Annotated in this window: 39 protein-coding genes and 1 tRNA gene; 2 read left to right on the plus strand and 38 right to left on the minus strand. The window is 36.4% G+C overall.

The features are described from left to right. Window positions 1–146: 146 nt before the first annotated feature. The 17 genes from Q0594_RS05885 to Q0594_RS05965 all read right to left on the minus strand — a co-directional run bounded on the left by Q0594_RS05885 (window position 147) and on the right by Q0594_RS05965 (window position 17068). Window positions 147–1781 carry a CHAP domain-containing protein gene (locus Q0594_RS05885; protein WP_298730464.1) on the minus strand — a complete coding sequence of 545 codons (1635 nt, stop codon included), beginning with the start codon at window positions 1779–1781 and terminating at the stop codon, window positions 147–149. A gap of 14 nt (window positions 1782–1795) precedes the next feature. Then, on the minus strand, window positions 1796–2716 hold the full coding sequence (locus tag Q0594_RS05890; RefSeq protein WP_298730466.1) for a YitT family protein: 921 nt from the start codon (window positions 2714–2716) through the stop codon (window positions 1796–1798). Continuing rightward, window positions 2688–3581 (minus strand): YitT family protein, encoded by an 894-nt coding sequence (locus Q0594_RS05895; RefSeq protein WP_298730468.1) that lies wholly within the window; start codon window positions 3579–3581, stop codon window positions 2688–2690. The genes Q0594_RS05890 and Q0594_RS05895 overlap by 29 nt, the downstream gene beginning before the upstream one ends. Beyond that, complete coding sequence (locus Q0594_RS05900; RefSeq protein ID WP_298730470.1) at window positions 3578–4456, minus strand: VOC family protein; 879 nt, start codon at window positions 4454–4456, stop codon at window positions 3578–3580. The genes Q0594_RS05895 and Q0594_RS05900 overlap by 4 nt, the downstream gene beginning before the upstream one ends. A 61-nt stretch (window positions 4457–4517) precedes the next feature. Next, a complete protein-coding gene (locus Q0594_RS05905; RefSeq protein WP_298730473.1) occupies window positions 4518–5447 on the minus strand; it encodes a manganese-dependent inorganic pyrophosphatase in 930 nt (309 codons plus the stop codon). 138 nt (window positions 5448–5585) lie between these two features. Next, window positions 5586–6347 (minus strand): pyruvate formate-lyase-activating protein, encoded by a 762-nt coding sequence (pflA, locus tag Q0594_RS05910; RefSeq protein ID WP_298730474.1) that lies wholly within the window; start codon window positions 6345–6347, stop codon window positions 5586–5588. A 263-nt stretch (window positions 6348–6610) separates the two neighbouring features. Then, a complete protein-coding gene (gene pflB, locus Q0594_RS05915) occupies window positions 6611–8839 on the minus strand; it encodes a formate C-acetyltransferase (RefSeq protein ID WP_298730476.1) in 2229 nt (742 codons plus the stop codon). A 327-nt stretch (window positions 8840–9166) separates the two neighbouring features. Continuing rightward, window positions 9167–9240: transfer RNA gene (locus tag Q0594_RS05920), tRNA-Arg, on the minus strand. 54 nt (window positions 9241–9294) lie between these two features. After that, window positions 9295–9525: a hypothetical protein gene (locus Q0594_RS05925; RefSeq protein WP_298645714.1), complete on the minus strand. Its 231-nt coding sequence runs from the start codon at window positions 9523–9525 to the stop codon at window positions 9295–9297. Window positions 9526–9528: 3 nt separating this feature from the next. Beyond that, complete coding sequence (locus Q0594_RS05930) at window positions 9529–10299, minus strand: RNA methyltransferase (protein ID WP_298730477.1); 771 nt, start codon at window positions 10297–10299, stop codon at window positions 9529–9531. Beyond that, window positions 10286–10669 carry a hypothetical protein gene (locus tag Q0594_RS05935; protein WP_298730479.1) on the minus strand — a complete coding sequence of 128 codons (384 nt, stop codon included), beginning with the start codon at window positions 10667–10669 and terminating at the stop codon, window positions 10286–10288. Before Q0594_RS05935 ends, Q0594_RS05930 begins: the two co-directional genes overlap by 14 nt. Next, complete coding sequence (locus tag Q0594_RS05940) at window positions 10635–11822, minus strand: DEAD/DEAH box helicase (RefSeq protein ID WP_298730481.1); 1188 nt, start codon at window positions 11820–11822, stop codon at window positions 10635–10637. The genes Q0594_RS05935 and Q0594_RS05940 overlap by 35 nt, the downstream gene beginning before the upstream one ends. Window positions 11823–11957: 135 nt before the next feature. Continuing rightward, the gene (locus Q0594_RS05945; RefSeq protein WP_298730483.1) at window positions 11958–12617 is read right to left on the minus strand and encodes an amino acid ABC transporter permease; all 660 of its coding nucleotides are present in this window, start codon (window positions 12615–12617) and stop codon (window positions 11958–11960) included. A gap of 1 nt (window position 12618) precedes the next feature. Continuing rightward, window positions 12619–13494: a transporter substrate-binding domain-containing protein gene (locus Q0594_RS05950; protein ID WP_298730485.1), complete on the minus strand. Its 876-nt coding sequence runs from the start codon at window positions 13492–13494 to the stop codon at window positions 12619–12621. Between the two features lie 146 nt (window positions 13495–13640). Further along, on the minus strand, window positions 13641–15419 hold the full coding sequence (gene uvrC / locus Q0594_RS05955) for an excinuclease ABC subunit UvrC (protein WP_298730487.1): 1779 nt from the start codon (window positions 15417–15419) through the stop codon (window positions 13641–13643). 43 nt (window positions 15420–15462) lie between these two features. Next, window positions 15463–16641, minus strand: a complete 1179-nt coding sequence (locus tag Q0594_RS05960) for an iron-containing alcohol dehydrogenase (RefSeq protein WP_298730489.1) — start codon at window positions 16639–16641, stop codon at window positions 15463–15465. 103 nt (window positions 16642–16744) lie between these two features. After that, window positions 16745–17068 (minus strand): hypothetical protein, encoded by a 324-nt coding sequence (locus Q0594_RS05965; protein WP_298730491.1) that lies wholly within the window; start codon window positions 17066–17068, stop codon window positions 16745–16747. 150 nt (window positions 17069–17218) lie between these two features. On the opposite strand from Q0594_RS05965, the gene Q0594_RS05970 reads away from it, so the two are divergent. Then, window positions 17219–18253: a glycosyltransferase family 4 protein gene (locus tag Q0594_RS05970; protein WP_298730493.1), complete on the plus strand. Its 1035-nt coding sequence runs from the start codon at window positions 17219–17221 to the stop codon at window positions 18251–18253. 10 nt (window positions 18254–18263) lie between these two features. Further along, on the plus strand, window positions 18264–18890 hold the full coding sequence (locus Q0594_RS05975; protein WP_298730495.1) for a TVP38/TMEM64 family protein: 627 nt from the start codon (window positions 18264–18266) through the stop codon (window positions 18888–18890). 42 nt (window positions 18891–18932) lie between these two features. Here the strand turns inward: Q0594_RS05975 and Q0594_RS05980 are convergent, their stop codons facing one another. From Q0594_RS05980 to Q0594_RS06080, 21 genes are all read right to left on the minus strand, one after another. Beyond that, window positions 18933–20435, minus strand: coding sequence for a serine hydrolase (locus Q0594_RS05980; RefSeq protein ID WP_298730497.1), 1503 nt, complete (start codon window positions 20433–20435; stop codon window positions 18933–18935). Between the two features lie 90 nt (window positions 20436–20525). Further along, on the minus strand, window positions 20526–21125 hold the full coding sequence (locus Q0594_RS05985; RefSeq protein WP_298730498.1) for a hypothetical protein: 600 nt from the start codon (window positions 21123–21125) through the stop codon (window positions 20526–20528). A 110-nt stretch (window positions 21126–21235) separates the two neighbouring features. Next, window positions 21236–22222 (minus strand): GMP reductase, encoded by a 987-nt coding sequence (guaC, locus tag Q0594_RS05990; protein WP_298730500.1) that lies wholly within the window; start codon window positions 22220–22222, stop codon window positions 21236–21238. Between the two features lie 148 nt (window positions 22223–22370). Next, window positions 22371–23087 (minus strand): Bax inhibitor-1/YccA family protein, encoded by a 717-nt coding sequence (locus Q0594_RS05995; protein WP_298730502.1) that lies wholly within the window; start codon window positions 23085–23087, stop codon window positions 22371–22373. Window positions 23088–23120: 33 nt separating this feature from the next. Further along, entirely contained in the window at window positions 23121–24125 is a 1005-nt protein-coding gene (ftsY, locus tag Q0594_RS06000; protein WP_298730504.1) for a signal recognition particle-docking protein FtsY, read from the minus strand. 14 nt (window positions 24126–24139) lie between these two features. Then, complete coding sequence (locus Q0594_RS06005) at window positions 24140–24961, minus strand: Cof-type HAD-IIB family hydrolase (RefSeq protein ID WP_298730506.1); 822 nt, start codon at window positions 24959–24961, stop codon at window positions 24140–24142. A 142-nt stretch (window positions 24962–25103) separates the two neighbouring features. Further along, window positions 25104–28664 (minus strand): chromosome segregation protein SMC, encoded by a 3561-nt coding sequence (gene smc / locus Q0594_RS06010; RefSeq protein ID WP_298730508.1) that lies wholly within the window; start codon window positions 28662–28664, stop codon window positions 25104–25106. A 17-nt stretch (window positions 28665–28681) separates the two neighbouring features. Continuing rightward, on the minus strand, window positions 28682–29392 hold the full coding sequence (gene rnc / locus Q0594_RS06015) for a ribonuclease III (protein WP_298730510.1): 711 nt from the start codon (window positions 29390–29392) through the stop codon (window positions 28682–28684). Window positions 29393–29507: 115 nt separating this feature from the next. Continuing rightward, a complete protein-coding gene (gene hflX / locus Q0594_RS06020; RefSeq protein ID WP_298730512.1) occupies window positions 29508–30710 on the minus strand; it encodes a GTPase HflX in 1203 nt (400 codons plus the stop codon). Between the two features lies 1 nt (window position 30711). After that, window positions 30712–31653, minus strand: a complete 942-nt coding sequence (gene miaA, locus Q0594_RS06025) for a tRNA (adenosine(37)-N6)-dimethylallyltransferase MiaA (protein ID WP_298730514.1) — start codon at window positions 31651–31653, stop codon at window positions 30712–30714. Then, entirely contained in the window at window positions 31643–32371 is a 729-nt protein-coding gene (locus Q0594_RS06030; RefSeq protein WP_298730516.1) for a glycerophosphodiester phosphodiesterase, read from the minus strand. The genes miaA and Q0594_RS06030 overlap by 11 nt, the downstream gene beginning before the upstream one ends. Next, window positions 32368–34089: a DNA repair protein RecN gene (gene recN / locus Q0594_RS06035; protein ID WP_298730518.1), complete on the minus strand. Its 1722-nt coding sequence runs from the start codon at window positions 34087–34089 to the stop codon at window positions 32368–32370. The genes Q0594_RS06030 and recN overlap by 4 nt, the downstream gene beginning before the upstream one ends. Window positions 34090–34092: 3 nt before the next feature. Beyond that, window positions 34093–34908 (minus strand): TlyA family RNA methyltransferase, encoded by an 816-nt coding sequence (locus Q0594_RS06040; protein WP_298730520.1) that lies wholly within the window; start codon window positions 34906–34908, stop codon window positions 34093–34095. A 9-nt stretch (window positions 34909–34917) separates the two neighbouring features. Next, a complete protein-coding gene (locus Q0594_RS06045) occupies window positions 34918–35796 on the minus strand; it encodes a polyprenyl synthetase family protein (protein WP_298730521.1) in 879 nt (292 codons plus the stop codon). A gap of 4 nt (window positions 35797–35800) precedes the next feature. Next, window positions 35801–36013, minus strand: coding sequence for an exodeoxyribonuclease VII small subunit (xseB, locus tag Q0594_RS06050; RefSeq protein ID WP_298730523.1), 213 nt, complete (start codon window positions 36011–36013; stop codon window positions 35801–35803). Further along, window positions 36013–37347, minus strand: a complete 1335-nt coding sequence (gene xseA, locus Q0594_RS06055) for an exodeoxyribonuclease VII large subunit (RefSeq protein WP_298730524.1) — start codon at window positions 37345–37347, stop codon at window positions 36013–36015. The genes xseB and xseA overlap by 1 nt, the downstream gene beginning before the upstream one ends. Window positions 37348–37350: 3 nt before the next feature. Beyond that, window positions 37351–38199 carry a bifunctional methylenetetrahydrofolate dehydrogenase/methenyltetrahydrofolate cyclohydrolase FolD gene (folD, locus tag Q0594_RS06060; RefSeq protein WP_298730525.1) on the minus strand — a complete coding sequence of 283 codons (849 nt, stop codon included), beginning with the start codon at window positions 38197–38199 and terminating at the stop codon, window positions 37351–37353. A 688-nt stretch (window positions 38200–38887) separates the two neighbouring features. Next, the gene (gene nusB / locus Q0594_RS06065) at window positions 38888–39349 is read right to left on the minus strand and encodes a transcription antitermination factor NusB (RefSeq protein ID WP_298730526.1); all 462 of its coding nucleotides are present in this window, start codon (window positions 39347–39349) and stop codon (window positions 38888–38890) included. Then, window positions 39349–39738: an Asp23/Gls24 family envelope stress response protein gene (locus Q0594_RS06070; protein WP_298645789.1), complete on the minus strand. Its 390-nt coding sequence runs from the start codon at window positions 39736–39738 to the stop codon at window positions 39349–39351. Before Q0594_RS06070 ends, nusB begins: the two co-directional genes overlap by 1 nt. Window positions 39739–39838: 100 nt before the next feature. Beyond that, window positions 39839–40900 (minus strand): aminopeptidase P family protein, encoded by a 1062-nt coding sequence (locus tag Q0594_RS06075; RefSeq protein ID WP_298730527.1) that lies wholly within the window; start codon window positions 40898–40900, stop codon window positions 39839–39841. A gap of 86 nt (window positions 40901–40986) precedes the next feature. Beyond that, window positions 40987–41580: carboxyl transferase domain-containing protein (locus Q0594_RS06080; RefSeq protein WP_298730528.1), on the minus strand; the 594-nt coding region annotated here is incomplete at its 5' end.

Below are 41580 nucleotides of genomic sequence, written 5' to 3' on the forward strand. Positions count from 1 at the left end.
AAATCTCTTTTATGATTTAGTCTATTCTACCATAATCATACACATACTTAAAGAATTCTTAACCCTTAAAATTGTTTTCTATCATTTTCAATTCCCTATTATAAAGGAAAAAAGCCAGTCTCTAAGGACCAGCTTTTTGTTATAATTTATTTATATTGTGGGCGACCATATCCAATGATATATCGTGCTGATAATTTATGAGATTTACGAACGACTTTTGATTCATCCAGATTACGATCACTCGTATTCCCTTCAATCGTGATCACTTTGTCACCTTCGACCTTTTCAACAATAGCAATATGGTCAGCAAGGCCGTCTAAATTCCAGTCAAACGTAATGATATCTCCTGGTTGAGGGGTTGAATTTCCAACCCAAATCCCCTTATTTTTCATTAATCGAATATGGTATGGAACATAAGCTTCTTTATCAATTAAGTCAATTAGTCCGCTATGTTGGTACAACGATGATACGAAGATATCGCACCAGTCATCATATGCGCTTACGCGGTAACCACTATAACTAGTTTTTCCAGAATTATAAATATTTACCATTGTATTGTGGCGGCTATCAAACTGTTCAACCCCAATATATCCACGGGCTAAATCTAAAAGAATTTCTTTTTGATTTCCTTTAGAAGATGGATTTGGTAGCCAAGCTCCATCAGGACCTACGTAATAGCGATAGTTATCTACCCATTGATTTGTAGCCATTTTACCATCTGATAATAAATAGTAGTCGCCCACCCATTTATTACGTGTTGGAATTCCATTTTTGTAATGATACCATATACCATCAGACTCTTGAATCCAGCCATCCTTCCCTTTAATCGCAGCACGAACCCAAGCACCGTCTTCACCTACATAGTATTTATCATTATCAACCCACTGATTTGTAACCATGACACCAGTAGAACCTAAATAATAGTTTCCACGCCACTCATTTTTAACAAGCTGTTCTTTACCTTCATAATAGTACCAAGTACCATCTTCTTTAAGCCAACCATTTTTGAGTTTTCTATCTTTTACCCAATGACCATCTGCACCCACATAATAACGGTAATCTTCCACCCATTTATTCGTTGCCATAGTACCGTCTTCTTGAAGATAATAGTTACCTTTCCAGACATTCTTAACTGGTTGTCCATTTTCGTAGTAATACCAAATACCGTCAATCTTTTCCCATGCAGATTTCACACGATTTGGAACCCATGCGCCATTTTTATCTACGTAGTACTTATGATTATCTACCCAGTTTTCTGTAGCCATTTTTCCATCAGCACCAAGATAATAACTGCCTTCCCAGTTATTACGCAGTAACTCTTCACCTTCTAGGTAAAAATACCAATATCCTTCTTCTTTAACCCAGCCAGATTTCTTAACTTTTCCTGGGACCCATTTACCTGAAGCGTCTACATAGTATTTGTAGTTATCTACCCATTTAGTAGTAGCCATTTTTCCATCAACTTCTAAGTAATAGTCACCTTTCCAGCTTGAAGTGAGCATTGTGTGGTCAGCATTATAAAAATACCAAGTACCGTCTGAAGTTTGTACCCATCCAGTATATTTTGGAGCTTCTGTAGTCGCAGTTTCCGTCGTTACTTCCTGAGTTTGTGTAGTTGCTACTTCAGTTGTACTTTCTACCTTTTCAGTAGTCTGCGTAGTCTCCACTTGTGTAGTTGACGGCGCTACTTCAGTAGTCGGTTCAACTTCTTGTGCTAAAACTGCATTTCCGTTTAATAATAAAATCCCTGCTAATAATCCCAAAGAACTTCTAAATTTCATTTTTTCTCTCCTCCTTATTGATGTAATTTATTTCCATTATCATCAAGATAGAATGTAAATCCTTCTCCAATAACTTGATTCACGTCTGTAATGATTACAAACGCTTCTGGATCATACTCATGAATAATTCGTTGAACTGGCATTAATTGTTGACGATTCACCACAACATAAAGAACTTGTCTTTTATCTTTTGAGTAAAATCCATGCCCATCAAGAACCGTGATTCCTCTATCTAATTGCTCTTGGATTGTTTGACCAATTAATTCGTACTGGTTTGAAATAATCATTATAGCTTTTCGTGGGTTAAATCCTTCGAGAATAAAATTAATAACCTTACTTGCAATAAATAGCATCATTAACGTTAAAACAGCCTTCTCAAACCCAATTACAAATGCTAAAGGAGTAACGACAATGGTATCGATTATCAATAATGAAGATGAAACCGGCCAACCAAGATATTTATTCATCATCATTGCAATAATATCTGTTCCAGCGGTCGTCCCTTTTCCTAAAATAACAAGTCCCAAAGCAATACCAACAAATACACCAGCAGCAACTGAAGCTACTACTAGGTTCTCGGGAACGAATACTGGCCATTCCTGAGTGTATTTTAGAAACATTGGTAATTCAAATACAGCAAGAACTGTATAAATCATTGTTTTCTTCTCTAAGTATCGATAACCGATTATTAATAAAAAAACATTTAAAACTAGACTTGATAATGCAGGATCAATATTTAGCGTATAGAACATAAGAAGTGTGACTCCAGTAAGGCCGCCTTCACCAAAATGATTAGCTATCACTACAGCGTTAATGGTGTATGAAAATAAAAAACAGCCTAATGTTACGAGCATAAACGATTTTAAAATGTCTTTTTTAGAAATAGCTTGCAGTTTAATTACCTCCCTACTCTGGTTCTCTATGGAATCTTCCATAAAAGTTTTCTGTACTAATTTGATTGATAATCGCACGAGGATCCGCTTCTTTAATAACAGCTACGGCATCCATAACTTCATATGATGAAATTACTGTATGTAATAAATACATTTTTTCTCGACTAAATCCTCCAATAGCGTCCACACAGGATATTCCATGCCTTATATTTTTTAAATAGGATTGCATGACATCTTCCCCATATCGAGTCGTAATCTGCAGTGTAACCCTATGATATCTCTGATGAAATGTACTAATCACTTTCGTAGAAATATATTGGAAAATAATCGAATAACCTGCATTTTTCCATCCAAATAACGCCCCAAATATTACAAGTAATAATGTATTAAATAAGAATACTTGTTGCCAAATAGTTTTACCGCTCTTATTCGAAACATATAATGCAATAAAATCCATTCCCCCTGTTGAAGCATTCCCTTTCAGTGCAAGAGAAACATATAGTCCATTTAAAACTCCACCAAAAATCACATTCAGCATGGTATCATCTACAAATAAAGGATCAAAATTTAAAACACGGATAAAGAAACTTCCAACAAAAACTTGAAGAACCGAATAAAAAGTAAAACGAGCACTAATCCCTCTATAACATAAAATTGCAACAGGAATATTGAGTAAGATTAATAAAATCGAAATAGATAACTCTACTCCAAATAACTCAGATATTTGATTAATTAAAATCGCAACCCCCAAAAAACCGCTAGAAAGTAAATTTGAAGGTTGGATAAATACTTTCAATGTGAATGCTTGTAAAAATCCCGAAATGATAACGGCAAGCAATGAAATAAAGTGACGAAAAAGTTTATTTTTACGGTATTTACGATATGAATATTTCTCAAATAACTTCATGAATGGTCACCTACTTTAAAACAATATTCAATTCCATCCTTCGTAGGAACCTTTAAATAGGCATCGTAATAATGAAAAGGAACTTGATTCATTTCTAAATGGAGAACAAGATTTTCTAGTTCCTTCATATTGGGAACTCGCCATTCAACCATTGAAAGCCCATAAATATTTTTACTTTTCTTATTCGTTTCATTCCAGGAATTTATTGCTATTGAATATCCATCACGGTTCACCTTAAAATTTTTCCGCTTAGTTACATAATCATATGTTGTATTAAACGAGAAGTTGTTTATTAAAAAATCAGTTGTTACTTCTACATCAATCACATTATAATGAAGTTGAGTGATTCTCGCACTTACGGGAAATTCTTCTGAAGCCCCATCAATTCCGTCAATAAAGTCGTGCAACGAACGTTTCATTTCATTCCCTTCCAAATATTGATCTATATCTTTAGAAGGATTATCTTCAACAACCATAAATTTCAATCGATTTCCCTCTGGATCCATAATATAAAAATTAGTTGTATAACCATCGAATCCTGAACCCATAATCGTTTGTTCTTCCATAATAAAACGATTAATCAATTCACCAATTTGAGAAGATTTTGACAAACGAAACCCTATTGAATAAGTTGTTAAAAATGAATCAGAATCACCATTTCCTTGAACTAGTTTAAAAAGTGGGATACTTCCTCTTCCATGACCAATCAAAACTTCATTATCAAATTCTTGCAAAACCGAAAGACCTAATATTTGTGTATAAAATTTTTTCATTACGGTTAAATTTCGAACTGTAATCGAAATTAAAGAAATCGTCCACTCTTTTTTTGACTGTGGAACAACAAAATCTTTCATAAATTGTATCAAATTACGCATGATTTATTTCCTTTACAAAAAAATGGGGAGGAATAATTTTGTTCCTCACCCACTCAAAATTTTATCCTTCAAAAGCAACTGTTAATGGTGGTACTACTTGTTTTTTACGAGAAACAACTCCTGGTAATGCAAGTAATCCATCTGTATAGCTTGAATTGAACGCTTGGGCAACTTTGTCTTTATAATCTCCTACAACTAAAACTGTTGAGACGCTTGTTAAGATATTTGTAATTACAAAAACAAAAGTATCATATCCATTTTCTGAATTTGCAGCTCTCATGCTTTCTTCTAACGCTTCTCTACGAGCTAATAATTCTTCAGGATCAACAACATTTACTTGAGCAATACGTAAATTTGCTCCACCCATTGGGAATGATTTCGCATCTAAATCAATTAACTCCGCTTCAGATTTATCCCCTAAATTGGTTCCGGCTTTTAACATTTCTAGACCATAGACATTAACATCAATCTCAGTAATATTTGCTAAATCAGTTGCAGCTTCAATATCTTGTTGAGTACATGTTGGAGATTTGAATAATAAAGTATCAGAAACAATTGCTGATACCATTAATCCAGCAATATCTTTAGGAACTTCAACACCATATTCTTTATACATTTTGTATAAAATTGTATTCGTACATCCAACAGGTTCTGCACGATAGAATAAAGGATTTGCTGTTTGGAAATTTGCAATACGGTGATGATCCACTACGAATTCAACTTCTACTTTTTCTATGCCAGTTGCACTTTGTTGTACTTCGTTATGATCCACTAAAGCAACACGATTTGTCTCTTGTGAAACATCCCCAATAACTCGAGGAGCTTCTTTCTTGAAATAATTTAATGCATATTGTGTTTCTTCATTAGGAGTCCCTAAGGCAACTGCTTCTGCGTCCTCACCTAATTGACGTAATAAGAAAGCATATGAAATTGCTGATGTAATTGCATCAGTATCTGGATTTTGATGTCCGAAAACTAATAATTTACTCATTTTATGGCCTCTCTCTATTTAAATTTACATTGACAATTTTAACATAATTACCAATTAAAACCAACAAAAAATGCACTTATACATAAAAATTGAACATAAAAGAACTGCTATAGGGTTTACACTATAACAGTTCTTTCATTAGGCATTCAAAAATCCTTTATAATCATCAGTTCTTAAAATACGTCGAGCGTTATCCACACGTTCTTGAGTCGGTGGCTCAATATGATCCAATTTATATGGAATTCCTAAGTTCTTCCATTTATATACGCCCAGTTTATGATAAGGTAAAATCTCAAACTTCAATACATTTTTCAGTTTACTTACAAATTCACTTAATCGGATGAGATATTCATCATAGTCTGAACGTTCTGGGACTAACACGTGGCGAATCCATACGGGTTGCCCTTTGTCTGATAAATACTCTGCTAGTTGAAGAATATTTTTATTCGTCCATCCTGTTAATTTCTTATGTTGTTCATCATCAATATGCTTAATATCTAATAAAATAAGATCTGTATATTCTAATAACTCTTCGAATTTTGAAAAGAATGGTTCGTCATACGTAAAGGGCATTCCACAACTATCTAATGTTGTGTGCACTCCAGCTTTCTTACAACGTTTAAAGAAATCGATTAAGAAATCCATTTGCAATAAAGGCTCTCCTCCGCTGACAGTTACGCCACCTTTACGTCCCCAGAATGCACGATATTGCAATGCTTGATCGAGTAATTCTTGAGAAGTAATCGGATGACCGCCCCCAATATTCCAAGTATCTGGGTTATGACAAAACTCACAGCGCATACGACAACCTTGCATGAAGGTTACAAAACGGATACCTGGTCCGTCTACAGAACCAAAACTCTCTGTAGAATGAATATATCCAGTTACTGGTTCACTCATCATTATTCCTCCTATCTTTTCTCTTCTAGTATATCACAATTCGTGTCCTTTAGGGCTGCTGTTTCGATTAAAAAACGGATGGACGATTTTGCCCATCCGTTTTCGTAATTTCAGCAATATTGCGAGTCAACCTCACACAATGTGTAATCTGGTTCGGTCTCCTTGAAATACCTGTACTTCGCAAAATTTCTTCGGATGCTTAGCATCCTCATTAATTTTCCTCCAGTGGTCTATTTCAGAACAGTCGACCTTACACAATGTGATTACATGCTTTCGTGCATTGTACGGTTGATTACGTCTAATTGTTGTTCACGAGTTAATTTAATGAAGTTAACTGCGTATCCAGATACACGAATTGTTAATTGTGGGTATTCTTCTGGGTGTTCCATAGCATCTAATAATGTATCACGGTTGAATACGTTGATGTTTAAGTGGTGACCACCTTTTGAAGCGTAACCATCTAACATAGAAACTAAGTTTTCTTCTTGTACATCTAATTCACGTCCTAAAGCTTTAGGAATGATTGAGAATGTATTTGAGATACCATCTAATGCATATTTGTAAGGTACTTTAGCAACTGATGATAATGAAGCTAATGCTCCATGTGTGTCACGACCATGCATTGGGTTAGCACCTGGTGCAAATGGTTCGCCAGCACGACGTCCATCAGGAGTGTTACCTGTCTTCTTACCATAAACTACGTTAGAAGTAATTGTAAGGATAGAAGTTGTATGTTTAGCATTACGGTAAGTTTTATGTTTTTTAACTTTAGTCATGAATTCTTTCAATAACCAAATTGCGATTTCGTCAGCGCGATCATCGTTGTTACCATATTTAGGGAAGTCGCCTTCTACTTCATAGTCTACAACAACGCCATCTTCATCACGAATTGTCTTAACTTTCGCATATTTAATAGCTGATAATGAGTCAACTGCTACTGAGAATCCAGCGATACCAGTTGCCATTGTACGTAGAATTTCAGTGTCATGTAATGCCATTTCAAGTCTTTCGTAACTGTATTTATCATGCATATAGTGGATGATGTTTAATGTGTTTAAGTATAAACCACAAATCCATTCCATCATATCGTTGTATTTAGCCATTACTTCATCGTAATCTAAGTATTCTGAAGTAATTGGTTGATACTTAGGACCAACTTGTGCTTTAGATTTTTCATCGATACCACCGTTTATCGCATATAATAATGTTTTCGCTAAGTTAGCACGAGCTCCGAAGAATTGCATTTGTTTACCAATACGCATCGCAGATACACAGCAAGCAATTCCGTAGTCGTCGCCCCACTCTGGACGCATTACATCATCGTTTTCATATTGGATTGCAGATGTATTAATAGAAGTTTTAGCTGCAAACAATTTGAAGTTTTCTGGTAAACGAGTTGACCATAGAACTGTTAAGTTTGGTTCTGGAGCTGGTCCTAAGTTTACTAATGTGTGTAAGAAACGGAAACTGTTTTTAGTTACTAATGGACGTCCGTCTTCACCAACACCGGCAATAGATTCAGTTACCCAAGTTGGGTCTCCTGAGAATAATGCGTTGTATTCAGGTGTACGAGCGAATTTAACTAAACGTAATTTCATTACAAAGTGGTCAACCAGCTCTTGTGCTTCTTGTTCTGTTAATGTTCCGTTTTCTAAGTCACGTTGTACATAGATATCTAAGAATGTTGAAGTACGTCCTAGAGACATAGCCGCACCATTTTGTTCTTTAATAGCTGCTAAGTAACCTAAGTATAACCATTGGAAAGCTTCACGAGCATTTGATGCAGGTTTAGAAATATCGAATCCGTAGATGTTTCCTAATTCTTTTAATTCTAATAATGCACGGTATTGTTCTGAAACTTCTTCACGTAAACGAATGACATCGTCACTCATAGTGCCATCGCCAATGTTAGCGAAGTCTTTTTGTTTTTCAGCGATTAAACGATCAACCCCGTATAAAGCTACACGACGGTAGTCACCGATGATACGTCCACGTCCGTAAGCATCTGGTAAACCTGTGATAACACCTGATTTACGAGCTGCACGCATTTCTGGAGTGTAAGCATCGAATACACCTTGATTGTGAGTTTTACGCCAGTCACGGAAGATACGAGAAATTTCTTCGTCAATCTTGAAACCGTATGCTTCAGCAGATTGTTCACTCATACGAATACCACCAAATGGTTGTAAGCTACGTTTGAATGGTTTTTCGGTTTGGAAACCAACAACTGTTTCTAAATCTTTGTTTAAGTAACCAGGTCCATGTGAAGTGATTGTTGATACAACTTTAGTGTCCATATCTAAGACACCACCAGCTTCACGTTCTTGTTTGTTCAAGTCCATAACTTGTGCCCATAAAGCCTTAGTAGCTTCAGTAGGTCCAGCTAAGAAACTGTCGTCTCCTTCATAAAGTGTGTAGTTTTCTTGGATAAAGTCACGGACATTAACTTCTTCTTTCCATACTTTACCTTTGAAACCGTTCCATTGTTCCATAAATTTTTCCTCCTTAGATAATTGGTTGTGAAACTTATAACAGCTATCTACACAAATATTATAACACAATTAAATCTAAGTGCAATACATAAGTGTAAAAAAATACAAAGAATTTGTTAAATATTGTTATAACCGCTATTTAAAGCCTTCTTAAGTTGTGAAAGATGTATTATAACAGTTGATTTTGCTGTACTATTTTATTGAAACAGAATGAAACATTTCACAATATGGGCATAATTATTCACAATCTATCCTTTTTTTATCTTCATTTTACTAATAAAAAAAGAGCATTATCAAACTAAATTTGATAATGCTCTTTCAATTTAGCGTTTCAGGAGGGATTCGAACCCCCGACCGTTCGCTTAGAAGGCGAATGCTCTATCCTGCTGAGCTACTGAAACAGTACTAAATTATTATACCTAAAGACGAACATTCTGTCAATCGATTTTACAGCCTCATTCCGACTCTTCGGTTTCTTTTTCTTTACCCTCTAGTTTATGCTTTTTTGAAAACAACATGAAGGTATAGATAACCAACATTACCACCGCCATGATTAGCACTCTTGCTGCTAAGGTAAAATTATATAAAGCTGCAATGGCACTTAATGCAAAGAAAATAATAGTCATATTTTTAACTGTTTCAAGAATGGGGCGTTTTCTTCCCATTGGATTTGGTCTGTTATCCATTCGTTACTCCTTCTTTTCTTTCGTTTTATACATTAATAAAGCTGAAGCAATTGCTACGTTCAATGATTCCGCTTTTCCAAACATCGGAATTGAAACAACTACATCCGCTATGTCAATAATATTACTAGAGACTCCCTGGCCTTCATTACCAACGACGATAGCTACATCTGTAGCTCCTTGTAAGATAGTATAATCTTTCGAATCTCGGTGCAGTGCCGTTACGGCTACTTGTGCACCTTTATCTTTAAGCTTTAGTAAGTATTCTTGTAAGTTCGTTTGGAAAACGGGAATATGAAAATGACTTCCTTGCATCGAACGAAGAACTTTTTCGTTATATAAATCAACAGTCCCCGTCCCTAAAACAACAGCATCAAATCCTGCAGCATCAGCCGTTCTAACAATCGTTCCTAGATTACCAGGGTCTTGAACTGCATCTAAAATGATCATACGACCACAATGAGGGAGAGTCTCTTGCTTAACAATTTCAACAACTGCTATAATCCCTTGAGCCGTCTCAGTCATTGATAACTTATGGAAGACGTCTTGCGATACAACTAGAACCTGTACGTCAGTTTGACTTAAAAGATATTGAAACTCTTCAAGACGATTACTAGTAACTACTATCAAAGAAATAGGGGCTTTTTCTTTAATCGCTTCTTCAACTAGGTGTTCCCCTTCAAGAAGATACATCCCTGCTTTCTTACGACCTTTTGAAGTCTGAAGTTTAACAAGCTCCTTAATTTTTTCATTCTTAGGTGAACTAATGATATCCATACAACTCCCCTTTTAATCCTTCTATTGTATTCATGAATTTCTTTACTTCTGTCTTTTGATTTTGATGAAATCTACATTTCATCGGTACAACGAAAATCTCCTCTTTATCTAAATATTGCAATGTTAGTTTTGGATTTCCTAAGAGCCTCTTCTCTAAAGAAACATTTTGAATGCGACTTGAAGGAATAACGATTGGTCTATTTGCTCTCCAAACACCTTCTTTAGAAGTTTCAAACAGAACGAAGCCATCTCTAGCCCAAAAGAGTACAAAGTTTTGCTCTTCTTTATTTAAAGCTATTAAGCTGTCGGCATCCGTCATTTCAAATCCGAAGAACCTAATTTGACTTTTTAAATCCTCGATGATTTCCACTCTTATTTTCCTTCTTTCGTTTCTGAATTGTTTTTTTAGAACTTACTTCTTTCTTTTTCAATTGCGTAACTGGTTTTAACTGTCCTGCATATAATTCAAACTGGACCAGTTTATGTTTTCCAGCAACTTTCTTCAAGTCTCTTAGTTCACGGTCGTTCACTAGGCTCAGAACCAAACCTTCTTTCCCCATACGTCCTGTACGTCCAGAACGATGCGTATATTGCTCCGTAGAATCTGCAATATCATAATGAATGACGATTGGTAAATCTTGAATATCAAGACCACGTTGCGCAACATCCGTACTTAATAAGAATGGGATTTGGCCCTTCTTAAATAGGTCAATCGCTTTCTTGCGTTCTGTTTGATGGGCATCGCTTGAAAGAAGTGCAACTGGCACTTGATGATACGCTAACTTTTCACCAAGTAATGCAGCATTTGCAATCGAATTAACGAAAACTAATGCCTGATTTGCATTTTCTGAGAAAGCGAGTTTTCTTAATACCTCATCACGCTTTCTTGTCGGACACTCTATATATCCATGAGTGACATTTGAATGCACAGAGTTCCCCTCTGAAACTTCAATAAATATCGGTTGTATATTAATCCATTTATGAACTTCTTCTAAATTCATGTTCTTTGTTGCAGAGAAACATAGTACTTGTCTTTCAGAAGGAAGTTTCTTTACAAGTTCTCTCGTATTACTCAATTGGTCCGAATCGAGTAAATAATCGGCCTCATCTAATACAAGTAGTTCTACTTGATGTAGCTTTAATTTACGGAGTTTTGAAAGTTCTAATAGTCGACCAGGTGTTCCGACAACAATTTCTGGTTTTTCTTTTAACTTCTCTACTTGGCGTTTAACGTTTGCTCCCCCTGCTAAAACTTGCACACGAATTTCCGGTATTTTCCATTCTCTAATCACTGTTCCAATTTGCTGCGCTAGTTCTTGAGAAGGTGCCACAATAAGAGATTGGAGCGTTTTGTCCGCTTTTACTCTTCCCAAAATAGGAACTACATACGCTAAAGTTTTCCCAGTCCCTGTAGGCGAGATGGCTACAACGTCAGCTCCTTCTTTAATCAGTTCTTGTGTCTTTTCTTGTATCGGCGTTAATGTGCGGAAGCCATGTTGCTCCCAAATAGTCTTTGTATTCATAAGTGTCCTTTCCGATAACCATTGTTCTTTTAAGTCCTATTTATTTTAACGAAGAAACGCCTATACTTCAAATAGTTTCAACATTTCTATATAAAAAGAGAACTGCTGTTACACAGTTCTCTATACTATTTTCTATTAAAGTGCCATTTTCTTTTCTAAATATCGTTGCCCTTGTTCAAAAAGTAAACAGATAATCCAGTAAATAATTGCTACTAGAATATAAACAGTCATGTAGTTTTGTTCCCGACCACCAACAATTTTCGCATTTTGGAAGATATCAGGAAGTGAAATCATCGCAACAAGAGACGAACCTTTAATCATATCCAGTAACACATTACTTAATGGCGGTATTGCAATTCTTAACGCTTGAGGAACGATTACTTTTTGTAAAGTTTGACGATAACTCATTCCAAAAGACATCGCTGCTTCCCATTGGCCATTATCCACTGCATCCATTGCCGAACGCAATACTTCAGAAATATACGCACTGCTCGCAATACTAAAGCAAAGAAGCGCACATACTAATGCTGGTAACGTTATTTTTAGGAATGGTAAACCAAAATATAGTAAGAATAAAAATACTAGTGTTGGAGTTCCACGCATAAAGGATACATGGAACATTGCAATCAATCGTAGAAAACGGAATCTGGAGCGTCTCATTAATACGAGAATAAAACCTAAAATCGTTCCGAATACGAAACTTGTTAATGCGACTCCTAATGTATATCCTAATCCACTAAGGATAAACCAAAAATTGTTAATCGCAATACTAATATCGAATATTTTATTTAGCATATTAGTCTACATCTGAAATATCGATTTTTTCTGTTTTGAACTCTTTAGGTTCTGTTACGTCTTGACCAGCGAAGAATTGTTCAGAGATTTTCTTTAATGTTCCATCTTTCTTCATTGCATCCATCGCTTCATTGAACTTATCACGTAATACAGTGTTATTTAATGAAATTGAGAAGCTTGAGCTATAAGGATTTGCGTAAACACCTTCATTAATCTTAATGTCGTATTTATCTTTGGCAAAAGCAACCGCGATGGATTGTAAGTAGTAATCGTTGATAATTACATCTGTACGTCCGTTTACTAAATCAGACATATATACATCATTAGTTACGTTATCATAAACGACTAATTCAGCGCCAAGTTTTTTAGCAATCTTCATATAGTTTGTACTTGCTGCCCCTGCTGCTTTTTTACCTTTTACATCCGCCCATGAATGGATTCCTGAATTGTCACTTCCGCGAACAACCATTGATGTAAATGAGTATTTATGAGGTGTAGTGTGTAAATAGTCATTGAAATTTTTTGCGCCTTCTTCAATTGAATAGTTAGCGATATCTGTCATACCACTATCTAAAGCAGTTAACATTCCGTCTACACCCATTTCCGTAAATTCAACTTTAAGGTTTAAACGCTTCGCAACTTCCTTCATGATTTCCACATCGTAACCAGTTAGTTCATTATTATCATTATGGAATGATTGTGGATATAAAGTACCTGCCGTTGATACTTTAATGACACCAGATTCAACTATTTTATCCCAGTTTGCTTGTGCATCTGAAACTGATACAGTTGTTTCTTGTGTTTTTGTTGTGTTTGCTCCGCATGCTGCTAATAATATAGCTACAGCAACGAAACCAGCTTCCATCCATTTTTTCATTGGTTTAACCACCTTTTATTTATTTTTCAACAATCAAAAAGATAGCACATCTACCCCCAAAAAACAAAGATTAAGTCTTGGAAACAAGACAAAAAATGAAACAGATAAAATACCTGTTTCACTTTATTGTTTTTACACTTAATATTTTATTCATTCTGAAACATTGTCATAATATTACTTGCAACTTTTTCAGAGATACCAATCTTCCGTAACTCCTCAACGCTAGCATTTTTTATAGCGGTAGTAGTCTTAAAATGACTTAAAAGTTTCTTTCTAGTTTTCGGTCCTACTCCATCTATTAACTCCAATTTTGAAGAGAAAGTATTCTTGCTTCTAACTTGTCTGTGGAAAGTAATAGCAAAGCGGTGAACCTCTTCTTGGACTCTTTGAATCAATTGAAAAGCTTGTCCTTTTCGATCCAATTCGATAGGAATAAATTTTTCTCCATAAATTAAAGAAGCTGTTTTATGTTTATCATTTTTTACCATCCCACAAACCGGAATGGTTAAACCTAGTTCATCTTCTAGAACTTCCATAGCAGCCTTCATTTGGATTTTTCCACCATCCATTAATATTAAGTCAGGAAGGTCAGCTTTTTCTCTTAGTAATCTAGAATAACGTCTTCTAATCACTTCTTGCGTCGTCGCAAACTCATGACTTCCAAGGACTGTTTTCACCTTAAATTTTCGATAATGTTTTCGATCAGGTTTTCCATCTCGAAAAACAACCATGGCAGAAACAGGATTTGTTCCTTGTATATTTGAATGGTCAAAAGATTCAATTACTGAGAGCTTTTCGAGTCCAAGAGCTTGGGCTAACTCTTCCAGTGCACCTAATGTTTTTAATTGACTCTGCTCTTCTCTTCTAAACTTTTCTAATAAAGAGATTTCACTATTTTGAGTTGCTAAATCTATCATTCTTTTTTTAGATCCTCTTTTTGGAGAGACAGCTTTTACACCAAGTGTCTCAGATAATAAATCAACATCTAAAGCATCCGGAACTAATATTTCTTTAGGAAGAATATGATTCTGATCCTGATAAAACTGGATAATAAAAGAAAGAACTTCATCTTCTATTTGATCATAAATAGGAAACATCGCTGCTTCTCTTTTGATGATTGTTGATTGTCTTAATAAAAATACTTGAATTGAAATCCATCCTCGATCAACAAAGTACGCAAATACATCTCGATTCGTGAAATCAGAACTCATAATATTTTGTTTTTCTACAGTAGCTTCAATGTACTGAATTTGATCACGATAATCCTTGGCTTTTTCAAATTCTAATCGTTCAGAGGCTTCTAACATTTTTTGATTCAAATCATCTTTAATGGTTTTAACATCCCCATTTAAAAAACGTTGAATTTTTTTAATTTGTGTTTTATACTCTTCCTCAGAAATTTCATGGTCACAACAACCTATGCACTGTCCTAAATGATAATAAAAACAAGCTCTGGTTTCGTTCTTTCCACATTTTCTTAAAGGATAAATTTTTTGAATCAGTTGCTGTGTAGATGTAGCAGCCGTTACATTAGGATAAGGACCAAAATAGATCCCTCCATCTTTTTCAACTTTATGAGAAATTACTAATTGCGGATCTTTTTCAGAAGTAATTTTCAAGTAAGGGTACATCGTCCCCTGTTTCAACTTAATATTATAGTATGGTTGATATTTCTTAATCAGGTTAATTTCCAGTAAGAGAGACTCTTTATTGGTTTTTGTAACAATATACTCAAAATGGTGGATTTCACTAACTAGTTTTTCAGTTTTCGTGTCATGCGCACCTCTGAAATAGGAACGAACACGATTTTTTAAATTCTTGGCCTTCCCAATATAGATAATCTCATCGTTACTATTTCTCATAATATAGCAACCCGGTAAATCAGGAAGATTCTTAAGTTTGCTTTCAATCAATTCACTAGCCATTTAATCTTCCTTTCATTCAAGACTAATAAAAAGTACATACTATTTATAAAGCCGTTTTATATACCTCATAAGCAACTTCTGGAGTCACATCTCCATGTTCGGATAAAGCAACCTTCTTATGACGTTTTAGTCCTTCTACTAATGCTGGGATTACTTCTTCGCCTAAACCTACATCACTAAATCGTGTAGGAGCACCTAGAGATAAGAAAAATTTTTCTGTATTTATAATAGCTTGTTCCACAACCTCATTCTCTTCTCCATCTAATCCCCAGACGCGTTTTCCATATTGAACTAACTTTTCCCATTTTTGTTTTTTTCTAACTTTCATCATCGCTGGCAATACAATTGATAATGTTCTCCCATGGTCTATTCCATGATTTAAAGTGATTTCATGACCTAATGCGTGAGAAGACCAATCCGTCGGAACGCCTAAATTAATTGTCCCATTTAACGCATTAGTGGCACACCACATAAAAGTAGCTCTATCGTTATAATCAATATGATGAATATCAATAATACGAGGAGCAATCTCAATCAACGTTTGAAGGATGCTTTCTGCATAACGATCCTGAAGAATCCCTCCTACTGGATAAGTTAAATAATTCTCCATTACATGGATGAATGAGTCTAAGAGTCCGTTTACTAATTGACGTTCAGGTAATGTATAGGTTAGTTCGGGCTCTAATACTGAAAATACTGGAAACGTCTTTGGCCCTCTAAAACTTACTTTTGCATTTTTTTCAACAAAACTAATCACTGCTCCAGAATTCATTTCAGAACCAGTTGCTGGTAAGGTTAAAATCGTTCCAAATGGTACAACCTCTTGAACGGCTAGTCCTTTTCCAATTCCCCACCCAAATAAATCTATCGGGTCTCCTTCAAACAGGCTGGCTGCAGAGACAAATTTAGTCCCATCAATTACAGAACCTCCACCGATTGCAAGTAAGTAGGTAAAACCTCCTTCTCTTACTTTATGGACAGCCTTCATTAACGTTTCAAATGTAGGATTTGCCTCTATTCCCGAAAACTCATCCCAATCTCGCCCTCCAAGAGCCGAAACTGCTCTGTCAAAAGCTCCATTTTTTTTGACTGATCCTCCACCATATAAGATGAGGACTTTTGCATCTTTAGGTATTTCGTTATCAATTTCCTCTATACGGTTTTTCCCAAATAAAATCTTTGTTGGATTTTGAAAAGTAAAATTTTGAATACTATTTTCCATTTCTCTTCACCTCATGCTTTATCAAATGATGTTTGTTAAAAATAATTGACTCTTAGACTTCTAACAAAATAAACTGGACAGTGCCCAGCTTACTTTTCTATTATCAATGAATTTTTGATAAGATATATTTATTTAATCTTTCCGCTGAAATCTCCTTTTCCAATTTTGAAACTTCAATAGGACTTAGAGGGATCTCGCAAGTCTTATTTCCTTTATCATCATAGGAAACAACAACTTGCCCAACCTCTTCTCGATACTCGCGAACCACTTTCGAAAACAATAATGCTAGTTCCTTTTCAACTTCTACCGCGCAATGCTCTCTTAAAAGCTGAAATTGTTCCGCAATAACAGAAGGAATATAATAACAATCTACTAGTGTCATTTCTTCTTCTTTAGATTTTTTATTAGATCTTTTACTTTTTTTCATAAACACCCTCGATTCTTTCTTCTTTTTAAGTATACAAAAATTCAAACAATAAGGCAAAAACATTAATTTTTCAAAATTTTATTGATGCTGTTTTCCAAATGCTTTGATTCATGGTAAAATGGGGTGTAAATATACTTTTAAGGAGTCAATATGCTTACAATAAATATGCTAACTCGTGCAGACAGCGTAAAAGGACAAGGAGTGATGTCTGCAACAGAGGAACAAATTAATTTAGTGACTGAAGGTCTTAAAGGATACAAAGTAGTTGTAAACCAGTTAAAGATTGCTGATATTAATCATATTCATACAATTAATCCAGACTTTCTATTTAAGTCATTCTTAAACAATAAGAAGCAACCAACGATAGCATCCGTACATTTCTTACCTGAAACACTCGAAAAGAGTATTTCTCTTCCAAAGCCAATAAAAGAATTGTTCTATAAATATGTCTTATCTTTTTACAAACAAGCGGATTATTTAGTGACTGTGAATCCACGTTTTATTGACGACCTCGAACATTATGGAGTCGATCGTTCGAAAGTTACTTATATTCCAAACTTTGTATCTCGTGATACCTTTTATAAAATCACTGATCAATCTAAAGGGGAATTAAGAAAGAAATTTGGACTAAATCCTGACCAGTTCACAGTTGTATCTGCAGGCCAATTGCAAATGAGAAAAGGTGTTTTGGAATTTATCGATTTAGCAGAAAAAATGCCTGAAATTCAGTTCGTTTGGGCTGGAGACTTTGCCTTTAAAGGAATTTCTGAAGGACGAAAAGAAATTATGGAACATATGGATGATCTTCCTGATAATGTTCATTTTCTAGGATTGGTTGAAAGAAACCAAATGAATGAATTTTTTAATATGGGGGATGTCATGTTACAACTTTCTTTTGAAGAATTATTCCCTATGACAATTTTAGAATCCATGAACGCTAATATTCCTCTACTATTACGTGATTTACCTGAGTACAAGCCAATCTTATTTGACTACTACTTAAAAGGGACAAGTCAACTAACATTTAAAGAACAGTTAACTAAACTTAAAGAAGATCCTGAATACTATGCTATGGCATGTGAAGGCTCAAAACGTGGTGAACAATATTACTCAAAAGAGAGCATTCTTCATCAGTGGCAACAATTTTATGATAAAGTTGCAACGGAAAGAAATTTAAAATCATAAAGGAGCAACAATGACAACCAACGAAATTAAACAAGGAAAGCCAATCTCCCCTACAGCTCAGAAAGTAATGAATATTGCTTCCATTTTAGGAGCAATTGCAACAGTCGTATTTATTGTTTGGGCTTGGCAAAAAGGCTTATTCACTTCTGAAGAGACTTTATCTGCATATATGTTACAGGCGGGAATTTGGGGACCTCCAATTTTTATTTTTCTACAAATCTTACAAACAGTTGTTCCAATTATACCAGGTGCACTAACAAGTATTGCTGGAGTTTATATTTACGGAAATATTATTGGGAATGTCTACAATTACATCGGTATTATTATCGGTTCAATTATCGCATTCTATCTTGCTCGTCAATACGGTCAACAATTCGTAAAATCAATGGTAAGTGAGAATACTTATAATCGCTATATTAATTGGCTGGACAAAGGTAAATGGTTTGACTACTTTTTTGCTTTTATGATGTTCTTCCCGGTTTCTCCGGATGACTTTTTATGTATGTTAGCCGGTTTAACAAAGATGACATATAAAAAGTTTATTATTATTATCTTGGTTTTTAAGCCCTTCACATTAGCTGCTTATACCATCGGTTTAAGATTCATCATTGATTGGTTCTGGGCATTCTTTAAATAAGCAAATACCCCTGAGAATTTCTCTTCTCAGGGGTTTCTTGTTTTAATAATCTTTTTTGAATACTTGAACAGTTGCAATCACAATCCCACTAATAAATACACTTAAAGCCAATAAAATGCCAGCAAGCAATAATGGGTTTTTACTTAAGCTTCGTAACCATCCAACAAAAGTGCTTGTATCCTCATCATTAAAGGACAATACACCTTCATTTTTTACTTCAGATGTTGTTGTAGCTTCTTCAGTTGTTGTTTCTTCTACTACCTTAGTAACCTTATGTACATTACTTTTAATCGCTTTTGTTAAAGTTGGAAAAGTATTTTCAACGATAATCTCATCGCCAACTAACTTATAGGTTGGTTTTGAATCGCCTTTGGTAATAGCTTTAATATCTTTTTCTACTTTAATTTTTTGACCATTAATTTCATGAACTCCAGCTTTTAAAACTGTTTCTTCATGATATTCCGTAAATGCCTTTTCTAAAATAGCATTTCCAAATTGAGCTCTATAATACACGCTAGTATTATAATCACTCCAACTACCTACTCCCATTAAGACTTCGATTACTCGTCTGCCCTTTTCTTCGGCTGTAATAACATGATTCAAAGCAGCATTAGGAGAAGATCCTGTTTTAAAACCATCAACATGGAAATATCCTTGATTCATTCCGCTTGCTAATTGGTTTAGTGTGTAGAATGTTTCTTCTACTACTGTTCCTTCCATTGTAGTCACCGCTGGTTCTCTGGTGATTTCAAGAAATTCTGGGAAATTTTTTAAGAAATAATAGGATAACGTTGCTAAATCCCTAGCAGTCGTTTGATTATACTCATCCGGAACACCTTCCACTGTGTATAATCCACGAAAGGAAGACACTACTGCTCCACTTGGATTATAGAACTTAGAATTCGTCATACCTAGTTCTTTTGCTTTATCATTCATCATTTTAATGTATTCTTCATTCGAATGACTGATAGCATGCGAAAGCATTACAGTAGCCACATTTGAAGAAGGATACATCATTAAATATAATAAATCTCTAACTGGATATTCAATACCTGCTCTAATTTGATTATTACTAATATCATCAATTGTAGAAATAGCTCTGTCTAATTCAGTTGCTGTAATTTTGGTATCTAATGTAATTTTTCCAGCTTTAATAGCTTCATATACTAAATAAGCTGTCATCAGTTTAGTAGTACTAGCAGGATCCCAAGGCTTATCAATAGAATCACCATATAATATTTGACCAGTTTCAGCGTCGACTAAAATGGCACTTTCTGGTCGATAATACTCACTAACATCATAACCATATCTTTGAGTGATCTCGAAAATCTCATCTTCAATAGAAAGTTCTGTTGATTTTTGCTGAGTCGTTTCTTCTTTCTTCTCTGGAGCAACCGTTGTTGGTACTTCTTCTGTTTCTTCCACAACAGTCGTTTGCGAAACAGATCCTTCTGTCGTCTCCTCCGCTAAAATGGGTGCTAAACTAGTTAATACAAAAGAACAACTCAATACTCCAAGTAGAAACTTTAAATTTCGTTTATTCATCACTATCCTCCTTACAATCCATTTTATTTTACTAAGAATTTCTTAAGTTTTCAAATAGAAATAAGAAAAAACGTAACAATCTTGTAATCGTTACGAAATTTGCTTCCAACTTTTCTCTATTGTATTTATTAATTTGTTGAATCTTTCAATACGTCTATCTACTATTGTAAAAATTAAAACATTCTCATCATCTAATTCAAAAGTCCCAATAATAATTCCCATCTTTTGTAGTTCTTTTGAAATACACTCAAAAAATTCCACTAAAGAGAGATGGTTACAATGACTTAATCGTTCATCAAGAGAAATTTCCTTTAGCTGTTTTAGCTGTTTGAGATTTTTCATAACCGCCTCAATATTATCTCTCCAGTATATTCTTCTCGCAAAAGATTCTTTTTCTAAAGTCAATAGAAGAATCAACCAATAATCATCCAACAATTCCTCATGAAGAATATCAGAATCCTCATTCCATTCATCACAATCTCCTTGGAACTCTTCCAACAAAAGTCTAGGATCCTCAAAATAATTTTCTAATAATTCTTTTACAGTCTGGTTATGATCTGTGATAATTTCCGAAATTTGGAAATAACAATCTTCATTGGAATCACTATCCACTTCGACAGTTTCACTATCAAGTGTCTCTTCAAATTCGAATTCATCTTTTCTTTGACTCTTACGATTAAATAACCACATAATTTTCCTCCTTTTATGGAGTTCTTTAGATTAGTATAACAAACAATTTTCCAAGAATAAATATCAAATTAAAAAAGCAGAAAGATTTCTCTTTCTGCTTAACAATCTGTTTAAATAGAATCCCCATTAAAAATAGAGTTTTTTACAATCACATAATCCACTTTACGAATGGCTTCAATATCTTTTCCGCCTGCATATGAAATTGATGATTGCAAATCTTGTTGCATTTCAATTAAAGTATCTTGAAGCAATCCCTTATATGGAACGACAATTTTTTTCCCTTCCACATTTTTACGTTCCCCTTTTTGGTACTCAGAAGCACTTCCGAAATACTCTTTATATAATTGTCCATTCACTTCCACAATCTTACCAGGTGACTCTTCATGTCCCGCAAAAAGTGAACCAATCATAACCATTGTGGCACCAAAACGAATAGATTTAGCAATGTCACCATGCGTACGGATTCCACCATCTGCAATGAGAGGTTTACGAGCAGCTTTAGAGCACCAACGTAGAGCCGCTAATTGCCATCCACCCGTACCAAATCCTGTTTTAATTTTTGTAATACATACTTTACCAGGTCCAATCCCTACTTTTGTTGCATCTGCCCCAGCATTCTCAAGTTCACGAACAGCTTCTGGTGTTCCTACATTTCCAGCAATTACAAAAGTTTCTGGTAAATGTTTTTTAATATGGCCAATCATATCAATCACAGAATTTGAATGACCATGCGCGATATCTATTGTGATATAGTCAGGAACCACATTTTTTTCTTTTAATTCTAGAATGAAATCATACTCTTGCGGTTTTACACCCACACTAATAGATGAAATTAACCCATTTTCTTTCATTCGTTTTACAAATGGCAAACGACCTTCTTCATCAAAACGATGCATAATATAAAAATAGCCATTCTTCGCTAGAAATTCTGCCACAGATTCATCAATAACAGTTTGCATATTAGCTGGAACTACTGGGAGTTTGAATGTGAACTTCCCTAATTTAACGGTAGTATCGCACTCCGAACGACTCTTTACAATACATTTATTTGGGACTAATTGAATATCCTCATAATCGAATGCATTTAACTCAAACATAAACTTCCTCCTATATCGTTAATGCGTACGTAGGTAGTATACCCTATTTTCACTGATAATGCATTTGAAAGTTTCTGACATTTTTTATTTTCATAATTTTAACCAAAAACAAAAAAGGTCTGGGTTAAACCCAGACCTTTAAAAAAAATTAATCTTTACTACTACCAAATAAACGAAGGATATCTAAGAAGATATTGATAAAGTCAAGATATAATTCTAAAGCACCTAGAATGGCAATTCCTTCAAGAGCTGATTGTCCTTCGAAGTAATCATACATTCTTTTTAATTTTTGTGTATCATAAATTGTCAATATGATAAAGATGATTAAAGAAATTCCTGACATAATCCACTCTACCATTGAACTACGGAAGAAGAATAAATTAAGAGCAATTGCAATAATAAGGCCTAATAAAGCACCTAAAGCTTGTTGTCCCCAACCAGTTAAATCTTTCTTAGTTGTAAAACCTACTACTGATAGACCAACAAACAAAGCACATGTAGAAGCAAATGCTTGAACAATACTTCCTAAATCATATACAAAAGTTAATGTAAAGAATGTTAACCCTGTTAGTGCAGCATATAAGCAATACATCACTATATAGCGAATTGGATTTCCTAATTTTTCATAATCGGGTCTCATTAAAAATACAAGAACTAATTGTAATAGAATAATTCCCAACATTCCGTATCCATGTGTTGTTACCATGAAATCGTAAAATAGACTGAATAGTGCCGGAGTCGTGCTAAATAAATAAGCAACAACAGCAGAAATTGCAATTCCGCCAAACATCCATCCATAGACTTTCATGAAAAATTGATTTCTTCCTTCAATACTAGATTGAACACCATAATGATTATTTTCCATTATTTCGCCTCATTTCAATTTAATATAAATGTATTATAACATATCTTTCACTAATCCGTAAATAAATTGTTCTGGTTCAAATGGTTGCAAGTCATCCATCTGTTCTCCTAATCCAATGAATTTAACAGGAATATTTAATTCATGACGAATAGACAGAATCACTCCACCTTTTGCAGTACCATCTAATTTTGTTAAGATTAATCCAGTGATATCAATGGTTTCACCAAATTGTTTGGCCTGAACCAAAGCATTTTGGCCAGTTGTTGCATCTAAAACTAATAAAGTCTCATCTGCTCCCGTTTCAATTTCACGGGAGATGATACGATTCATCTTTTCTAACTCTTTCATCAAATTCACTTTGTTTTGAAGACGTCCAGCTGTATCGATTAATAAATAATCGAAGTTTTCTTCTTTAGCCTTCTTAATCGCATCAAAGACAACTGAAGAAGGGTCGCCACCTTCTTTACCTGCAACAACAGGAACTCCAACACGTTCTCCCCAGACTTCTAACTGTTGAATGGCTCCAGCTCGGAATGTATCTCCTGCAGCAAGTAATACTTTATTTCCTTCTTGTTTCAGTCTCCAAGCAATTTTACCAATCGTAGTTGTCTTACCAACACCATTCACACCAACGAACATTAGAACAGTTGGACGACCTTCGGCTTTTTTAAGAGAAGATAAGTTGTCTTCTCCTTTTTCATAAATATCGACCATCTTTTCGATAATCACTTCTTTGACTTGACCAGAAGTTGTAGCATTTTTTAAACGAACTTCATCTCTTAAGGCATCTGTAATCGCCAATGTCATTTCAAATCCAACATCCGAGGAAATAAATGTTTCTTCTAAATCTTCAAAGAAGTCTTCGTCAATTTCTCTAAAATCTGCAAGGAATTCGTTTAAACGATCTGAAAAACTACGACGCGTTTTCTCCATCCCTTTGTCATATTTTTCAATGACAATCGATTCCTTCTTCTCATCATGTTTAATGACTTCATCTTCACCAGTAAAGGCGCGTTTAATTCGATCAAATAATCCCATGTTTTCCCCTCACTTTACGCTTGTTTATTCATTTCTAGAATATGGTAAATGGCCTGCGCAACGCCGGACTCTTCATTGGTTGCTGTTACATATTTTGCCACATCTTTGACTTCTTTTGAACCATTGCCCATGGCTACTGGATAACCGACAACTGTTAACATTGGTAAGTCATTTTCCTCATCACCACATGCTGCCATTTCATCCAGCGAAATTCCTAGAATTTCTCCTAACATCTTTAAGCCATTTCCTTTTGAAACATGTTTTGGAACGACTTCTAACAAGAATGTCCTTGATTTCATACAGTTGAAACGTTCAAAGAATTCTTTTGGTAATTTTGCAATTCCTTCATCCAAGATGTCTTGAGCGATACAAAGAACGGCTTTATTAAAGATATGTCCTTCTTCAAATTCTTCTGGATTCTTTTGTTCAAAGGTAATTGGATGTGGTAATGTATTATAAATTGACGGACGTCCTTTCGGAGGTGTTGGCTCGTAAGCTCTCACCGTATCAATCATAACTAATGGAAGCCCTACTTTTGTCACTTCTTCATGGCAATATTTCATATCTTCTACAGTATGCCCTGTTTCATAGACGATTTCTCCATATTTTGTTTTTTGAATCAGGCCACCATTAAAATTAATCGCGTAATCATCATCTCCCATGAGGTCCAATTCTTCAAGTAAGTGGACAATACTTACAATTGGTCGACCAGTACAAAGAACTACTTTAATCCCATTTTCTTTGGCTATTTTAATAGCTTTTCTATTTTCTTCAGTTATCTTCTTTTCACCAGTTAATAATGTTCCATCTAAATCTAGTGCAATTAATTTAATCAACTATAAAACTCCTTTAAGCATTTCTGCTTTCATTATACGCTTATTGAACGTATCTCTTATAGTATACCACAAAACAAGCCATTCGTATTAAAAAATAAGAGGTAGCGCGTATGTGCTACCTCTTACTCTTATTTCACTTCTTCTAATTCGATTCGTCAAAGTCTTCAAACTTAACGGATGCGAGTTTTGATACCCCAGATTCTTGCATGGTTACTCCATACAATACATCGGCTTCTTCCATCGTACCACGACGGTGCGTAATCACGATGAATTGCGTACGGTTTGTAAATTCTTTTAAGTAACGACCGTAACGCGCTACGTTTGCTTCATCCAGTGCGGCTTCAACCTCGTCGAGTAAGCAGAATGGAACTGGCTTCACTTCTAAGATTGCAAAGAGTAATGCAATCGCTGTGAAGGCACGTTCTCCACCAGAAAGTAAGCTGAGTGATTGAAGCTTCTTACCTGGTGGTTGAGCAATAATCTCAATTCCTGTTTCGAGTAAGTTCTCTGGATCTGTTAATTCAAGTGTTGCACGTCCACCACCAAATAAACGTGGGAATGTGCGCTCAAATTGGGTACTTACCCCATCAAACGTTGTCTTGAAGCGAGTTGTTACCTCTTGATCCATTTCTGTAATGGTTTCTTCTAACGTTTGTTTTGCTTCAAGTAAATCTTGTTGTTGCGCTGTTAAGAATGTAAATCGTTCTTGTACCGCTTCAAACTCTTCAATCGCCAACAAGTTTACAGCACCCATTTGTTCGATTTGTTGTTTTAGGCTACGAACGAGTTTCGAAGCTTCTTCAATCGACATATCAAGTGTTGTTTTGGCAATCGCTGCTTCAAACGTTAATTCGTATTCTTCACTCAAGTACGTCAATTTTTGGTCAATTGAAATTTCGAAACGATTCGCTTTCGTTTCTAATCGTGTTTGATTTTTCAACTGACCTTGTAATTGATGTTGCGCTTGCGTTCTAGCAGCTTCTGATTGTTTTACATGAATTTCTAGTGCTGAACGCTCATCACGTAATTCCTTAATCAGTATATCGAATTCGTCCACTTGAGCTTTTAACGCATCATACTCTTCTTGAATCTTCGCGTAAATCGCCTCATCTTCCTCTTGATTACGAGACTGTTCCGATTTCTTAGAATGTAATAATTCAATTTGATCTTCTAAACGAGTTTTTTGAAGTTTTGTTTGATGAATTTCACGTTTTTCTTGGTTAAATTGCTCTTGTACACGAGCACGATTTGTGCCAAGTTCTTGCAATTCTTTTTGTTTTTCTTGAATTTGTTGAGTTTTATCCTCATTCGATAATTGAAGGTAATCCAATTCTTTTTTCAAGGATGCATTTGCTTTTTGAAGAGCCACTAATTTCTCATGGTTTTCAACGTATTGTTCTTCCAATTGCTCATATGCTTCAATGAGTTCATCCATTTCAAATTGGTTTGCTTGTTGAATACGTTCGTGTTTTTGAACTTCTTCAAGCGCAAATCTTGATTGGAATTCTAGTTGGTTGAGGGTTTGTTCCAACTGAGTATGACTCGCATTTAATTCGCGATACTCTTCTTCTAGCTTGTTCTTTTCAGCTGTCACTTTTTGGAACTGTGCTGACAATTTTTCGTATTCAGCCTTTGCTTCTTCGAATTGCTTCGTCACTGTTTCTAACTGACTGTTACGTCGAACGAGTGATTGTTGTCCAGAATTCTTAGAAGCTCCCCCTGTCATCGAACCACCTGCGTTTACGACATCCCCTTCAAGTGACACAATACGATAGCGATAACCAAGTTGTTTCGCTAATTGTTGCGCTACTTGCAAGTTTGTTGTTACAAGCGTTGTTCCAAGTAAGTTTTTGATAATAGATGCAAATTTATTATCTGTTGAAACAAGTTCACTTGCGATACCAATAAAGCCGTCTACCTTTTTCGCTTGATTGAACACCGCATCTGGTATTTGTTTTTCTTTAATAATCGATAATGGTAAGAATGTTGCGCGTCCTAGACGATTCGTCTTCAAATACGTAATCGCTTTTGCAGCAGCCTTCTCGTCTGTTACAACGATATGTTGGCTCGTCGCTCCTAGCGCGATATCGATGGCTGTCGTTAATTGTTCATCTACACGAATGAGTTCTGCTACTGAATTGACAACACCTGGCAATTCTGATTTATGCTTTAGAACTTCACGAACGCCTTGATAGTAACCAGCATAATCTTCAGATACTTGTTTCAAGCTTCGAACGGTCGCTTGTAATTGTTGAAGATGTCGTTCCTTTTCCATCCCTTCATTAGAAAGAATAGAGTGTCGCTCATTGATTTTTGATAATTTTTCTTTTAGAGCTAGAAGCTGTTTTTCAGAACTTGCTTTTTCTTTTGTGAGTTCTTCAATCTTTTCAATGAATTGATTTGCTTTTTCTTCTAAAGCTCGATGTTCTTCATCAAAGGAATCAAAACGCTCTGTCATTTTTTCTTGAGTGTTTTGGTTTACTTCCATAGACTTCTCAAGGTTCTTCTCTTGGTTGAGTAAACGTGAGATTTCTTGTAATTGCTCAATATAACGATTTTGAAGCTCTTTAACGCTTTCCTCGTTACTTTGACTTAATTGGTCTAATTCTTCGACTAATTGACTCCAAGCATCTTCTACGTTCTTTAATACAACCTTACGTGCTACTTGATTCTTTTCAAGAAGAGTTAATTTTGCTTCCACTTCTTCTAACTCACGAATCGCAGCAGCTAGTGCTTCTTGATTTTCCTCATCGCTACGTTCTGCAAATTGGCGACGTTGCTCGAAGACTTTACGTTGACCATCGAGTTGCTCTACTTTTTGGATTAATTCTACGTATTCTTCTTGTTTTGCATCGAGGTCTTCATTACGGGCTTCAAGTTTTTCTTGATTTTCCTCGATGTCCAATTGAAGGCTTTCTAATGTTGCTTCTGTTTGCGCTAATTGCTCTTGCAGTTGCTCTACTTCTTGAAGAGCTACTTTCCACTGAGCGTTTAATGTTTCAATTTCGACTGCTAAAAGAGCGGTTTCCACATCTTCTAACTGTTCTTTCTTAGAAACGTAAGCAATCGCCTTTTCGCGTTGCTCTTCTAGTGGTGCTAATTGGCCTTCAATTTCATGAAGAATATCTTCCACACGATTCAAGTGATCTTGTGTTTGATTCAATTTACGTTGCGCTTGATTTTTACGGTCTTTGTATTTTAACACTCCAGCCGCTTCTTCGATAATCATTCGACGTTCTTCAGGCTTTTCATTAAAGATTTGTTCAACTTTCCCTTGAGAAATCAATGCAAACGAATCTTTACCTAACCCTGAATCCATCATTAAATCTGTAATGTCTTTCAAACGTACTGGTTTCTTGTTAATTAAGAAATCACTTGCCCCATTACGATTCAAACGACGCGTTAACACGACTTGTGTTTGATCCGTTGCCAACACTTTGTCTTCGTTGTTGATATACAGATTAACTTCGGCAATATTCACTGGTTTTCTTGTTTGAGAACCTGCGAAAATAACGTCATCCATCCGTTTCCCACGTAAACTCTTAGCAGATTGTTCCCCAAGGACCCACTTAATCGCTTCAGAAAGATTAGACTTTCCACTACCATTAGGTCCTACAACCGCAGTCACGCCTTTATCGAATTCAATTGTTGTCTTATCGGCAAATGATTTAAATCCCGACATTTCAATTTTTTCTAATTGCATGCTTTAACCCTTTCTTTCTATGAAAGTGAACTCTTTGTTAGTTCTTCCATAGTCAATTTTGCGGCCATTTGCTCGGCTGCTTTCTTAGTCTTGCCGCTCGCAGTCTTGTATTTTTTTCCATCCACAATTAATTGAACAGTAAAAATTTTATCGTGCGAAGGTCCTTCTTCTTTAACTAATTCATAGCGGATTTGTACCGGACCATTTTGTTGCAAGTATTCTTGTAACTCTGTTTTGAAATCAGTAATTAGTTCATATCGTCCATTCTTAATTTTAGGGATAACAACTAGATTAAGAAAACGCTGAACCTCTTTCACTCCTTTATCAAGATATAGTGCCCCGATAAAAGCTTCAAATACGTCACATAAAATAGCAGGCTTCTCACGTCCGCCGCTAAGTGTTTCGCCTTTTCCAAGCAGCAAATACTCATTCAAAGAACATTCCTTCGAAAGCAAAGACAAGCTATCCTCACAAACGATTTGAGCTCGTAGTTTCGTTAATTGTCCTTCTTGAAAGTGTGGAAATTGTCGAAAGAGCCAATCGGAAATCGTTAATTCTAAAACAGCATCTCCTAAAAATTCAATACGCTCATTATAGATTCCCTTCATTTCTTTATGTTCATTTGCATACGAAGAGTGAGTCATCGCTTCCATAAGCAATGCCTCGTTCTTAAATGAAATATCGAACTTCTCTTTTAAAATTTTTGAGAGTGTTTGTATCTCCTTCATGATGGCCTCCTGAAAAAATCCTTATCTTTAACATTATACGAGTTTTAGGGTTGGATTACAAATGTACTCCACAATAAAACGGCTTGATTCATAGGTTCAAGCCGCTTTATGAATATTATTTACGATAGCCTTTGACACAATATTGATTTTTTTCTTCGTCAAAATTTAATGATTCTACGAGGGTACGTTGTTGAAGTTGATTTAACTCTTTCGTCTCCGTCACTTCTACCCATTCTTCGTAGTATGTCATTTGTGTTTTGACTTGTTCTTTTAAAAATTCTTTTAAACGTTCAATATCCGCATCATTAACTGCAGATATTTGAATAGAAGGATAAAGATTCGGTTGAAATTCGCCTTCAATCAAATCTGTCTTATTATAGACTGTCACCATCGGAATTTCTTGCATTTCCAAGTCATTGACTAAGTCTATTACTGTCTTTTCATGTAAGGAAAACTGCGCATTTGACGCATCCACCACATGAACTAATAAATCGACATCTGCACTTTCTTCGAGTGTGGATTCAAACGCATGAATCAATGTCGGTGGTAACTCTTGAATGAATCCTACAGTATCTGTTAACGTCACTTCAAAGTTCGGGAACAAGTCCACTTGTCTTGTTAATGGATCAAGAGTCGCAAACAATTGATTCATTTGATATGTGCCAGCCTGTGTTAACTGATTTAAAATTGTAGACTTCCCAGCATTCGTATACCCGATTAATCCAAGTTGGAATCCATTAGAACTTTTTCTCTTCTCTCGTGAACGTTCACGATGTTTTTTGATTTGTTCTAGCTGTTCTTCGATATCTTGGATTTGCTTACGAATATAACGTCTATCTGTTTCTAAACGCGTTTCCCCTGGACCACGTGTACCAATTCCCCCACCTTGACGAGACAAGCCTTCACGTTGTCCAGAAAGACGAGGGAGTAAGTAGTTTAATTGAGCGAGCTGGACTTGAAGTTTCCCTTCTTTAGAGCGAGCGCGCATTGCAAAAATATCTAAAATCAATTGTACACGGTCAATAATACGACAATTAATCGTTTCATTGAGATTTTTTACCATCGAGCCAGTGAGCGATTGATAGAATACAACAAGGTCCACTTCTAGTTCGTCGACAAGATGACTGATTTCTTCGACTTTCCCTTTTCCAACAAGTGTACGTCCACTAATCGACTCACGTTTTTGTGTCACAGTAGCAACCACTTCACCCATCGCTGTATCGACTAACTGCGCTAGCTCTTGGTTCGCATATGAGAAATCCTCATCTGTTTGCGTTGTTTGCACACTTACAATTATGACGCGTTCTCTTTGTTCCATTCTATCCCTCCTCTACAAAAGCTGATAGTTCCTCTAATAGTTCTTCTTTATCTTTTGGATTCTCTAATAAATTCACCCAACGAATTTGTGGTAGTCGATTTCTAAACCAAGTTAATTGACGTTTAGCGTATCTTCTTGAATTTTGCTGAATAGACGAGATAATCGCCTCGCGCGACTGCTCGCCTTCAAAATAAGGAATCCATTCCTTATATCCAATTCCACTAATCGATTGGATATCTAGACCTTTTGATTTTTCATATAACTCTCGAGCCTCTTCTTCCAGACCAGCCTGAGACATCAGTTGTACACGCAAATTGATGCGCTCATATAGAAGTGCTCGGTCTGTATTTAAACCAATAATAAACGCATCATAGTGCGACGTCTTTTGAATTTCTAGGCTTGAAAACTTCTTACCTGTCGCATGTATCACTTCTAGCGCACGAATCACGCGTCTAGGATTATTCACCGAAATCTTGGCAGCCGCCTCAGGATCTACTGCATTCAATTCATTCCAAAGCACTTCTGAACCTTTTTCTTCCAGTTCTTTTTCTTTTAATAAACGATAGTCCGGATCATTCGAACCCTCGCCGCTATAATGGAATCCATATAATAGGCCTTCGATATAGAGTCCTGTTCCACCAACGATAATCGGTAGTTTTCCACGACTCGTAATGTCTGCAATAGCTGCTTCGGCCTTCTCTTTAAAGTCACTTGCAGTAAAAGGTTCATCCCACTCACAAATATCAAGCAGGTGGTGAGGAACGCCTTCTTTTTCTTCCTCAGTAACTTTTGCTGTCCCAATATCAAGACCTTTATACACTTGAAGCGAATCTCCATTAATGATTTCGCCATTGAAGTGTTTTGCTAGTTCAACACTGAGAGCTGTTTTTCCTACCGCGGTTGGTCCCACGATAATCATAATTTTTGGTAGCTTATCGCTCATAGTTCTCCTTTAATTGTAACGCCTTTTGCGGATAGTCCGTAAAAATGGCTTCAATCTGTAGTTCAAAGCAACGGTTAATATCTGTATCTTCATTCACAGTCCATACACGTAAAGGTAATTGATTCGTATTCCATTCAAGCGTCCAATCTAGTAACTTCAAATCAGGATGATACGATTCTTTTTCAAGCATCGCGTCACCTTTATTTGCCCACTCGACTGACTCAAACAGAAGTCCAATTTCTTGAACTGGCTTCATCTTTTTGAGCTCAACTAGTGTATATGGATTAAAGCTAGAATAGACAATTGCAAATGGCCAAGACTCTGTAACTTGGAGCTCGAGACATTTCTCAACAAGTCCTTCATATTGAATAATATCTGTTTTTAGCTCGATATTTAATTGCCCGTTAAAGTTCAATTCTTTTAATAAGTGAAGTACTTCGTCTAACGTTGGAATCTTTTCACTGGCAAATGTCGCATTAAACCAACTACCGGCATCCATTGCTTTGATTTCTTCTAGCGTTAAGTTTCTGATTTCTCCAGTACCATTGGTTGTGCGGTCAACTGTTTCATCATGTATAACAACTAAATAGCCGTCTTTTGTTAAATGGACATCGAGTTCAATCCCATCACTTCCAACACGCACTGCTTCTCTAAAAGATGCGAGTGTGTTTTCTGGATGAGTCCCTTTACTTCCTCTATGTGCAAAGATTTTTGTCATTTGCGTTCACCTTCTGCTCGTGTATCATTTTCCTGTTTTATTGCGTTTGAAATTTGTAATAATTCTTTAGCATTCTCAAGTGTTAATGCTGTAATCGTCGTACCTGAAAGCATACGTGCAATCTCTTCTGTACGTTCTGCTTCATCCATCACTTTCAGAATCGTATGCGTACGTTCGCCTTCTTCCACTTTTTCAATATGAATATGCGTATCGGCCATACTTGCCACTTGTGGTAAATGCGTAATACTCAACACTTGAGCGTATTCTGAAATGTAGTGCATCTTCGAAGCAATCGCCTGCGCTACACGTCCGCTGATACCAGTATCCACCTCGTCAAAAATAATCGTTCCAACGAGTTGTTCTTTCGTGAAGATAGACTTCATCGCTAATGTAATACGCGACAACTCTCCACCAGAGACAATCTTGCTTAGAGGCTTCAATGGTTCCCCTTTATTCGTTGAAATGTAAAACTCAACGATGTCAACCCCTGTTTCAAGTAAGGCTTCAGTTGTCTCAAATTGAATAGAAAATTGCGCATTCTCCATGTAGAGACCGTGCAATTCGCTCACAATATCGGCTTCTAAGCGTTTGGCCACTTCACGACGAATACTTGAAATCTTCTCTGCAATCGCAAAGGCTTCAATAGTTGCTTTCTTCAACACTTTTTCTGTTTCAGCAATCAATGCTTCTTTATTTTCAATCTTATTCAAAGCGTCTCTAGCTTTATCTTGGAAGGCTAGAATTTCTTCTGCATCATCTCCATATTTACGTTTTAATTGATAGTAAACATCAAGGCGCTCTTCAATAAAAGCAAGGCGTTCTTCATCAAATTCTGCATTTTCGATTTCATGACGAATCGCACTTGCAGCATCTTGCAGTTGATAGTAAGCCTCGCTCATTTGCGTAGAAAGTGTCTTAAAGCTTGTTGAAATTAACTCTAAGCTTTCCACTTCACGAGTAGCTTCTCCGATGGCATCAACGCTTGAAAATTCATCACCTTCAAGTGCACCTAGAGCTGTCTGAAGAGCAGTTTGGATTTTTTGGAAATGCGTAAAGTATTCTTTTTCTTCGCTTAACTGCTCTTCTTCACCCACATAAATATTGGCTTCTTCGATTTCTTGAAGCTGAAATTTCAATAGATCCACGCGTTGTGCATCTTCTTTTTCTGCCGTCTGTAGGGCTCTTAGTTCTTGTTTAGCTACTACGACTTTTGCATAAGCTTCATCGTACTCCGCCAACAATGGGCCCATTTGTTGGTGTGCGAATTCATCTAATAGCCCTAAGTGTTTTTCTTCGTTTAATAATAAGAAATGCTCATTTTGGCCATGAATATCGATTAAGTAAGGTCCGATTTGTTTGAGGAGCGCAACAGTCGCTAACTGTCCATTAATACGGCAGTTTGATTTTCCATTTTGCAATAATTCACGTTGAATCATTAATTCATCTTCAACGACTTCAACCCCGAATTCTTGAAGCTTTTCAACAACGGCTGGATCCTCAATTCGGAATACCCCTTGAATCAAGGATTTTTCTTCACCATAACGAATCATTTCAAGCGATGCACGTTCACCAATTAATAGGCCCACCGCATCAATAATAATCGATTTCCCAGCGCCCGTTTCCCCGGTTAAAACCGTCATCCCTTTTTCAAACGTACACTGAACTTCTTCGATAATGGCAAAATTCTTAATATAAATCTCTTGAATCAAGTTCGTCACCCTTTACTTTTTTAATCGTTGCGCTTCTTTAACCGTCTCACGAGCGAGTTCTTCAAATGAACGAACCTCACTTGAAGCCGTATTTCTTAAATGCGCTAAAAATTCAATATTTCCACTTCCACCAGTGATTGGTGAATACGTTACTTTTTCTACAGTAAATCCGATTTGTTCACTGAAGCTTAAAATATCCACTAATACATCCTCATGGACTTTTGGATCGCTGACAATTCCTTTTTTCCCAATGCGTTCACGACCTGCTTCGAATTGCGGTTTAATCAATACAAGCACGTCGCCACCTTCTTTTAGAATTGGTTTTAATGGCGGTAAAATCAGTTTCAACGAGATAAACGACACGTCGATGGATGCTACATCCGGTTGCCCTTTTGTGAAATCATCTGGTGTAGCGAAACGAAAATTCATTCGCTCCATCACAACAACACGCTCATCTTGGCGTAGTTTGTAATCTAATTGGTTATAGCCCACATCGAGTGCGTAACTTTGTTTAGCACAGTTTTGTAAGGCCGCATCTGTAAATCCACCAGTTGAAGCACCAATATCAAGTAAAATCTTTCCATCGACACTAACATCGAATTCTTTTAAGGCTTTTTCTAATTTCAAGCCGCCACGAGAGACGTATTTTAACGGTTCTCCTTTAATCATCAATGAACTCGTTACAGGAATTTTCTCCCCTGGTTTATCGTATCGGTTATGATTCACTGCATCCACAATCTGTCCTGCCATGACAAGACGTTTTGCTTTTTCTCTGGAATCCGTCAATCCTTGTTGGACGACCAGAATATCCACACGTTCTTTTTCCATTTGTTACTCCTATATTTCTAAATACGTTAAAAACTCAATGAGAAGAGCCATTGTTTGTTGGTTTTCTGACGTAAATGCCACTTCTTCCAATGCACGTTTACAAGACGAAATTTCGCTTGCTAAGGCTTCTTTCGCACCTTCAACACCTAATAGTCCCGGATACGTATTTTTACTTAGTTCAGAATCCTTACCTGTTTCTTTCCCAGTTTGTTCACTTGTCCAACATACATCTTGTAAGTCGTTTTGAATTTGGAATGCTAGGCCAAAGTGTGTTGCATAAGAAACAAAAGCTTCTTTCATCTTAGCATCATCGACAAAAAGATTCCCAAGACGAACAGCAGCTAGTAGTAACTCGCCGGTTTTCTCACGATGGATTTCTTTCATTTGTTCGAGAGTAATCGTCACTTCTTCACTAGCAATATCTTTCATTTGGCCAGAAATCATGCCGCTCATACCAGAAGCACTCGATAAAATCTTCACTGCTTCTACTAATTGACGAGCTTCCAAGTTGGCATTTGCAGCTACCTCAAATGCTAATGTCAGTAATGCATCGCCTGCTAAAATTGCAGTGGCTTCATCAAACGCCTTATGCACAGTTGGACGACCGCGACGCAAATCATCATCGTCCATTCCCGGTAAGTCATCATGAATAAGGGAATACGTATGAATCATCTCTAAGGCACATGCTAAGTCTAACGCGGCTTTATTTGTCGATGTTCCAGCAGAACCAACTGCAAGCGTTAAGAGTGGTCTAATGCGTTTCCCACCGGACTGTACCGCATAAAGCATGGCTTCTTTTAGGCGAGCTTCTGTTGGTCTTTCTTCAATGAGCTTTGTTAAGTGGTTAGCTACATCTTGTTGAAGTTGTTGAATGACAGACTTCACCATAGGACTATGCCTCTTTTCCTTCTGCATTCACTGTAATCATTGCGCGAACTGTTTCTTCTGCTTTTGTTAATGTTTCATTACAAAATTGACTAAGTTCCATTCCTTCTTTAAATTTATCTAATGCTTCATCAAGTGGAACATTTCCACTTTCTAATTGTCTTACGATTTGTTCTAATACAGACATTGCTTCTTCAAATTTTAATGTTTTCTTCGCCATTATAAACTCTCCTTATTCTTTTCATTAACGGTCGCATTTACAAGACCATCACTTAACCGAATCTCGATTTCTTCATTATTTTCAATTTGTTCTACCGAATTTACGATTGTTCCATTTTTAAACACAATACCGTATCCTCGTGTCATAATTTTTAATGGACTGAGTAAATCCAATTTCTCTACTAGTTGGTGGAACCTAATTTGCTTATCCTGCAAGTAGTTTTGATTACTATCAAGTAATTGCTTTTGTATCCATTCAAGTTTTTGCTTTTGTTGAATTAACAATTGTTCTGGTGAAACTAATTGCAGACGGTGCGTAAATTGCATCGACTGTTGTTTTGCCAGGTGGAGTCTTTGTTGCATCCCTTGCATCAACTTCAATCGTAATTGATCTACTTGCTGTGCATACACTTCATACATGCGTTCTGGTTTTACAAAAATACCAGACTTTTCTAGTTTACTTAATAACTCTTTCCTTGTATTTAACTGGTTAAGTATCGTTGTTTGCAAGCGACCCGTTAAGTTTCCAAGTGTTAAATGGATGTCATTGAGTACCGGTGTCGCGAGCTCAGCTGCGGCAGTTGGTGTTGCTGCACGTTGGTCCGCGGCAAAGTCAATTAAAGTCGTATCTGTCTCATGTCCTACACTTGAAATGATTGGAAGGGCGAATGAAGCAACACGTCTTACAACAGGTTCTTCGTTAAAGGCCCATAAATCTTCGATGGAACCTCCACCACGACCAATAATAACCACATCAGCATCCGACTGTTCTACTAAGTCTAAATTTTTAAGAATGCTTGGAACTGCGTGCACTCCTTGGACCACTGTTGGATATAACACGAGTTGCGCAATCGGGAAACGGCGAGCAACTGTTGTTTGAATATCTCGAATAACGGCACCTGTATCACTCGTTAAAATCGCAATTTTCTTTGGAAATACAGGAATCGGTTTCTTCGGTCCAGAGAATACTCCTTCTTCAGTTAATTTTTTCTTCAACTGTTCATAGGCTTGATAAAGAGCTCCTACCCCATCTGGTTCCATGTGCTCAATAATCATTTGATATTTCCCAGATTTCTCATAGACAGTAACGCGACCAATCACAAGAACCTTCATTCCTTCTTCGGGTTGGAATTGAATTTTCTTATAGGCGCCTTGGAACATCGTTGCTGCGATAATCGCATTTTCATCCTTTAAGTTGAAATACTTATGTACACTATTTTTATTAAAGTTCGAAATTTCTCCCGTCAAATAAACACGGTCTAAGTGCGGATCACGGTCAAATTTAGTTTTAATATACTTCGTCAACGCGGTGACGGTTAAGTATTCTTGTTCCATGTCCTACTCCTTCTTACTTTTTGCATTTTTTACGGTTTGAGCTAGTAACATCGCAATGGTCATTGGCCCTACTCCACCAGGTACTGGTGTAATCGCACTTGTTAGTGACGCTACATTTTCAAAGTCAACGTCTCCGCAGAGTTTTCCTGCTTCATTACGATTAATCCCAACATCAATCACAACGGCTCCCTCTTTTACAAAGTCTTTTGTAACGAGTCCTGCTTTCCCTACTGCACTAATGAGAATATCAGCGCGTTTTGCCACTTGCTCTAGATTTTTTGTACGGCTATGACAAACTGTGACCGTCGCTCCGTGGTTTAATCCTAATAGTGCCATTGGACGGCCAACAATTGTACTTTGACCGATGATCACCATCTCTTTTCCAACAAGGTCAATATTGTATTCTTTGAAGAATTCCATTATTCCTTGTGGGGTACATGGAACAATCGATTCATCCTTTTGTAGTAACTTCCCTAAGTTCACTGGATGAAAACCATCCACGTCTTTTTCAGGAACAATCGCTTCTAAAACAGCATCTGTATCGATATGCTTTGGCAGGGGTAATTGTACCAAAATCCCATGAACTTTAACGTCTTGATTGAGCTTATTTACGTATTCTAATAACTCTTCTTGTGTCGTTTCTTCACTGAGGCGAATCACGTTTGAATGAATACCCACTTCTGAAGAAGCACGTTCTTTATTGCGCACGTATACTTGGCTAGCTGGGTCTTCTCCAACAAGAATAACGGTTAGTGAGGGTGTGACTCCACTCTTAGAAAGTTGTTGTACTTCCTGTTTTAGTTCTTCTCTTATTTTTCCAGCTAATGCTTTCCCATCTAGAATTTGCGTCATAGAAGTCTCCTTTTTCAAAAAATATATGTAATATTGATAAAAATAAAATATGTATGGTGGAATTAACAAATGTGTGAATTAACATATATGTTAATTTTTTGGGTGTAATCAAGGGATTGTGCTCTGACTTAAACGCAGTGGTTTATTCGCTTTCTTTTCATCACTCGTGATTCAAGAAAGTCTAATAAACTGTGTGAACGAAAGACTACGAAGCAGAATATTCTCGCACTGTGAGAATATTCTTAGCTTCTGTCTTTCTGCTTCACATCCAGTAGTTGAGTTCAGGCTCATAGCTTTCGCGTTCCTTTCCGACAATTATCCGCACGTCCGTAGCGGACGCTTTCGTTAATTTCGGTAAAGGGTCGAAAGCTGACCACTCGCCCTCACATCCTGAAGTTGAGTTCGGCTTCGCAGAAATCGCGTCCACTTCCCAAACCATACGCACATCGTCTTTAACGATGCTTGCGTTGGTTTGGTCCAGTGGTCGATTTCTTACCGCGAAGACTCACATCCTATTTTTAGTTGAGCTCGAAAAGGCATAGGCTCAAGCCTTTCGAGGTTAGTCCGCACGGTCTTCTAGACCGCTTACGGCCAACCTGCAAACCGTCATCGCCTATAAGCGCCTTTTCTCGCATCCTGTTTTAAAAAAGAGTCTGAAACGTTTGCTTCAGACTCTCCTCTTAGAATCTTACCCATTTACAAAGTTTGATAAGATACCATTAATAAATTTCGCTGATTTTTCATCACTGTAAGTTTTGGCAATTTCAATTGCTTCGTTTAACGCTACAGTTTGTGGAACTTCTAATTCTGGAGAAGTCATCTCAAAGATTGCTACTCGCATGATGATCAAGTCTAAACGTACAATACGATTTAATTTCCATCTCTTAGAGTGTTTTTCAATTAATCTATCAATCTTTTCGAGATTATTTTGTACTCCTCTTACTAATGCTATGCTGTAAGTAATTTCCGGAACTTCGTTTAATAAATCTTCTTCCGTAATTGCATCGCTAGAATAAGGTGAATCTTCTGAGCATTCCAACGCAAGACTGAGCGCATCCACAATGTGCATTTCAGGAGTCATATCTAATTGATATAATGCTTGAATTGCCAATACACGTAGTGCTCGTCTTTTTAATGGTTTTCGACTCACTATTCATCCCCCAATTCAAATAATTCAGTTTCTTCTTGCTTAACCGGTAAAATATCATGAACATGAACATTTACTTGTGAAATAACAAGTTCACAACTGAAAAGCAATTGTTCTTTAATTTTGTTTTGTAATAATAATGCTGTTTTAGGAATTGAAACCCCATAGTCTACGTTTCCGTAAATATCGATCACAAAGGCACCATTTTCCTCTGTTAAATATGCCCCTTTAGATAGTTCTTTCCCGCCAAAAATGGTATTTAATAAACCAGGAACAGGATAAAATCCTTTTACTTGTGCAGCAACAATCCCTGCAATACTTTCAATTACTTCAGGCGCAATTTCAATCGCTCCTAGTTCTTTATCTTTAGAATATTTCTTCATTTGTTCCATTTTGTAACCTCCTTTTTTACTAGAAAATTACTCTTTAAAAGATTTTCTCAGTCTCATTTAGTTTACCATGAAACAGGTATTCTAACAACTACAGTCCATTTTAAAGGATGATTAATTCACGAGGAACTTGTTGAATGACTTCTCCGCCAGTTTCACTGATAATAATGTCATCTTCAATACGTACACCACCCACACCTGGAAGATAAATTCCTGGTTCATTTGTAATCACATTTCCTGGTACAAATGCTTGTGTTGCAATGCGAGAAACATTTGGTGCTTCATGGATTTCAAGACCGATACCATGTCCTGTTGAGTGAGTGAAGTATTCTCCATATCCACGACTAGCGATATAATCACGAGCGATTTTATCTAATTCAACCCCTGTTTTACCAGGACCAGCTGCTTCGCTTACTTTTAATTGAGCTTGCAAGACAACATCGTGAATTTCTTTTAATTTGTCGATGGGTTCACCAACTGCGATTGTTCTTGTCATATCTGACACATAACCATTGTAGTAGCAACCAAAGTCTAGTGTTACTAAGTCTCCAGTTTCAATCACTTTCGCACTCGCAACTCCGTGAGGCATTGAAGAACGAACCCCACTTGCAACGATTGTATCAAATGAAACTCCTGTCGCACCTAATCCACGCATATAGAAATCTAATTCATTTGCCACTTGGATTTCAGTCACACCTGGTTTGATGAAATCTAAAATGTGTAAAAATGCTGCATCTGAAATACGACAAGCTTCACGAATCGTTTGGATTTCTCCAGCGTCTTTCACTTCACGAATTTTTTCGACAATGTTTTGTGTTGGAATTAATGCTGTATCAAATGCATCTTCAAAAATTTCTAATTGAGAAACTGAAACATGGTCTGCTTCAAATCCAACAAATTTTAAATCATTTTCGCGAATGATTTTTTCAAACGCTGGAACCCAACCTGTTTTGTGTTCAATCACATGAAATCCTTTTGCTTGTTGTTGAGCTTGTTGTGTGTAACGAGCGTCGGTAACAAAATAAGCATCTGTTAATGTGATTAATGCAAACCCAGTTGTTCCAGTAAAGTTGGCTAAATAACGTAAATTGTATGGACTATAAACAATGAATCCATCAATTTCTTGTTCTTTCATGGAATTTCTTACTTTTTCTAAACGTGTCATAAACGATCCCTCCAATGAAAATGGTAACTTTAGTATAACAAAAAAGAGCCTAACAACAAAGTCAGGCTCCTTGATTTTACTCATTTTTAATACTGATTAAATCGTTCTAATCGACGAGATACAATCTCCTCTTTCGATTTCTTCATCCAAAAATCTAATTGCACTTTTAATTGCTCACGTAATTCTGATGCAATTTGTTCATTAGATTTTTTCTTCTCAAAAATCACTCGGTCAACGATTTTTTGTTCTAATAAATCATGACAAGTAAATTTCATGAGTTCAGCAGCTTGAGCAGCTTTTGATCCATCTTTCCACAAAATAGATGCAAATCCTTCAGGGGAAAGAATAGAATACATTGCGTACTCCATCATCCAAACTTCATTAGCGACTGCTAATCCTAAGGCTCCACCACTTCCACCTTCTCCACAAAGGATGGCGATAATAGGAACTTTGAGATGACTCATAATACGGAGATTATCCGCAATGGCCTCTCCAATTCCACGTTCCTCCGCAGTAGCCCCACAGAAAGCACCCGCAGTATTGATAAAGGTAACAACTGGTCGATTAAATTTTTCAGCTTGTTTCATCAATCGTGCACTTTTCCTATACCCTTCAGGATGCACTTGACCAAAATTCGTTTTAAGATTTTCTTGAAGAGTATGTCCTTTTTCCATTCCAAT

The sequence above is a fragment of the uncultured Granulicatella sp. genome, assembly GCF_938030755.1.
Lineage (GTDB): Bacteria > Bacillota > Bacilli > Lactobacillales > Aerococcaceae > Granulicatella.

What these genes read in the sequence shown, in the direction of transcription:
- Q0594_RS05980 (WP_298730497.1), bottom strand. Translation starts at nt 20,435, where the DNA reads ATGAATAAACGAAATTTAAAGTTTCTACTTGGAGTATTGAGTTGTTCT.
- hflX (WP_298730512.1), bottom strand. Translation starts at nt 30,710, where the DNA reads ATGGAACAAAGAGAACGCGTCATAATTGTAAGTGTGCAAACAACGCAA.
- Q0594_RS06075 (WP_298730527.1), bottom strand. Translation starts at nt 40,900, where the DNA reads ATGACACGTTTAGAAAAAGTAAGAAATTCCATGAAAGAACAAGAAATT.
- pflB (WP_298730476.1), bottom strand. Translation starts at nt 8,839, where the DNA reads ATGGAACAATGGAACGGTTTCAAAGGTAAAGTATGGAAAGAAGAAGTT.
- guaC (WP_298730500.1), bottom strand. Translation starts at nt 22,222, where the DNA reads ATGTTTGAGTTAAATGCATTCGATTATGAGGATATTCAATTAGTCCCA.
- Q0594_RS05930 (WP_298730477.1), bottom strand. Translation starts at nt 10,299, where the DNA reads ATGGATATCATTAGTTCACCTAAGAATGAAAAAATTAAGGAGCTTGTT.
- Q0594_RS06070 (WP_298645789.1), bottom strand. Translation starts at nt 39,738, where the DNA reads ATGGAACAAATGAAGAAATATTCTAAAGATAAAGAACTAGGAGCGATT.
- Q0594_RS05895 (WP_298730468.1), bottom strand. Translation starts at nt 3,581, where the DNA reads ATGAAGTTATTTGAGAAATATTCATATCGTAAATACCGTAAAAATAAA.
- Q0594_RS05945 (WP_298730483.1), bottom strand. Translation starts at nt 12,617, where the DNA reads ATGCTAAATAAAATATTCGATATTAGTATTGCGATTAACAATTTTTGG.
- Q0594_RS05925 (WP_298645714.1), bottom strand. Translation starts at nt 9,525, where the DNA reads ATGGATAACAGACCAAATCCAATGGGAAGAAAACGCCCCATTCTTGAA.
- Q0594_RS05900 (WP_298730470.1), bottom strand. Translation starts at nt 4,456, where the DNA reads ATGCGTAATTTGATACAATTTATGAAAGATTTTGTTGTTCCACAGTCA.
- Q0594_RS06030 (WP_298730516.1), bottom strand. Translation starts at nt 32,371, where the DNA reads ATGACAAAAATCTTTGCACATAGAGGAAGTAAAGGGACTCATCCAGAA.
- xseA (WP_298730524.1), bottom strand. Translation starts at nt 37,347, where the DNA reads ATGGAACAAGAATACTTAACCGTCACCGCGTTGACGAAGTATATTAAA.
- ftsY (WP_298730504.1), bottom strand. Translation starts at nt 24,125, where the DNA reads ATGGGATTATTTGATCGAATTAAACGCGCCTTTACTGGTGAAGATGAA.
- Q0594_RS05995 (WP_298730502.1), bottom strand. Translation starts at nt 23,087, where the DNA reads ATGGAAAATAATCATTATGGTGTTCAATCTAGTATTGAAGGAAGAAAT.
- folD (WP_298730525.1), bottom strand. Translation starts at nt 38,199, where the DNA reads ATGACGCAAATTCTAGATGGGAAAGCATTAGCTGGAAAAATAAGAGAA.
- Q0594_RS05965 (WP_298730491.1), bottom strand. Translation starts at nt 17,068, where the DNA reads ATGAAAAAAAGTAAAAGATCTAATAAAAAATCTAAAGAAGAAGAAATG.
- Q0594_RS05905 (WP_298730473.1), bottom strand. Translation starts at nt 5,447, where the DNA reads ATGAGTAAATTATTAGTTTTCGGACATCAAAATCCAGATACTGATGCA.
- Q0594_RS05970 (WP_298730493.1), top strand. Translation starts at nt 17,219, where the DNA reads ATGCTTACAATAAATATGCTAACTCGTGCAGACAGCGTAAAAGGACAA.
- Q0594_RS06045 (WP_298730521.1), bottom strand. Translation starts at nt 35,796, where the DNA reads ATGGTGAAGTCTGTCATTCAACAACTTCAACAAGATGTAGCTAACCAC.
- rnc (WP_298730510.1), bottom strand. Translation starts at nt 29,392, where the DNA reads ATGAAGGAGATACAAACACTCTCAAAAATTTTAAAAGAGAAGTTCGAT.
- Q0594_RS05940 (WP_298730481.1), bottom strand. Translation starts at nt 11,822, where the DNA reads ATGAATACAAAGACTATTTGGGAGCAACATGGCTTCCGCACATTAACG.
- Q0594_RS05975 (WP_298730495.1), top strand. Translation starts at nt 18,264, where the DNA reads ATGACAACCAACGAAATTAAACAAGGAAAGCCAATCTCCCCTACAGCT.
- pflA (WP_298730474.1), bottom strand. Translation starts at nt 6,347, where the DNA reads ATGAGTGAACCAGTAACTGGATATATTCATTCTACAGAGAGTTTTGGT.
- Q0594_RS05950 (WP_298730485.1), bottom strand. Translation starts at nt 13,494, where the DNA reads ATGAAAAAATGGATGGAAGCTGGTTTCGTTGCTGTAGCTATATTATTA.
- Q0594_RS05890 (WP_298730466.1), bottom strand. Translation starts at nt 2,716, where the DNA reads ATGGAAGATTCCATAGAGAACCAGAGTAGGGAGGTAATTAAACTGCAA.
- miaA (WP_298730514.1), bottom strand. Translation starts at nt 31,653, where the DNA reads ATGAGCGATAAGCTACCAAAAATTATGATTATCGTGGGACCAACCGCG.
- xseB (WP_298730523.1), bottom strand. Translation starts at nt 36,013, where the DNA reads ATGGCGAAGAAAACATTAAAATTTGAAGAAGCAATGTCTGTATTAGAA.
- Q0594_RS05985 (WP_298730498.1), bottom strand. Translation starts at nt 21,125, where the DNA reads ATGTGGTTATTTAATCGTAAGAGTCAAAGAAAAGATGAATTCGAATTT.
- uvrC (WP_298730487.1), bottom strand. Translation starts at nt 15,419, where the DNA reads ATGGCTAGTGAATTGATTGAAAGCAAACTTAAGAATCTTCCTGATTTA.
- Q0594_RS06040 (WP_298730520.1), bottom strand. Translation starts at nt 34,908, where the DNA reads ATGGAAAAAGAACGTGTGGATATTCTGGTCGTCCAACAAGGATTGACG.
- smc (WP_298730508.1), bottom strand. Translation starts at nt 28,664, where the DNA reads ATGCAATTAGAAAAAATTGAAATGTCGGGATTTAAATCATTTGCCGAT.
- Q0594_RS05960 (WP_298730489.1), bottom strand. Translation starts at nt 16,641, where the DNA reads ATGGAAAATAGTATTCAAAATTTTACTTTTCAAAATCCAACAAAGATT.
- Q0594_RS05885 (WP_298730464.1), bottom strand. Translation starts at nt 1,781, where the DNA reads ATGAAATTTAGAAGTTCTTTGGGATTATTAGCAGGGATTTTATTATTA.